Genomic DNA, 57,671 nt, shown 5'->3' on the forward strand with positions numbered 1-57,671 from the left:
TATGTGGAAAAACTGCTGGACAATGAAACCTTCCTGAACAAAGGGGAAGTGTGGCAGGCCAAAATCAATAATAACCTCGTAGGCAGCTGGTACCATTTGCCTGCAAATGTGCGAGATCGGTACAATGCGATGCTGACCCAGGCTCCAGATGCCTACATTGCAGCAATGCCGTTGCCCAAAGCCGAAGGATTTGAAGCTTTTGTCACCCAGAAGAGCATGGGTGAACCGGAATGGATGATCCCAGCCACCAAACAGGATAATGCGCCAAATGCGCTGAAACTGCTGGACTTCTTCTATAATCCTGAAAATGATGAGTTTGGTCGCTTTGGTCTTGAAGGTGAGCAGCATGAAGTCAAGGATGGACGCAAAGTCATTCTTCCACCTGCTGACAACAAACCGCTTGCCTTGGGTATGAAGAATCTCACTACAGCAGAAGACATGAATAAACGAATTGAAGAGACATATCCGGAAGATCAGCAGCAAATGGTCAAAGACATGTTCGAAGTCAGCACTGCTGATGCGCGGCAAATTGCCGGTGACGGTCTGCCAGCCTCTGTGTATGAAGGTTTTCCTGATATCCAGTCTCACAAGTTGTTTCAAGAGGTATTGACCAAGATTGTCATCGGCGAGCTGCCGATCGAGGCTTATGATGAATATGTGAAGAAATGGAATGCTTCCGGGGGCGAAGTGGTCACCCAGCGTGTACAGGAATGGTATGAGAAGGTGAGAAAATGAAAAAGAGATATGCCCTATGCGGGGTCAGCGGCAGAGCATTGGGACAATTTGCAAAACCAATTCATGAGCTGTTCTCTCATAATTCAGAGGTTGTCGCCCTGCTGGATAGCGATCCTGCACGGTTTGAAGTCTATCGCGCCCGTTTTCCTGAGCACACAGAAGTAGCGGTATATGGCACTTCGGATTTTGGGGTCATGGTCAATGAGACTCGGCCTGACTGCATCATCGTGGCTGGCAGGGACGATACTCATGCCCACTATATTGTTGCCGCGTTAGAGCGGGATCTCGATGTTATCACCGAAAAGCCAATGACGACTACTGGCGCTGATGCCAGACGCATTCTTGAAGCGGAAGCAAGGAGTAAGGGCAACGTCATCGTAACGTTCAATTATCGGTATATGCCGATCCACATGCGCATCAAGGAATTGATTCAGGAGGGGAAACTCGGTCGCGTCACTTCTATCGATCTTAACTGGTATATCGATACCCATCACGGCTCCAGTTATTTTAAACGGTGGAACCGTGAACGGGCATTCTCGGGCGGTCTGTCGGTTCATAAAAGCACTCACCACTTTGATCTGGTCCAGTGGTGGATCAATCAAAAGCCAGTTGAAGTTTTTGCCTATGGAGCACTGAACTATTACGGGGCTGAAGGCGAATGGAATCCGGCACAGGAGGACGGAAGACATTGCCGTACATGCCATGTCTCAGAAGATTGCGCCTATTATTCCCGCTGGACGTCCCGCAGTCGTCAGATTCGGGTACCGGATGATCATCTGAACCAGCTCGGTACAGCAAGCCTGCAGGAGTTTCCGTACACTTCATACCGTCCCGACCAGTGTATCTTCGATTCCAGCATTGAGATTGAAGACACGTATGCCGCAACCGTGAAATATAGCGGCGGCGCGCTGATGAGTTATTCAGTTAATTTCTCCCTTCCATACGAAGGGTACCGGTTGGCCGTGAATGGCACGAAGGGCAGGCTAGAAACATTGGAGTATCACATGCCGGCCCGGACGCCTTTTCCCACACCCGTCCAGACGATCGATTACTTTCCGCTCTTTGGTTCAAAAGAAACGATCCATGTTGTTCATCGTGAAGGTGGACATGGAGGAGGAGATCCACTGCTGCTGGAGGATATTTTCCTCGGCGAAGATAAGAGACGCCCTTACCGAATTCTGTCTGGCGCTGAAGACGGCGCTTATTCCGTTGCGGCTGGAGAAGCAGTGTGGCGATCTGTAGAAGAGCATCGGCCTATTTCCATAGACGAAGTGCTGGGGGGTTGGAACAGCAGAGTGCCCACGCACAAAGGGAGGGAGAAGTGACATGAGCAGACCTGTGTATTTTGAACCGGAGGAGAGCATGGCTTATCACAGTGGTGAAGACGTTATGCACGCCCTGATGAGCATTGCGGGAAGGTATATTGGAGCCAATCCTCCGCATCCCCCGGTCTACAGAGTGAGTAGGCCAGGACTTGTGCGCAAGTCGGATGATCACCGCTATGACTTTCCATTGGAGGATCTATTCCCCGACATGCAGAGAGGACAACAGGTCTATGCATGGGCCAAACTGTGGAGTGACAGTGATCAGGAATTTATTTTTCATATCACCTGCTTCGGGCCGCTGAGAGTATACCATAATGGGATGGTAGTCTATGGTTCTGCACCTGAAGAGGAATATCCAGCTATACCTGTTCTGAAACTAAAATGTGGGCTGGTCAGAGGCTGGAATCATTTCGTTCTTGAATTCAAATCAGGCGAAAATGGGATAGGTGGGCAGTTCGGCACTGGCTCCCGGAAGAACAAACCCCTTCACTTCATTGTGCCGTCGCTCGAACGAGATGGGGAAGAAGGCTGGCTCTACAGTGAGCCGTTGGATTTTCCGTTGTCGGAAATTCCTTCTGGCCCCATGCGAGAGAAGGCTACTGGCGTTAACTGGTTGCCTCGGGAGGAAGACCCCGAGAAGGCATCGCCTTATGGACAGTTGGCACGGATGTATGGACTGACCAGCGGCATGTCTGCATATGCATGGACGAAGATAAGTGGTACGAAATGTGGCAAGGAGATTGTGCTAATCTCTGGTGAGGCTTACAGCCCGATTGAATTCTCGGTGGAGGGTACGGTGGTATTCCATCAAGAGCAGGCCGGACGCTTTCGCTTCGAACTGCCATTGTCTGCTGTCGTGCAAGATCTGACAGCGAACTGTGTATGTGGAGACCGGGATTGGGGATTCCGTATGGATGCAACTACAGATGAGATGTTGACGCCCGCACTGGATGTGAAAGGGCACAAAGGCAAGTGGCTGTTCCTGGGTCCTTTTCAAGTGGAACAGGAGATTGATCTGGCTTCCTGCCAGAAGATGAAGCGGACTGCTCGTAGCGGAACAGGTGAAGACGTATACTGGCGAACAGAGTTGCCAGACGGAGAGGTACGTCCATTTCTGGAAAATGAATGGTTCGGCCGATGGAACTACCCCCTGGGCGTCACATTATACGGATTGCTTCAGCTCGGCAAAGCAGGTCAACGATCGGATATTCGAGATTACGTGCTGAATCACATTGAATTTGCCTCTGCACGTTTCAGCTACTCCTTATGGGACAGAGAGCGTTATGGTGCAGCTGGGCTGAATAATCAGCTCTCCCATATCGACAGCCTGGACGACTGTGGATCTTTCGGCGCCACCATGCTGCTTGCTGATCAGGAGCGCAAGTTGGACGGCGTTTCAGAGACGGCAGCTCATATCGCTGACTATATTTTGCATCAACAGTCCCGTCTGGAAGATGGCACTTTATACCGCAAGATTGGTGTCTCCAGATCAATGGATAACACGATGTGGTGTGATGATCTGTATATGAGCATCCCGTTCCTGTGTAGATACGCCGAATGGTCGGGTGACGATAAGCTGCTGTATGAAGCGGCAAGACAGGTTCTTTTGTATAAAAAGTATCTGTATATTCCAGAGCGTCAAATCATGTCCCATGTATTCGATGTGGAGCGAGGTGAGCCAACACGAACCCCGTGGGGCCGAGGCAACGGCTGGGTGCTGTTCTCCATATCGGAGCTGCTGACGGCCCTTCCTCAAGAGCATCCATCCTATACAGTTCTCATTCAGTTCTACAGGGAATTGTGTGAAGGGTACTTGGCATTGCAGGGCAGAAACGGACTGTGGCATCAGGTATTAACGGACCCGGAATCGTATGAGGAAACATCCTGTACCTCCATGTTCATCTATGCGTATGCCAGGGGGGTGCGAATGGGCTGGCTTTTAGATCCGAAACCCTATGCACAAGCGGCGTATCAAGGGTGGAAGGGGCTTTCGGAGCGCACAATTGATAAAAGAGGCAATGTATACGGTGTATGTCGTGGCTCCAGCTACTCCTTCACGAATCATTATTACAAGCATGAACTGGGTTGGAATCTGAATGATACCCATGGGATCGGCATTGTACTTCTTGCTGGGCTTGAAACTATTGCCATGCAAGAATGGCAGACAAACACGCCGGTTTTCGCTGCGGAAAGGGTCGGAACACCGGAAAAATTGGAGAAATCATCTTTTTAGAGGGAGAAAATAGGCTGTTGGACCGGGTCGTATTGGGCATATGGGAACGGTATAATATCGGTATATTGCATATGAGGTGGGATAATTGTGACCCTTTCCTTCTTAAAGTGGCTAAAATTCAATGTCACCAATACCCAGACCCGGCTGCTGCTGATTCTGACTGTTGTTGTCTTCATGATTATTATTGCGGTGGGGATGACGACATATTATTCTTCCAAATCGGTGTTACAGCAGGAATTAAGTGAGCCGCAACACCAGATGCTGCGAATCAGCATGAATGATATTGATGAAGTGATCCGGGAAAGTGATCAGATTGCGGTGAAAATTGCACTGAACAGTAATGTATACCGTTTTCTCACCAATGAAGTACAGGGATCATACCGCAATATTACGGAACTGGTACAATTTTTGGAAACCTTAATCAGTAGTACGTCCTTTATTAAGAGCGCTTACATCCTTGATATGAATCGGGAGAGCATTGTTGCCTTCCCACAAGGCTACAGCTCCAGCAAGGTTAATTTCCCGGATTCGGATTGGGTTAGCATTGCCGATGAACTTGAAGAGCGTCCCATGCTGGTCAAACAACGTGAGATTTCCACATCTTCTGGTGCGTCCATGCCGCAAATTACACTTTACCGAAAAATAATGATCGCTGGCGAGTTGAAAGGGATTATCGCAGTTAATTTCAAGACAGAGAAGATGTTCGAGCACATGCTGCTCTCATCCGTCTCCGACCTTGACAGCCATCGGTTCATCCTCGACACCAACAACCAGCCTTTATATGATCTCGGCAATTATGCCGTCGGAGAGGAAGCGGTCAGTCATGTACTCACTCAATTGGATGGTGAAAAGCTTGGTGAGTTTAAACATGAAGGTAAGCTTTTACTGGCTTCACAGACCATTTCACCGTACACCGGATGGCGTTATCTGTCCGTGATATCACAAGACAGTCTCCTGGCTAATGCACAGAAGATCCGCAATATTGTTTTTATCGTATCTTTGTTGGCTCTTGTAGCAGGAGCGGTTACGATCACAGTTTACAATGCAGCTGCTTTTAGACCGGTAAGACGCATGAGACAACTGCTCAGCGGTTACGACCAGGAGAGAATCCATCCGGAGCAGATTGATCTGGAGAAAATAACGGGGCAATTGCTAACGGATCATGCTCAGCAGGCCATCAATCTCAGGCAGACCCTTCCGGAAGCTTCATCCAAATTTCTGACGGATATTTATAACGGACATATGACAGGAAGTCGGGAAATTAGCGAGAAATGGTGCCGTTATTTCAAGGATTGGAGCGATGAGCCACTCTCTATTGCCATGTTGTCGATTGATAATTATAAGGCCTGGTGTGAGCGCTTTACGAAGTCAGATCACTCCCTGCTGAAATTTGCCATTGGTAATATCATAGCTGAACTGTTGTCTGGACAATGGCGGGTGTTATCAGCCGATCTGGGCAGAGACCGGATGCTCGTGATGCTGCAACCGATTCATTCTGGCGGTAGCAAGAGCGTAGCGACAGCAATACGAGAGACGATTGGCATGATTCCTCGCTTGCTCAAGTTTCAGGTGTCGAGCGGCGTAAGCGGGGGGCACGACGGATTCATGCGACTTCAGCGAGCCATGCATGAGGCGGAAAGTGCGCTGGATTACAGATTCTACCTGGGATATGAAAGAGTTATTTCGTTTGAAGAGATCTCGGGTCTGCAACCGACCGAGAACACACTGGAAGAACTTGAATTCATGACTCAACTGACGGAGACCGTCGAAGCAGGCAGGGGTGAAGAAGCCCTGAGGACTTTTGACAAGATAGTTGGTCAATTGATCCACGAGCAATGGAATCCTTCATCAGCGCTGGCCTTTCTTGAAGCTGTTGCAGCTACACTTGAACGTATTCGCCTGAAGCGCGAGACAGAAGGCTGTGGATTCGAAATGGTGGATATGCGGACCATGCATCTGGATGCTGTCTGTGAAGTGCTGCGAAGCCAGATCGAAGGTTTGGCTGATTGGTTCGGTAGTCTTATGCTCAGCAAGGATTTCATACTGTGTCAACAGATGATTGCATTTATGAACAACCACCTGGAAGACCCGGTAAGCATTCAGGAGATTGCCGAGCATGCCGGGATCGGAAGCAGTTTGGCAAGCCAGTTGTTCAAGCAGGAAATGGGCGATACCATCCACGGATATTTCACTAAGCTTCGGATGGAACGTGCCTGTGAACTATTGCTGGATACGGATTACAGAATTTCCGAGATCGCAACGATGGTGGGTTATCAGCATGAGAACAGCTTTATTCGTGTGTATCGAAAATACAAGGACATTACACCGGGCAAGTACAGGGAGATAATGCGAAGCCGCAGGGGTGTACTACGGGAATCTTGACCCATACTTGAACCCATAGAATGACAAGGAGGCAGAGCCATTGATGGATCGACAATCGGTCGTCACCAGGAATCATCCGGTATTAACGCAGATTGAGCCGAGATCGCCTTTATCTGTAGGTAATGGAGAATTTGCATTCAGTGCTGATTTTACGGGACTTCAGACGTATCCAGATCTGTATGAAATACCTCTTGGTACACAATCCAACTGGGGTTGGCATTATACGGGCGGTCATCATGTATTCGGAGATGAGGATATTGTCTATCAGGCATTTGAGACATATGGCCGCAAAGTGCCATACCCTATGAAGCCCGAAGACAAGGAAGAAGCTTATCACTGGCTTAGGCAGAACCCGCATCGACTTCAGCTTGGACGCATTTCATTTCGTTTGCTAGGAGAAGATGGTCAGGAGACGGACGTCACCCATGTCGTCCCGGTACGTCAGGAATTGAATCTATGGACCGGAATTCTGCACAGTGAATTTACCGTGCAGGGGGAAGAAGTGCGTGTAGAGACAGCCTGTGACCCACGGCTCGATTGTATCGCCATTCGTGTTCAATCTGAATTAATCCGTGAGCAGCGTCTGCAACTGTTTGTTGTATTTCCATCGCCCGATATGACACACCGGAGCTGGTCAAAATCAGTCTTCCCCGACTGGAAGCAACATGACAGACATAGTACTGTGCTGACATCGGTCAATTCGACTTCCGCATCATTGAAACGTGTGCTGGATGAGGATGAGTATGCATTGGAATGGATCTGGGATGCAGGGCAACTTGAACAGACGGGAACTCACGAATTCACACTATCTCCCAAGGCCGTACCAGACTTGGACATCTGGTCGTGCAGTGTATCTTTTGCTGCACATAAGCCGGAAACCTTGCCAGCAGATACAGTGTTGCGATCAAGCTCGGTCCACTGGAAGCAGTTCTGGAATGATGGCGGAGTGATTGATTTTGAAGGCAGTTCGGATCCGCGTGCCGCTGAACTGGAGCGCAGAGTGGTCCTATCCCAGTTCCTGAGTGCGGTGCACAGTGGTGGGTCCATGCCACCACAAGAGACCGGATATATGTATAACAGCTGGTTCGGCAAAATGCATCTGGAGATGCATTGGTGGCATGCGGCGCATTTTCCACTCTGGAATCGGACCGATCTGTTGTGCAAGAGTATGGACTGGTATCTGACCATCCTGCCAGAAGCACGCGAACTGGCACGCTCTCAAGGTTATGTCGGCGCGCGATGGCCCAAAATGGTGGGTTATAACGGGCATCAGACTCCGTCGCCGGTAGCTCCGGGATTGATCTGGCAGCAACCACATCCCATGGCACTAGCTGAGATGTGTTATCTGTCCCGGCCTGACCCTGCTATGTTAACAAGGTATAAGGATATCGTATTTGAAGCGGCTGAATTTATGGTGTCCTATGCCCATTGGGATGGGAAAAGGCAAGCATATGTGCTAGGTCCGCCGCTTATCCCTGCGCAGGAGAATCACGCGATGAGCGATAGTTTGAATCCGCCCTATGAACTGGAGTACTGGAAATTCGGTTTGGAGATAGCCATCCTGTGGGCAGAGCGTTTGAATCATCCAGCCAATCCAGACTGGCGAAGAGTGGCTTCGCACATGGCTAAACCTCGATATGAGAACGGAGTTTATCTCGCACACGAGAATTGTCCGGACACTTACAACGTTAAAAACCATGATCATCCCTCGATGGTTGGAGCACTTGGACTATTGCCAGGTTCATTAATCGATCCGGAGATCATGAGAAATACGTTGCTCAAGGTCAAAGAATACTGGGACTGGGAATCCGCCTGGGGTTGGGATTTTCCGATGTGCGCGATGACCGCAGCCAGATTGAATGAACCAGAGCTTGCAGTGGATTTCCTGATGATGGATGCCACGAAGAACACGTATTTGCCTAATGGACACAACTATCAGAGAGCAGGGTTGTGGGCATATCTTCCCGGGAACGGTGGTCTCCTAACCGCTGTCGCCATGATGGCCGCGGGCTGGACAGGGGCAGGAGAACAAGCGAATCCGGGATTTCCACGGGATGGGAGCTGGACTGTGAAGTGGGAAGGTCTTCATCCATTGATGTAATCATCAGAACGTTAAACCTCGATTGAACGATACAGATGGCATAGTCATCAGAAGGAGGATTTCGATATGGTTGGAACTTCGACAAAGGCAGTGACACAGGAACGCAGAATGTCTGTCAAAATAGCAGATACCTTGCTTTCCGAATGCCAGAATGGCAATCATCCCAAGATTGCAGGCAAATGGGGCTACGTTGGCGGGATGACGCTGATGGCACTGGAACGCGCCGCCGAATGGAATCAAGAATCTCGCTATGCGGAACTTGTCCAGCGTCACATGGATGACCTCATCGAGAATGACGGTACCATTCGGACCTATCGGTTGAATGATTACAACCTGGACATGATCAATGAAGGCAAAAATCTGTTCAGCCAGTGGAAGAGCTCAGACAATGACAAATATGCTAAGGCAATTCAGCACCTGGTTGACCAGCTTAAAGGACAGCCACGGACAAGTGAAGGTGGATTCTGGCATAAGAAAATATATCCGTTTCAGATGTGGTTGGATGGTATTTATATGTCTTCACCCTTTTTGGCGGAATATGCGAGCACCTTCGATCATCCCGAGAGCTTCGATGAAGTGGCACGACAGATTTTGTTGATCGAGCGAAAGACCCGTAATCCGCGTAATGGCCTACTCCACCATGCCTGGGATGAGAGCAGGGAACAACGCTGGTGCGCTCAAGATACTGGTCGATCGGTTCATGTTTGGGGCCGGGCCATGGGATGGTATGCAATGGCCGTTGTAGATGCACTGGAGCACTTTCCCGTGGATCACCCACAGCGCGGACAGATTATGGGCATATTTGAACGAATGGCATACGCGATTGCTCATGTTCAGGATCATGATAGTGGACTCTGGTACCAAGTGATGGATCAGAACGGAAGAGCGGGCAATTATCTGGAAGCCTCTGCTTCCTGTATGCTGACCTATGCACTCGCAAAAGGCCTGCGGTTACATTATCTGGCTGAACTGGACCGTGAAGTCGTTGATCAGGCCTATGCAGGAATATTGAAGCGGTTAGTCACTGAAGATGAAAAAGGGGTGCACTTGCACCACATCTGTCATGGTGCCGGACTCGGTGGGAAGAAGTATCGGGACGGTTCTTATGAATATTACATCAGTGAACAGGTCGTTAGCGATGTGCAGATGGGCGTAGCCCCGTTCTTGCTAGCCAGTATTGAGATGGAGAGACTTGGGGCGGAAGAAGCGTGAACCAACACAAGGACCAGACAGACACTACAGGTATACGGCCGGACAGGAACAAGTTGTTGATGAAATATCCCTCTTCTTGGTGGCAAGGGATGTGGCGAGAAGCGCTACCTTCCGGAAATGGAAAACTTGGTGCTTCAGTGCAAGGCGGAATTCAGGCGGAAACTGTGCTCTTGCAGCACAGTGAATTATGGCATTGGGGGCGCAAAGATGAACTGCCCGATGTCAGTCATACCTTATCAGAAACCCGTAAGTTAATGGATGAGGAACGATATTTGGAGGCAAGCTGGCATCTGACCCGTACACTGCAAGCAGAAGGTTACGCGTCCAGGCTTTCCTCCCGATATCCACTGGCTACCATGACGGTGGGCATGACGTGTAATAACGCTTTTCGCAAATATCGGCGGGAACTGGATATGGACACAGGGGAAGTTCAGGTGCGCTGGCAGGACGGAAGTCACAACTATACAAGAAGTCTTTTCGTCTCGCGTGCAGACGATTGTATTGTCTATGAGATCGAGACTCATAGAGTGAAAGATGGAGCAAGTGCGCAGGGAACAGGTGCGGCTGAACATTCATTGCTGTCGGGGACGATAGGCCTGCAATTCCCGCAGGGCGACCGGGTGAGAGAAGACGATGAGTTCAACGTACTAAAGTCGTCCATAACGATAAGAATCGATCGGGATCATAGTGGAGACTACCTGTGCTATGGCGGACAAAATGACGATGGACAGGACTACGGAGCGGTGCTGAGACTGATCCAATTGAACGAAATACCTGGTGCGAGTCATGATCAACAAAAGGAGAGCGAAACTAACGAAGACATGCTTAGTAGGAAACTTCATTTCCATACCTCTGGAAAAGTGCTTGTGCTTGTTAAAATGTTTGCTACGGGCAGACTAGCGCAGGAATGGACACGGTTGAAGCAGGAACTTGCATCGCTTGAGAGCGACTACAATACGTTGCTGGATCGGCATATCTCACTGCATCAACCGTTGTTTCGGTCCGCTGATCTTGATCTGGATGATGAAACGGATGACGGGCGCTATAATGAAGACTTGCTTCTGGAAGCCTATGAAGGTGAAGCACCTACAGGGTTCGTGCGCAAAATGTGGGCCTATGGTCGATATCTATTTATCAGTGGAACCTCTGAACATTGCGGATTGCCATTTGGATTATACGGCTTGTGGGGTGGAGATTATCGCTTGATCTGGGGCCACAATATGGCGAATGAGAATGTGCAAATGATGTATTGGCACACTGACGTAGGCGGTTTATCCAATCTGAATCGTTCGTTGTTCCGCTATTACAACGGATTAATGAATGACTTTCGGGACAATGCCCACAAGTTATATGGCTGCCGAGGGATTTACATTCCCGCTGGAACAACACCGGGTATTGGCGTGCCTAACCAGATTGTTCCGGTAATCATGAATTGGACGGGAGCAGCAGGATGGATCGCCAGACATTATTATGCACATTATCAGTTCACTGGGGATAAGCAGTTTCTGCTGGAGGAAGCCTTGCCCTTCATGAAGGAGGCCCTTCAGTTCTATGAAGATTTTCTGGTGCTGGGTGAAGACGGCAAATATAAGATATACCCTTCTGTTTCGCCAGAGAATACACCTAAGAATTTTATGCCTAAGCATGGACAGCCACTGGCCCACCCTATGCCTACAGCCATTAACGCCACCATGGACATTGCTATTATTAAAGAACTGTTACAGCATGTCATTGCAGCCAGTCGACTAACTGGAGTGCATACGACTAAGATTCCGTGCTGGGAAGCCATGCTGGAGCATATGCCAGATTATCTAATTAATATGGAGGGAGCTGTGAAAGAATGGCTGCATCCTGCGTTTGAAGATCGACGTGATCATCGTCATCTTTCACACCTGTATCCTGTATTTCCAGGACAGGAGGTCACCCATGAGGAACAACCAGAACTGTTTCAGGCGTTCGAGACAGCAGTTGATCAGCGAAGGCTTGGTGCTCAGAGTGGCTGGTCTCTTGCACATATGTCGTCCATATATGCTCGACTTGGCAATGGTGAGCGGGCGCTGGAAAGTCTCGATATTCTTGCGCGCTCCTGTGTACTGAGTAATGGGTATACCTTGCATAACGACTGGCGCAATATGGGAATATGTATGTCCATGCCCGCAGCTCCGATTCAGCTGGATGCCAATATGGGCTGGGTTAATGCAGTACAGGAAATGCTGCTCTATGTGTCAGAACAATGGATCAAGCTGCTGCCGGCTTTGCCAGAACGCTGGGTACGAGGTTCCATACACGGCTGGCGTATTCATGGAGGTAGTCTGTCCTGTACATGGAATCGGAGCACGGGCTTCTTCCGGGCAGAACTTGTCGCGGACCGGCGGATCAATACGAAGCTTCATATTCCTGAATGGGTGAAAGGATGCGAGATGCTCAGCAGAACTGCCTGCCTATGTGAACTGGATGAGAATGGCATCTATGAGCTTGAAATAGAAGCTGGAGGGGAACTAGTGTTGGAGCAGACAGCAGTATTTGATGCATAAGACGTATACAGAATTACCATTTAGGTGAGAAATGCATTAACACAGCAAAAAAACAGCGGCATTCGAAGACTTTAGGTACGAGTCTAAGATTGCTGCTGTTTTACGGTTAGAGAATGAATAATTAACTGGACTTTGAATCACCTGCGTTTCGATTGGCCTTCACATATTTAAGCTGCGCAACGATGATGACACTGATGATGACGAGCAGGAACCACGAACTAATTTTGCTAAAGCTAACCAGTTGCCAGGCATCATGCTGATCAGGATATTTCCAGGCATTGAAGAATGTAGCGATGTTCTCTGCAGTCCAAATGAAGAAACCAACAATGATAAAAGCAAGCGATAAGGGCATTCGATAGGTCGTTGCTCGTACCCGGTAAATAATCCAGGTTTTCCAGAAGACAATGAATACAAGCGCCGTCAGCCACCAGCGAAAATCGGGCATAAAATGATGAGTGAAAAAGTTAATATAGATGGCTGCTCCCAGCAACATGGAAGGTGCAAAACCAGGCCATCCGGTCATGTCCATTCGAAGTCTTCGCCACACCTGACACATAAAACTGGCTACACTTGCATACATGAATCCACTATAAAGAGGGACACCCAGGATTTTGGTGTAAGCTGGCTCAGGGTAAGACCAAGATCCCATCCATACTTTATAAATTTCCAGCACCAGTCCAATAATGTGAAATACACAGATGACCTTGATTTCATCCCGGGTTTCCAAGCCGCTTCGATACATCAGGTACTGCACAGCAAGTAATACGAGCAGAATGGCATCATATCGATGAAGGAAAGGAATCGGAATTACGCTTGAGAGAGCCAATGTTCCAAAGATCGCTACAGGAAATATGCAGCTCATCGCCTGATGATAGCCGAAATGAAGTAGCTGTATTAGAGATTTCAAGTCGAGTTAAACTCCTTTCCAAACATGTTGGAGCAAGATTCATTTACAATTCAAGGTTCTTCATCACGGTCGTTTTTGCCTACACTTCATAATATAGATATGATCCATGAATAAAAAGAGAAAAAAACGCGCAAATCTGTTCTTGTTATTAAACTTGAATCATCATGAGAACGCTCTATGAGAGGCGACAGGGTCACTCCATGTATATTCTCTTCTGGTTATGTTAAAATGAAATTCGTACAATTACATTAGACAAGGAGGCCGCTATGCAACCGATTAAACCTCAAGATATTCAGCTCCGGATCAATAATCTTGCTGATCAGGACTTATACGTACATCTAGAACTCACGTCAGGTGCTTACGCACAACACATGGACAGTACAAAACATCCAGCATCGGCATTCATTACCAATGCGGCCATACGATATACGCAGGGTTCTATTTCAGGTACAGGCCCATACCGTGTTGGTCTGAAAACAACGCAGGGATGGCTTTACGCCGAAGGACTTACACATATTGATGAGCAGGAACAAGAAAGACTGATTCTCGCCGGTCACGACAGCCAAGGTAAACTAGTTGTGGCGTTACAATTAAGCCGAGAGATGTTCTGATGAAAGCGGAGGATTGAATAACCATGAATACTACACACAACGAGCATGAGCGCATCTTGGTGGTATATCCACATCCAGATGATGAAGCTTTCTCTGTATCGGGAACGTTAGCCAAATACATAGATGCCGGTGCCCATGTAACCTATGCTTGTCTAACACTTGGCGAGATGGGGCGCAATATGGGGATTCCTCCATTTGCCAACCGAGTGACGTTGCCTGCCATCCGTAAAAAGGAACTCATCGAAGCTTCTGAAGCGATTGGTATTCAGGACCTGAGAATGCTGGGTTTCCACGATAAAATGCTGGAGTTCGAAGACCCAAAGTTATTGGAAGATACCATTATGTCGCTACTTAATGAGTTGAACCCCACGCTGGTCATTACGTTCTATCCAGGGTACAGTGTTCATCCCGATCATGATGCAACGGGAGCCGCTGTTATACGTACAATCGCTAAACTTCCTGTGGATGAACGTCCGATGGTTCACTGCGTTGCGTTCGCTAATAATCAGGAACAGTACATTGGCAAACCGGATGTATTCGTTGACGTATCCGAATTTTTGGATCGGAAAATGGCGTCGATTCGTGCCCACCGTTCACAATTCCAAGCAGCAGAGCTTGTAGGAAATCGTGAGCTGAATAATGAAGAAATCAAGAAACGTTTTGGCAGAGAAACATTTTGGACCTATCCATTTGAATAAATGATTCACCGGAAGTCGCACACGTTCAAACGGGACGAAGCAGAGGTTTATCCTGCTTCGTCCCGTTTACGTTAATCCATCATTGCGGCCCTTTGCGGGAGTAGATCAAACTATATCCGGATTAAATAGGCAAATCTTTTCTATCAAAAATAATAATTCCTGCAGCATACAGAAGTGCTGCAAGTCCTGCGAACACAGCCATTCCCACATACGTGTAGCTGTCACCTGCGAACAATCGCACTGGATCGAACAAGGAATATAATGACATATTGCTAATCCAGCTCAATGTTTCTCCTGAATCGCCCAGCATTTGCAGTAGTACAAACGCTACAGGAACACCGGCCCCGAATCCAAGGCTATACTTGCTTTCATTTGCCAAACAAGATGCAAAAAAACAGATGCCATTAATGGCGTAATACATCAGAAGGGCGTAAAGATTAAGCCAAATGAAATTGTTAATATCCATAAGCCCCGGAAACATGATAGATGATACAACAAGAGTTAGTACCGTAATCCAGCAAAAGATCGCTGTTATTGAAACCAGACTGTAAACCGCTTGGGTAACAGCAATGCGTTTTCTTGAGTTGGACGTTGAAAGCAGATAGGACATACTTCCTTTATCAACATGAGCGGCCATTATTCGGTGGTTCGTAATGATGGAAACAATCATGGGGAACAAATAGAGAAGAAGACTGTAAAGTGTTCCGGAAAGAAAGGTGAGCAAAGTGGTTCCAACGTTCATTCCCATAGCATTGATGAGCTCTGGAGGAAGCATGTTCAACATTTCTTTTAGTGCATCGACGCTATCCGGATCGAACATACCTATCAGCATAATGGAGTAAAAAGAATAAATGGTTACAATAAGAAACCAAATGAACCGATTGGCCCGCATGTTTGCTTTAAATAATGCCCAAGACATATTAAATTTGCTCCTTCCCATAAAAGTCCATGAAAATTTGCTCAAGCGTTTGGGGAGGGCACTCCATATCAATAACCTTACATTGGGAGAGTACCCTGAGCACTTGGTCATATCCATCCGTAATCTTAATCTCCACACGTAAGGGACCCAATTCAGTATAAAGGAGGGCGTTATTTTGAAGGACCTTCATATCCTCCGCATGCGCCAGAGCGACTACAACGCTCTTCGGCAGTGTCGTTTTTAGCGAGTTTATGTTCTCCACGGTTACGATTGACCCTTCTCGTATGATGCCCACACGTTCACAAGTGTGATCGACTTCATCAAAGAGATGGGAAGACATGAGTATCGTTTTGCCCCGGTTTTTTTCCTCAATAATCAATTCGACAAATCTTCTCTGCATCAGCGGATCCAACCCGCTTGTAGGTTCATCAAGGATAAGTACCGCAGGGTCGTGCATAAAAGCGGCGATCAACCCTACTTTTTGTTTCATCCCCTTGGACATTTTGCGGATCTTCTGACCCGAATCCAACTCGAATCGGTTGATTAATTGATCGCGGAGCGATTTGTCCTTACGTCCTCTTAAATCATCAATAAATTCCAGAAAATGCATGCCTGTCATGTTATCGTAAAATGCGATCTCACCAGGCACATAACCCAAATTCTTCTGTATTTGTGCTGCTTCCTTTCTGCAGTCTAAGCCGTTGATACTAGACATCCCGCTGGAGGGATTCACAAATCCCATCAGATGACGTAGAGTAGTTGTTTTTCCGGCTCCATTGGGCCCAAGAAACCCAAAGACCTCTCCTTCTTCAACGTCAAAACTCACATCCCTAATTCCCTTACCGTTTGAATAGATCTTGGTTAAAGAGTGGACCTTGATCATTGACCTCAACCTCCACGGATAATTATGTAACAATACTCTTTCCAGTTACATAATATTACTAGCTTGAATAGATGTCAATAAGAATATAACATAGAGATATCTTGTTACATAATTCGCGGAGGATAGGACGGTAGATTCCATGAATGGCTTCGAAAAACGCAGAGAACAGAAAAAAAAACAAATCCTGCAATCACTAATCGATATGATCATGACTCGAAATTTTAAAGAAATCGGTGTAAGGGAGATCGCGCAACATGCTGGTGTTTCTCCTGCATCCATATATAACTTTTTTGGAAGCAAAGAAGAATTGGCCAAGGAGATTTTTTACCATCAAATTGAGGAATCGGGAAAGGAATTCAGTCTTGTAATGAACTCCGATATTCCTTTTGAAGATAAGATGAGTAAAATGTATGAGGTATCCGTAAACAATCAAGAGACGTTGAATAGTGAGGGCATTAAGAATTTTATGTTCGAAGATCCAGCATTCAAAGAGCATATTGAGGATTATGCCAGAAACGTTGTCATCCCTGAGCTTATGAAGCTGATCGAACAAGGCAAAGCCGAGGGGAAAATAAAAGGAGGCGTATCGGCAGAAGCCATCATGATTTTTATGAATGGGATCATGACCATGTTGAGCGAACCATCTTTTGCAGAAAAACTTAATGTAAATGTGCGAAAAGACTTGGGCAAGCTGTTTCTTTACGGAATTCTGGGTAAGAGGGAAGAAGGAAATTAATGATTAAAATACACTCTCAATCAGGAAGTCGCCAATATGGCGGCTTTTTTGATTTACATCACAATATCGACACAAAAATGTAGCGTCTATAGCCTAATTGAGCTATATGGAATAAATATCATTTTAAGTACACTGTGATCAGGATTGTGATAACGCTCCATTTATTACGTTGCTTCAATGGATGAGGAACATGGAGAGTTGATTTTAAGTGGAATGGAGGGATGGTGTGTACAACCAACGTATACATGGGATTAACGCAAGACTCGTTGAATGTATTGCCACAGCAATAAGCAACTGTAACAAGAAGCCAGAATTGTGCGTGAAGATTCATGGGTAATCCTTGGACAGAACTAGATGAGTTCGACATTTGCAACAAAAGAAGGGTTACGGGTGTAATTTTTCTAATCGGAATGATGATGCTCCTACTATCTCTTCCGCACGGTGCAATCATGGCCTCCTCCGGACATCGTGAGCTCATTCCCCTTCAGCCTATGATTGACCGTTCTACACCTGGAGAAGTCATTAAACTTGCATCAGGTCGTTATTCTGGACCCGTGACGATTGACAAAAACATCACCATTCAGGGTGATCCTACGGTCATAGTTGTTAATGCGGAAGCCACCTCTACGATAATGATTCGCTCGGATGGGGTGAAACTGAGCGGTTTTACAATTGAACATGATACGAATGAACAGACTGCAGCGATTCAGGTTGAAGGGGAAAACAATGAAATCACAGATCTGCATATTCAGACCCAGGGGTATGGGATGATCATCCGGAATTCGAGTCAGGCAACGATTCAGCGGAACAACATTACGTGGGCCGGGTCTGATTCTGCTTCCAGTGGCCAGAAGGGCAATGGCATTGATCTGTACAACTCCCATGATAGCTACATTGAAGCCAATGAGATTACCGGCATGAGGGATGGAATCTATCTGGAGAACAGTCGCAAGTCTACTGTGCAAAATAACAGGCTGTTACATACAAGGTACGGCATCCACTGTATGTACATTGACGGCTCTTCTGTCATGGACAATACCGGAGAGGAGAACATGACAGGTGCCATGATTATGGGCGTCAAGAATACGGTCATATCGGGCAATTCTTTTCGCAAACAGAGTACCAATGTTCACTCCCAAGGGATTCTATTGTATGACGTACATCAATCCTCTGTTCACAACAATGTTGTGGAGGGTAATCGTGTTGGCATGAATATTGCAGAATCCTCAGGCAATGAGATACATGACAATGCGGTGCTTAGGAATTTTGTTGGCATACAACTTGTTCTGGCAGAAACTAATGAGTTTACACGTAACCAATTGGTGTCTAATGTCATTGAAGCTTCGGCGCTGGATAGCTCGAATAATGTTCTGATGGAGAACTACTGGGACTCCTTTCAGGGGCTCGATCTAAATCGGGATGGGATCAGTGAAATATCCTATGCCATCAATCCTTTTTATGAGCAACTGGTCAGTCGAAATTCAGCGTATCAGCTCTTTTTCCAATCACCGGGTATGGTCTTTCTGAGTGAGTTGTTTACAGAAGGCAGAGAACAATGGACTACCGACAAATCGCCACGAATGAGCATGGATACGGAATCTGATCTGCACATGTCAGTAGAAAGTGCTACAGATTCCAATGTGGTGTGGTTGTTCGGGTTAATTCTGTTGGGTATGGCAACTTTTCTAATCATCTATATGGGGGTATTACGAAAATGAACAAAAGTTTGAACAGAAGATGGTCCATGGTTATGGTACTTATGTTTGGCATGGTGCTGTTAAGCGCTTGCGGAACAAAATACGCGGCATTGCCGATCAATGAAGACGTGGATATCTGTGCGATCTGTAAAATGCAGGTGAAGGACGATGCATATGCAACACAGCTCACTACGAAAGACGGCCAAAATTACAAGTTCGATGATATCGGCTGCATGAACCAGTGGAAAACAGAAAATGGCACAGATAACATCGGCATGGACTATGTACGTGATTATAATGACAAGGAATGGATTGAATACAGCAAAGCCACGTATGTATACGACGCTTCATTACGCACGCCTATGGCCTATGGCATTCTTAACTTTAAGGACAAGCCCTCGGCTGAAGCTTTCATTGCAGAGCAAGGTGTGGGAACCATTATGACCGCTGAGGATCTTGCTTCTCATGACTGGAAGCAGAACACAGAGAGTATGGACATGATGGGTGAACATGGGCATGGTGAGCACGGACATGATGATGAAGGAGACAGTAATGAGATGCACCAGGAAGGTGAGAAGAAAGAAGAGTCAGGCCACTAAGTATGACAATAGAAAATGGTGATCAATGATGTCAGATATGATACAGATTGCAAGACGAGAAGTGAAAATGGGATTTCGCAATCCTTGGGCGTATTCGTTTCTGATCCTTTTTTGTACCTTTAGCTTAAGCTTGTTACTTCTGAATTCGCAGAATCTGGTTGAAGGATATTCAGGCACCACAGGTTCCATGTTGAATCTCATTCTCTACCTTTTGCCATTAATGACGCTATTCCTCGGTTCCTTCTCATTAACATCCGAAAAAGAAGATGGTAGCTGGCAGCTGCTGTCCACGTATCCCATCGGCACGATGTCTTTTATTGTGGGCAAGTATCTCGGGCTCTCGATTGTTTTAATCACCATTGTTGCGTTTGGATACGGCCTGATGGGGGTCATTAGCGGAGTGATTGGGAATCCACTGGATGTCATGACATATCTTCTCTTTCTGGCATTTTCCTGTGGACTGGTGTTGTTATTCCTGACACTGGCTCTCTTTATCGGTTCGTTGTCGCGTAATCGGTGGCAGGCGTTGACGATCTCCGTGACCGTATGGTTTTTCGCAGTCATTGGGTGGCCGACCTTATTGCTCTCTGTGCTGGGACTGATGCCTTATCTGTGGGTGAAACCGCTGCTGGTTATGTTCACGCTCATCAATCCGGCCGAGCTGGTGCGCTTGTATGTCGTGATCAAACTGGGGGGCGGCTCCATTTTGGGACCAGAATATTATCGATGGGTGGAGTGGGTGCAGCAACCCAGTGGCAGTTGGATTTTCATCGGGATATGCTTGTTCTGGATTGCCTTCTCTGTCGTAGTGGTATATGCAATCTGGGAGAGGGGGCGTTCTCATGGATAAAGTGGGACTCGAAGTGATGGAATTGTGCAAATCCATTAAAAAGCAACCCATTGTTCAGGATATCTCCTTTCGCATAACTTCAGGCCAAGTGCTTGCCCTCTGTGGAGGGAATGGCGCAGGGAAGAGCACGGTGCTGCGTATGATCGCGGGAATTCTCCGGCCTACCTCCGGTGAGGCTGTGGTGAACAATGTGCGATGGTTAAAGGAGCGCAAGCGTTATTCGCAGCAGATTGGATATATGCCGGACGATTATCAATTTAATCAGGGACTGACCGCAGAGGAAGTACTTCTGTTCTGGGCTTCTCTAAGGAAAGTTCCCAAGGAGAGAGTACAGGAAGTACTGACCATGGTAGGGTTGGAGGATCAAAAGAACAAACGGGTTACGACCTTCTCCAAAGGCATGCGCCAACGTGTGTTATTTGCCCAAGCTGTACTGTCCAAACCTCCACTGCTCATCATGGATGAGCCAACAAATGGATTGGACCCATTTTGGATGCAGGAATTAACTCAGCTGCTCAAGGGCATCAAACAGGATGGTCACATGGTCGTGTTCTCGACCCATCAGTTGGAGATTGCAGACGACATTGCGGATCAGGTGATATTCATGAACCATGGACGTAATGTTGGAGAGGGCTCGACTCACGACTTTTGTGATCAATTCGGTTCGCTCCATGCAGCATTTCATCAAAGTCTTGGTTTAAAGTGAAGGTGAGTTTATTGCAGAAAAAGAGTTTTAAAAGCAGACGTACACTTACAATTTTGATTGGTGTAGTTGCATTGCTCGCAGGTACATGGGCCATTTTCGAAAATGTATCGACACCCGAATCTCAGCGAGGCAACGCTATTGAAGCAGGTGCAAAAGCCCCTGAGTTCACAGCGGTTAATTCAGCAGGGGAACAAGTCAGCCTGTCCGATTATCAGGGCAAAGCCGTCATGATTAACTTTTGGGCTTCATGGTGCACACCTTGTGTAAGGGAGATGCCGCTCGTTCACCAGATTGCTCAGGACTATCAGAACGATGTGGAAACCCTGTTTGTTAACGTGGGGGAATCGAAGGGCACGATCCGTGAGTTTATGGATAAACAGGCGTTTGATTTTCCAGTGATTATTGATGTGACGGGCAACATATCAGGCATGTATCGTATTACAGGTTTACCGGCAACGATGGTTATTGATAAGGATGGAGAGTTCCGTCATATACTGCTCGGCGAACTGACCGAAGATACACCATTGCAGCAATGGCTGGAAGAGAGTATCTAGTCGTAAGCGTTGGATGGTGGTGAGAAAAGGGGCAGGAACGCCAGAGATCGCCATGTTACAAGTGAAATGAATGTACGTTAAAAGTAACCACAACAATAAAAGCATAAAAAGCCGGACACCCATTTAAAGAAGGGGTGTCCGGCTTTACTTTTGAAGTTATGCTGCTTTGCAGCCGATTACAATACAGCAGCTGAAGCGTGATTGGTACGAGCGATTCTGGTTGCGTCAACCATGTTACGCAGGGAAGCTACCGTTTCTTCCTGTCCACGGGTTTTTAATCCGCAGTCCGGGTTAATCCAGAACAACTTCGGATCAAGAACACGCAGAGCGCGTTCAATCATGCTGCTCATTTCATCCACACTTGGAACACGTGGACTATGAATATCATATACGCCAAGACCGATACCAAGCTCATACGTATTTTCTTCAAAACTATGAATCAGTTCACCGTGACTACGGGATGTCTCAATGGAGATAACATCTGCATCCATAGCTTCAATGGAATCAATCATGTCATGGAATTCGCAATAACACATATGCGTATGGATTTGCGTCGTTTCATGCACCGTGCACGTGGAGATACGGAACGCTTTGACTGCCCAAGCCAGGTAATCCGCTTGTTCATTTTCTTTCAGTGGAAGCCCTTCACGAACAGCCGGCTCGTCAACCTGGATCATACCAATGCCTGCCTGTTCAAGTGCTTCGACTTCCTGTCTCAACGCATACGCTAATTGATAGGCAATCTGCTCACGAGCAATGTCTTCGCGTACGAATGACCAGTTCATGATGGTAATCGGGCCAGTCAGCATGCCTTTGACAGGACGCTCAGTCTGCGATTGGGCATATTTCGTTTCTTCCACCGTCATTTCACCCGTAAACGCAACATCGCCGAAGATAATAGGTGGCTTCACGCAACGTGAACCATATGATTGTACCCAGCCAAACTGTGTAAAGGCAAAACCGGCCAGTTTCTCGCCAAAGAATTCAACCATGTCGGTACGCTCAAACTCACCATGCACCAGTACGTCAATTCCGATCTCTTCCTGAATCTTAATCCAGATATCAATCTGCTCCCGGATGAAGGCAGCATACTGTTCGTTGTTCAACTCACCTTTGCGCCACAACTGACGTGCTTTTCTGACTTCAGCAGATTGCGGGAAACTACCAATCGTTGTTGTCGGGAAGAGTGGCAATTGCCATTTGGCCTGTTGGGCTTCATGACGTTCTGCAAAAGGACGGGAGCGCTCTGGCTGTTGAACACTGATGGAAGCAACGGCTTTCTGTACAGCGGTACGGTTCCGATCTTCGGATTGCTGAAGCGCTTGAAGAGGGAGCTCTGCTTCTTCTATTTTAGCGGTAATCTCTGCACTTGGTGAAGATAAGGCTGTAGTCAAAAGAACAATCTCATCCAGCTTTTCATCTGCAAATGCAAGAGCATTTTTCAGTTCAGATGTAAGTTTTGCCTCACGGTCTGTCGTAACTGGCACATGCAGCAGGCTGCAAGATGATTGCACGATGATACGTTCAGGCGTCACGAACTCAGTTAATTCATTCAGCAAATTCAGTTTTGTTTGAAGGGAAGCTTTCCAGATCCCACGTCCATCAATAATACCTGCTCCGAGCACTTTGTCTGCCGGGAAACCGGATGTCCGAATAGATTGTGTGTTACCAGAGAGTCCGTGTACAAAATCAAGTCCTACACCTTGAACTGGCAGTGCAACAATATCGTTGTAGTTTTCGACAGATTCAAAGTACGTTTGCAGCATGATATTCAGGCCTGGAACGGCTGTGGCAAATGTTTTATATATTTTATTCAGACGCTGTACGTCTTCATCGCTTAATTTGGTTACCAGGATAGGTTCGTCTACCTGCACCCACTGAACGCCTTCGCTTGCAAGTTCTTGAAGCAATTGAGTGTAAAGTGGCAGCAAGCGATCCAGCCAAGCGTCTGTCTCGGATTTATCATAACCTTTGGAGAGCTTCAGGAAGGTTAACGGTCCAACAATAACCGGTTTGCCTTCAATGCCGAGTTTTTCTTTTGCTTCACGATAAGCGAGAAGCGGTTTGTTTTCCGTCAGAGTTGGGGAAGCCCCGTCCAGTTCAGGTACTATGTAGTGATAGTTGGTGTTAAACCATTTTGTCATTTCACTTGCTGCGGCATCTTTTGTTCCCCGAGCGATGCCATAATATACGGACAACGGAACAGAGCCACCATCATAAGCAAAACGTTTAGGAATAATGCCAAACATCACGGCCGTATCCAGGATATGATCATAATAGCTAAAGTCATTAACCGGAATGATGTCGATGCCTTTCGCTTGTTGCTTGCGCAAATGATCTATACGGATCTCCTGCAAACGTGCGTGGAATTCATTTTCCTCCAGCTTGCCTGCCCAGAACGCTTCCAACGCTTTCTTCCATTCCCGATCAGCACCAATACGCGGATATCCCAATACACTACTTTTTGTCATTGTTTAAAACCCCTCTGCTTTTATGTTACACAAAATTTATCACAGATTCGGAGTTATAATGTAATTCCATTAAATTATACCTAGTTATAGCCTAGGGCTATATCAAAAAGAATGTTTGGTATGAAGTATAGAACTTGAAGAGATCATTACGTTTGAAATAGACCCCACTAATGTTACAATGGTTAACTATGTTCATACGAATGATTAAAAGAAAGGAAGGCGGTACGCATGAATCTGTATCACATCCAGTCCACCGTGCACGGAGTCAACAGAGTAGCATCATTTCTGGAAGACAATTATATTGGTATTGCTTGGTCCGGTACAGGGGATCTGGAGCAAACGCCCCCGGAGCTATGGAAGGAACAGTTGGTTCAACACTATAGCTTGGATGAACCAGAATTGGCGAGCACACTCGCAACACTACATATGTTTGCTAACCTCATGCAGGATGGAGATTATGTAATAATTAGCGATGATGAATGGACGTATGTTGGGGATATCGGGGATTATTATTACGACGATTCCATTGGCACAGAAAACGACTTGATCTGTCACCGTCGGGGAGTTACATGGTTGGGTCGTATTCCTCTTGCTGAGCTGAATGACAAAGTGCAGGCACTGCAAATTGATTCAGCCATCCTTGCGAAGTTTGAGTATCCCATATCACAAGCACAGCTGGATCGAGGTCTTGCAGTCAGTGTAACAGCCGAAGCAACCAACTCTCTCTCAACAGGGGTAGATGAAGCCACGATTCAAACAGCTCTCCAGGTGCTGAGAGAAGCGTTACACAGTGAAGAAGAAGAGCTGCGAATTCGTGCGGCTACAGCCATTTTGCAATATGCCAAGCAATAGGAAGACTATGCTAAGACTAAGAATGGTTATTGGGTTTAGACGGTAACCAATCGCGGATCAGCAATTTTAATATTTATAATCCTTGAGTAAGTTCTGAAATCTGTTCATTTACATTCCCATGACTTCGTCCACCGTGATAACAAATCACAGATGTAATGTCGAGTTCGATATACTTTTTCAAAGAGTATCGAGCTGTCTCTGTATCCAGCGTAGTTGGTTCATGAATGCCTCCAAGCCTGCCGTCTACACTGTACATTGAATCACCGGCGATGAGCGTCTTGCTTTGCTTCAAATATAGACTGATATGACCTGGTGTATGACCAGGTGTATGAATAACGCGAATCCCATCGCAAAACGGCAGTTCCTGACCATCAGTCACCGTTTCATCTACTTTGCCCATTGGAGAATGCTCAAGGTAACCATCTTTGAGAAGAGGGAGCTGTCCCTCAATATATGGCTTATCCAACTTATGTGCATATATCTTGACTTGTGAGCCACACTCTTTCAAAATCTCGGGAAGACACCCGATATGGTCCACATCCTGATGTGTCAAAATCACTGCTTTAAGTTGGCTGATCGGCACACCTACCTTTTCGAGTTCGATACATAAATCGTCATATTGTCCAGGGAAACCGGTATCTATTAACACAGCCATTTCTTCATCCCATATCAGAACAGGATGAATTATATTCCCCTCAAAATCAAGCTGAAGCATTGCTATTCCCTTTGAAATTTCCATAATACCAGACCTCCGAGAATTGAAATTCATATACATCGTTGCTCGTTATATTTCTTATGTAAACGAATAAAGACGGCAATAAGATACGTTCGGGTACTTATAGAAATATTCAATGAATGAGGGAATTGACGCTTGCTGTTGGGAATGATAATTTAGATATATCATTTAAACCAATAAGTCCAATAAGATAAAGGGGGTATGTGGGATGACACATATCGTGCATGCAGCAGCTGAAGATATCCGAAGCGAAGATTCGCTGTTACTGATCAAGGAACTGAGCGAAGAACTCGGGTTGTTATATGGCGGTGATGGAACTGCGGGATTTCAACTGTCAGACGTTGAGGTGCCACGTGCGGCTTTTATCGTTGCCAGGATCGACGGGTATCCGGTTGGTTGCGGAGCACTTAGACCCCTTGATGAAACATCTGTAGAAGTTAAACGCATGTATACACGCAGTGGTTACCGCCGTAAGGGGATTGCCCAAGCTATATTGGCCGAGGCAGAGCGTCTTGCGAACGAACTTGGTTATACCAATCTGAAACTGCAAACAGGTCCCTTGCAACCAGAAGCTGCAGCGCTGTATGAGCGTGTAGGGTATTATCGAATTCCTGTTTTTAGTGGAAATTGGGACAGAGTGTTGGCCTACCAGAAAGATCTGGTACACGAAAAAGTATAATTCTACGGATCACAGCTTTTATTATGCTGAACCGACAGAGGAACACAAGATAAAAGTAAAAAAGTCGCCGATTGGCGACTTTTTGCATTTTAACATACTTCATTTACTTCAATTATTTCAATTGAAAATATAGCCAAAAGCGTTCAATCCGTTGCGCTATTATTGATCGAAGGGACTTGATGTTGGACACCCCATTCACATAGGCCTTCCAAAATGGGCAATAACGTTTCAGCTTTCGCTGTCAGACGGTACTCGACCTTAGGAGGGACTTGGGGATATTCTTTCCGCTCCACCATACCATCTGCTTCCAATTCTTTGAGCTGTGAACTCAGCGTTTTATACGTAATCGCACCAATCTGTCTTTTCAGTTCATTAAAGCGGACGGGCTGGTTTTCTGCCAGGAGATACATAATCACCATTTTCCATTTGCCACCAATGACAGACAACGTATATCCAAAAGGGGTATCTTGAATGTTTTTAACTTTACCGTGGTACTCAGCCATACTCATCATTTACACTATCCTTTCGGGTAGTACCTATCATAAAAGACCGTACTATTTATTTGTTTGGGCTCAGTTTATACTAACCTTACCTTGATGTAAAGGAGATATACGATGACTCAAAAAACAATACGTCTGCTTATGCCACAATGGCAAGGTGGAGATAATCCGAACTACTCTTTTGGAGCGGAACTGCTTGCTTGGCTCGCACCTGACAATAATCAACCTCTCATTCATGTTCCTGTTGAGGCTTATGATGGAACACCTCTGGTAAGCGAGAACGGGATAAAAGGCAGAACACAGCTACTTCAGCAATTGCTGGCTGCCCAGCATATTATTCAAGCTCACCAGCCTGATCGCATTGTCATGTTTGGTGGTGACTGTTTGGTTGAACAAGCCCCGTTTGCTTATTTAAATGAACGATATGGCGGAGAACTTGGTTTGATATGGATTGATGCTCACGGTGATTTGGTTAGATACGAAGGTTATGACAACGGTCATACTTTACCGCTCGGGAACCTTCTTGGGGAAGGAGATCCGGAGTTTGCCAAACATGTGAGTGTCCCTTTGAAGCCTGAACATGTCTTCATGGCCGGGTTGACAACCCTCACGGAACAGGAAACCGAAGTGATTCAAAGATTGGGTATCCGAACGGCTGGAACTGAAGAATTAACCCATGACATGGATTCGATTAAGAAGTGGATTAAAGTGACTGGTATCAAACATCTGGCAATTCACCTTGATCTGGATGTGCTTGATCCCAACATGTTCCGTTCACTGTTATTCGCCAAACCAGGGGAACCTTATGTGTTTTCACCAGCGGGAACCATGCAAATACCTCACTTGCTACATCTGATCAAAGAACTGTCTGAAGAAACAGATGTAGTTGGATTAGGAATAACTGAGCATATGCCGTGGGATGCCATTAAATTGAAGCATTTGCTTGGAGAAATTCCTATTTTGAACCAGTGATATAGGTTATAAGTCGCCAGAATATATCAGGATCCTGATATATTAAGTCAATATTGAGGAAGATCATCAATAGAAATATCAATATTATTATATGGGTGGTTCAATGCAAATCAGAATTCAAACAAACTGAGGAGAGTACACCCAGATGGTCACGTTATTGTTAATCATTATTTATCTCGCATTTATAGGGCTGGGATTACCTGATGCTTTACTTGGCAGTGCCTGGTCCGTTATGAAACACGATATACATGCGACAACAGAAATGGCTGGTTATATATCTCTAATCATTTCATTTAGTACGGTAGTGTCAAGTCTGTCTGCCAGCCGATTGTTACACCGGTTCGGAACGGGTAAAGTCACATTGTTCAGTATCCTCTCAACAACGATCGCGCTATTGGGATTCTCATTCTCTGAGAATTTTGTGTTTTTACTGATTCTGGCGATCCCTCTCGGTCTCGGTGCAGGTTCGGTGGATGCGGCACTAAGTAATTATGTAGCATTGCATTTCAAAGCCAAGCATATGAACTGGTTGCATTGTTTCTGGGGAATTGGCGCAGTGACAGGCCCACTCGTTATGGCATATTGGCTGAATCAAGCAAACAACTGGCGTGCAGGATACGTTACTGTGGGGTTGATTTTGCTTGGGATCGTGGTGGTCTTATTATCAACTTTGTCTCTATGGAGGACTTTTGAGAAGGGAAGAGTAGAGGGTTCAGGTGATGAGAAGAAACGCGTAAGCAACCGTGAGGCCATACGTATCCCCGGCGTGAAAATGTCGATGCTTGCGATGCTCTGTTACAATGGTTCCGAAACTGCTGCCGGTCTGTGGATGGCTTCTTTCTTCATTGTTAGCAAAGGAGTTTCTCCAGGTACTGCCGCAGCACTATCCTCCCTATTTTTCATTGGCATTATCTTGGGACGCGTAATCTCAGGTTTTCTTTCGACTCATGTATCCAGTAAAAATCTCATCAGGTATGGTGGAATCGTTGGATGCGTCGGACTGGTTATCCTGGTTATGCCGATTCCTTATTGGATTGCCGCAGGGGCTTTATTTATCGTGGGATTGGGCGGAGCACCGATCTATCCGAGCATTGTTCATGCGACACCGGAACGCTTCGGTGAGAAGGCATCTCCAAGTGTAATTGGACTTGAAATGGCCAGTGCCTATACAGGTTCAACACTCATCCCGTTGGGTATGGGGCTTATAGCCAGCCAATGGGGAATGTCAATGATACCCCTAATCCTGCTGATTCTGTTCAGTGTCATGTTCGTGGCTACAGAGCTGGTTAACAGAAACAACAAGGCTACGCGCCTGACCGTTTAGCTCTTGCTATAGGTCATTATGGCTCTGCCACTATACAACAAAGGAACAACCATCGCTGGTTGTTCCTTTTGGTGTGTGGACTTTTTTTATAAGAAAATCAGCAACAAAGTACCTGCGGCAAAACAGTAATACGAAAAGTATTTCAGGTTGCCTTTGGCCATAATGCCCATAAACCATCTCATGGAGAAATACGTGACGAAGAGCGTCGTGATGAATGCGATCAGATAAGGGATAGCCAGTTGTGACCGATTCGGATCATTGGCGATGTCGGATACCCCCATAATGAGTCCACCAATACTTATGGGAATGTACAACATGAAGGAGAACTTCAAAGCTGTTTCCTGTTTCATGCCGACAGCGATGGACGCAATTACAGTTGCACCTGAGCGGCTAATGCCCGGAATAAGAGCGACTGCCTGAGCCAGACCTACCAACAATGCATCTTTCGTAGACAGATCACCGTCTTGCTTGCGACCACGGAGATTACGAATCAGCCATAAGGCAACCCCGGTGATCAATAGCGCGATGGAAACGGTATATACGGACGAGAAAATTTCTTCAATCCGGTCCTTGAACAGGACTGCAACGACAGCAGCAGGGATCGTACCAATAATTATGTATAAGCAAAACATGAAGTCTGCTCGATATTCTTCTTTACGAGTACGTAGGTAACCTAGTGCACCAATGATCAACTTTTTGATATCTTCCCGGTATATAAAAATAATAGCGATGAGTGATGCCGTGTTCGTTAAAATCTCAAATGACAATCCATTCTGCTTGATGCCCATGAGTTTCTGAGCGATGATCAGATGACCGCTTGAGGAGACGGGGATTGGCTCCGTCGCACCCTGGACAATACCTAAAAACAAATACTTTATCCACAATATAATCTCTTCCATGTTTTCCTCCTTGAATACGTTTCATTGGCTTTCCAATGTGTTCCTTTATTTGTATTATTATTTACTCTATTGATGATAGCTGTTTAACGTGGTGACTTGCAAGTTAGAATTCATAGAGTGAGTGAAATAAACTTGTCTTGTAAAAACATTCAGAGCATGTTATCGTTGATAACGATTATCAATATCAATGAAGAGGTGGGTTTATTTTGCTGAAACAGAGAACACCAATATGGTTCATGATGGCACTCATCTTGCTACTAGTACTGAGTGCATGTGGACAGTCTGCCAAGACCAATAGTACAACCGCGGACAGCACCAATGCAGCTGCAGATACAGAAACCAAGACGGACTCGAATGCAGCGTCTTCCGCTGAAACCAGTGCCACTACTGAAGAAGAGCTCGTTACATATCAATCGGATGCAGGCGAAGTACAGGTACCGAAGAATCCTAAGCGCATTATTGATTTGACCTCATTTTCGACAGGCTACTTTGTAGCCCTGGATGCACCGGTAGTCGGCGCTTTATCAGGAGCGATGAACAACAAATATATCAAGGATCAACTTGCAGCAGCGGGTACCAGTGATCTGGGTGAAGAGCCTACACCAGAAAAACTAATCAGTTTAAAACCCGACTTATTTATTGTGTACACTGGAACAGAAGGCATCGACAAGCTGGAGCAGATTGCACCTGTCGTACAGATTACATTTGGAAAGCGTGATTTCAAGGATCTAATGCTTGAAATGGGTAAGCTCACCAATAGAGAAGACGCAGCTAAAGCTTGGAATGCTAACTGGGAAGCGAAGATCAACGAACTGAAGCCCAAGGTTCAGGAAGCTGTAGGCGATCGCACCGTTTCCATACTGAATCCGTACGCCAAAGGATTATTTGTATTTGGTCATAACTATGGTCGAGGCGGTGAAATTATTTACGGGGAGTTTGGTCTCAAGGCACCAGCCAAGGCCCAAGCTGAAGCGATTGACAGTGGGACTGGATGGGCTTCAATCTCCATGGAACTATTACCGGAGTATGCAGGTGATATCATCTTTACCAGCCCGTGGTCGGGAGATACAACTGATCCCAAGATCGTATATGACAATACATTGTGGAAGAACTTGCCTGCGGTGAAGGCAAATCATGTGTTCCAGCTTGACCCAACTTCAGACTCGTACAACGATCCGTTAACGTTGGAAGGTCAGCTGCAATTTATTTCCGATAGCCTGCTTACCGCGAAGTAAGATTAGACTGCATAAATGGTATTACTGGAGCATTTCCAAACGTCGTTACAAGACGGGGAAATGCTCTTCTTATGAGCTTAGAATGTATATACGTTGATCCTGGATGGATTTTGACCAATGTAATTAAGCTTGATACAATAGGATAACAGCTGGTGGACATTAAATATCAAGTGGGGTGATCTAGATTGCAGCAAAAGAGTGAACGTTTGGATGTTTGGTTGGCTTTCTCTAACATTCATACCCATCTGAACGAGAAGCTGGAACAAGCTCTGCTTCAACAATATGACTTATCCTTGAAGGAATTTTATGTGTTAAATTTCATATATAATGCGGAGGGTAAGGAATTACGCCTACAACAACTTCAAGAACTGGTGGGGTTGAGCCAAAGTGCTACTTCTAGGCTCGTCGTTAGGATGGAAGCCAAAGACTGTGGGGCGCTGGAAAGACATGCATGTGAAGATGACCGGCGTGGCATTTACACTCGTATTACGGAGCTTGGAGAGAATAAATACAAGAAAGCACTTCAAACGTTTAATCAGGTCTTGCAAACTGAATTGGAACAGGATGGATTTGAGACTCGATTAGAGAACCTCACTAAAGAATTGTTCTAAGGCCAGGGTGAATATAGGGTAATGTAGTCATTTACCCTATAAGAAGACTTGACACTCCTTAATATATCCTTTAAATTAAATGCATGCGCATGAATTCAATATAGATGCGGTGAATCATGTATAAAGGAGGCACTGAGTAGACTTTGATCCGAAACAAAATTTTCGACGATATCAGATGAGTTAAGAGAGGGCTATACAATGATTATGTTGATGCTTTTGACCTTCATTTTAGGTATCTTCATTGTTGTACGTCAATTTTGGCCACTGCGCAATCTTGAATATATAGATTATCAAGTATTTCTCAGACAAGAGCGTGATTTTCGGCAATATAAAGTGATCGATATTCGAGATGCGACGGATTATATGGCTAATCCTACTCCGGATACGATTAATATCTCATTGGGGCGCCTTGCTTTCACATGGGAAAAATACCTTCTTCGAGAAGATAACGTAATTATAATGTCACCTGGTATGCTTAAATCCAAAAAGGCTGTTCGTATTTTGCGAAAGCATGGGTTTGAATGTCTTTATGTGATGAAGTAAATGAACTAAAAGATAAATGCGTGTTCTTAATCATACGGAATTATTAAGCGAAGGCACTTTTTTGATGCTTGCGCATGCATTTTTATTTCATGAAAAGGGGAGTTTTATTTTGATGACAGATTTGTTTAGTCCATATTCTTTTAAAAGCCTGGAGCTTAAAAACCGTGTCGTAATGGCACCAATGTGCCAATATTCAGTTGAGCAAAAAGATGGTATTGCAACAGATTGGCATTATATGCACTACGTTAGTCGTGCCGTGGGAGGCACAGGTCTCATTATCATTGAAATGACAGATGTGGAGCCGGATGGCCGGATCTCAGATTATGATCTTGGGTTATGGTCAGATGAACAGATCCCGGCTTTGAAACGAATCGTAGATGCATGTCACAGTTATGGTGCCAAGGTCGCTATCCAAATCGCTCATGCGGGCCGCAAAGCAGAAGATGCCGAGGTTCCAGTAGCTCCATCGGCGATCGCCTTTGATGAGAATTCCAAGCAACCTCGAGCGCTTACAACGGACGAAGTAAAAGGAATGGTTGAAAAATTCCGGAGTGCAGTAGCGCGTGCTGTGAAAGCTGGTTTTGATGCGATTGAGCTTCATGGCGCACATGGATATCTGATTCATCAGTTCCATTCTTCACAAACAAACAAGCGAGAAGACGAATATGGTCAAGATTTAACGTTATTCGGACGGGAGATCATTCAGGCTGCAAAGGCAGAGATGCCAAAAGCCATGCCCCTGATGATGCGTATTTCAGCTAAGGAATACGTCGAGGGTGGCTATGGCATTAACGAAAGTTCCGAGTTTGCCAAAGCTTATAAAGAGGCAGGCGTTGACGTATTTGATATCTCATCTGGTGGCGAGGGACCTATTGGTGCATCGGGCAGACCAGGAACTCACGCAGCTTATCAAGTACCTCTCGCTAAAGCAATCAAAGAAGCTCTTGAAGTGCCCGTGATTGCTGTTGGAAGACTGGACGATCCGAAATTGGCGAATGCAGTTATCGGAAATGAAGAAGCCGATCTCGTTGCAGTCGGAAGAGGGCTGTTAAGAAATCCTTACTGGGCTTTGGAAGCTGCGTCTGCTTTGCGCAAGACAACGGACGTTCCAAAACAATATACGACTGGTTTTTAATGTATTAAAGACTTCACGTTAACGATTTAATGATCTTCATTAATCCTTGCATAGGGAAGGACTCCGACTGACAAAACAGAAGGAGTCCTTTTTGGGATTAAACTAGACAAGGTAAAGGAACGATATTAGCCAGTAACCAGTCAAGAGATGGTAGTCGTTTCATCGGCTCTGCCTCTCAAGCGTTTAATATCTTCTCTGGGCGGAAAACCGAACATGCGGGAATATTCACGACTGAATTGGGAAGGGCTCTCATAACCTACCTGAAATGCTACATCTGCTGCATCGGTGGACTTGGATAATAACAAGCGGCGAGCTTCTTGCAGCCTAAGTTGTTTTTGAAACTGAATCGGGCTCATGGCAGTCACTTCTTTAAAATGTCTGTGCAGTGAGGCAGTACTCATATTTGCCAAATCCGCCAATTCCTCAACCCGAAAATTCTGATCAGAATGTTTCATAATATATTCAATAACGTCTCTGATGCGATAGGTATGGCTGCCCTCCATGGCAGCTTGTTCCAGAGCAATCCCATGTGGACCTTTCAGAACTTTATAGAGAATTTCCTTTTTGAACAAAGGAGCGAGTAGTGGGATATCTTCCGAATGATTCTCCAACAAACGGGCTAACCTGACAACCGCATCCAGCAGAGACGGCTCAGCTTGGCTGACAAACATCGCACGTCTCGTTGTTTTCCGCGGTCTTGCTGGGAAATCGGAATGGTTCAATACCTCCAGAATCTCACTGGATGTGAATTCAAGTTTCAGGGCCAGATAGGGGGCCTCAGACGAGGCTTGAATCACTTGTCCACTAACCGGCAAGTCAACGGTTGCCACGATATAACTTCCTGGACCATACCGGAAACGATCCTGTCCCAGCAGTACCTCCTTCTCACCCTGCAAGATAATGCAGAAGGATGGTTCATTCACTCTAAATATAGGTTCAGTAACGACCGATTCACGGATTAGAAATAATGAAGGGATCGCCGTCAGGTGCACCCCATCCTTGTCAGAATAACGGTCAATGAATGTGGTTAATTCGTTCTGTTGTTCGTGTATTTGATCAGACATGCAAAGTTCTCCTTTTTCCCTCACAACATAATAATCACATTCTATCGTATATTGACCGAAGGCGGTAGAAAACGGATAGGAATAGGCAAACATTTGATGTGAATGGATAAGACATTCTGATTGCTGGTTGCATATTCACAATTACACAGGTCATGATATACAACAAGTACAGAAGATATACACTTACGGTTCAGCTAATACATGATCAGATGAGAATGAAAAGAGGCATTTGCATCTTTTATTTACTGATCGTTCCCGATGTGTTAGATTGATTTTGGGAGGGAAGTCGAATGGCTAGAAGTAAAGAGTTTGAAGTGAACGAAGTATTGGATAAAGCAATGAAGATCTTCTGGGAACAAGGTTACGAGAAGACGTCGATGAGTGACCTGGTTGAGCATATGGGAATTCATCGCAGAAGTATATATGATACATTTGATGACAAACATTCGCTGTTTTTGCAGGCAATGGATCGTTACAGAGGTAAGGTCAGCACCACATTACTTGCAGAAATCAAGGCATCCAAGACGGCAGTGGAAGCACTGGATAAAATTTTCGATGTTATGATCAGTGAAGCAGAGGAGACACCATCGGGTTGTTTGATCGTGAACTCGGCCGTGGAGCTAGGCGCACGTGATCAGGAAGTGGACAACCGATCTCTTGAATCGTTTAACGAAGCTGAGCGAATGTTCGAGCAAATTATTCAATGGGGGCAGCGGGAGGGAGAATTCTCTTCTGATCATGATGCGAAGGAAATGGCAGAGTACCTGCACAATATTTCTGTCGGCATCAGAGCCATGGCAAGAACCTCGATGGATAAAGAAAAATTAAATCGTATTATCCATGTATCGATGAAACTTTTGAAGAAAAGATGAGTAGAGACATATCACAAAAAGTAGCTTGAAATCCGTTAGAGGACTTCAAGCTACTTTTTTGTGCGCTATCTTAGAAAATAAAGCATGAACCATCAATTGGTGATGGCATTTTCCATCGGTTTAATTTTGTGAATCTCTTCGGTCCCTGCTTCCAAGGCAGTTTCATAATATGAGCATTTGTGCTCAATAACTTCCATGGTTCTTCTTAGTTCCTCCATTTGTGCTTCCACAATAGCTTTTCGCTCTGTAAACATGTCATATCTTTGCTTCAGCGTGGAGTCCCCTTCAGAGCACCATTCAATAAAGTCTTTAATGTCTTTAATAGGCATGCCGGTCAGCTTCAGACATTGGATGATCTTTAGAAAGTCAATGTCGGAGTCTTTGAACAAACGTGTTCCGCTCGTGGTACGTTCCACAAAAGGCATGAGTCCTTCTTTGTCGTAGTAACGCAATGTATATACCGTAAGGTCTAATTTTCTGGCAACTTCACCGATTGAATAGGTCATATAGAATGAATTCCTTTCTACTTGGGGTAGACTTCGAGTTAACTCTAGGATTGATCCGAGTGAATTTTAACATGTTGGATTACTGGATGTCAAAGTACGTTGGAGATAAAAAAATAAGATAAACATTTGACCTAGAGTTAACTAGAGGGGGTAAGATTATTTTGAACTTTAAATTACGAGGAGGTTATCCCATTGATTATAGCTAAAGCCAGAGCCGTTGACGGACCAGACCAACAATTCAGAAGTGCTGAAATTAAACGACGTGATCTGGATACCAATGATGTATTAATCGAGATTAAATATGCAGGTATCTGCCATTCTGACATCCATACTGCCCACGGTGAATGGGGCCCTGTGAATTATCCACTCGTTCCTGGACACGAAATTGCCGGAATTGTGACCGATGTAGGAACCGGAGTTTCCAAATACAAGGTCGGTGACCGAGTAGGGGTCGGATGTATGGTTGACTCTTGTGGTGAATGTGATAACTGCCGCAAAGGTGAAGAGCAATACTGTCTCAAAGGAAATATCCCCACTTATGCTGGGGTAGACAAATACGGTGAGCCTACGCAAGGCGGATATTCAACTCACATTGTTGTTGTAGAGGATTTCATTGTTCGCATCCCTGATAACATTGGACTTGATGCTGCTGCACCTTTGCTCTGTGCCGGTATTACGACATATTCACCACTGCATCACTGGGGAGCTGGCCCAGGTAAGAAGGTTGCCGTTGTAGGTATGGGTGGCCTAGGTCATATGGCTGTTAAAATTGCACATGCGATGGGTGCCGAAGTAACGGTTCTCTCCCAGTCCTTGAGTAAAAAAGAAGATGGACTGCAATTTGGTGCAGATCACTACTACGCAACAAGCGAACCGGAAACGTTCGAAAAACTTGCAGGGACTTTTGATCTGATGATTAACACAGTAAGTGCGAATATTGATATTAACGCTTATTTCTCACTGCTCACGCTGGATGGTACTCTCGTGAACGTGGGTGCTCCTGCAGAGCCATTAGCTGTTAATGTATTCTCTCTCATTGGTCATCGCCGTTCATTCGCAGGTTCCATGATTGGTGGCATTCGTGAGACGCAGGAAATGCTCGATTTCTGTGCAGAACATGATATTGCGCCTAATATTGAGGTCATCTCCGCAGACCAGATTGACGAAGCTTACAAACGTGTATTAGCTTCCGACGTGAAATATCGATTTGTTATTGATATCAGCACCATGTAAGTGTGAACTGTGTAATATTGATAGTTTAAAGATAGAAGAAAGCAGCTGGCCGCCAAGGTCAGCTGCTTTTCTGTTTTGTTAATTGAAGGTTTGAACGTGCATTCTATGCGGATCAGTTGCGTTCTTGGATAAAGGAAAACATCTAAAGTCTTTGCGGGTAAGGACTACTCTATGATCATAGATATCGGCCTATTAAAGAGAATTTTGTTGTTACAGATTCTTTTTGCATTGAAACAACAGATAAGGGGTATTGAATTTGATATTCATGATAGAATAAGATGAATTGGACAATATAAGTAGTAGATTTCTTGTTATAGGGGGAAACTAATGGAGACCTTTGCAGAATTTATAGCACGCATCGATAACCCGGAACACCAGGCACGAACAGAAGAAGTTTTGAACTGGGTCACTGAAAAATTCCCGAATTTAAAACAAAAAATAGCCTGGAACCAACCGATGTTTACCGACCATGAGACCTTCATCATTGGCTTTAGTGTATCCAAGCAACATTTGGCTGTTGCTCCCGAGAAGGCAGGAATTAATCGTTTTTCGGAAGAGATCACTCAGGCGGGGTATGATCACACCAAAGAGTTGGTGCGAATGAAGTGGAAACAGGAGATAGATTTTTCGTTACTTGAAAGAATGATTGAGTTCAATATAAAGGACAAGGCAGAATGTTCAACATTCTGGCGCAAATAAATCGCGATATAAAAAGAAGACCCCCAACTTTCGGATACGGAAAGAGGAGGTCTTCTATAGTTTAAGCAAAAACGATTATTGAGCACCTACAACAGGGTGAGGTACATAGGGCTCTTCAAGGAATGAGACGTCTTCTGAGGTCAACTTAACAGAAAGAGCATCTACCGCATCTTCCAGATGCGATATTTTGGTGGCACCGATAATTGGTGCCGCTACAGTATCTTTTTGTAGCAACCACGCAAGTGCAATGTGTGTACGAGGGACACCGTATTTTTCTGCAATGGATGCAACTCGTTTAACAACAAGCCGATCCGCATCACTTGTCGCATTGTACTTGGATTTCTGAATTTTGTCTGTCTCGGATCGAAGTGTTGATACGGACCAGTCACGGGTTAACCTGCCTGAAGCAAGAGGACTGTAGGGAGTCACACCAATCTTCTCTTCCTTGCATAAAGGCAACATTTCTCGTTCCTCTTCACGATAGATGAGGTTCAAGTGGTTCTGCATGGAGACAAACTTGGTCCAACCATGTTTCTCTGCTACATGTAATGCTTTTTGGAACTGCCAAGCGAACATGGCTGAAGCCCCAATATATCTCACTTTACCGGACTTCACCACATCATGTAAGGCTTCCATGGTTTCTTCAATAGGCGTATTGTAGTCCCAACGATGGATGATATACAGATCTACATAATCCGTTTCCAATCGTTTCAGGCTTTTATCAATCTCACTCAGGATGGCTTTTCTGGAAAGGCCAGAACCGTTGGGCCCTTGATGCATTTGTCCGTGTACTTTGGTAGCAATGACAACTTCATCCCGATTTGCGTAATCTTTTAACGCCCGACCAAGATATTCCTCACTTGTACCCAAAGAGTATATATTCGCTGTATCGAAGAAATTAATGCCTAGATCCAACGCTTTTTTGATCACCGGGCGAGAATTTTCTTCATTCAGTACCCATTCATGAACCCATTTACTGGCGTCCCCAAATCCCATACAACCTAGGCAAAAGCGAGATACGTCCAAGCCTGTGTTACCAAGTTTCGTATATTCCATATCATGTTCAAATCCTTTCTAATGTTTATTATTTCCACCTGTACGGTGATCTATATACACATTATTATGTCATATCGAATGAACCAACCTGTACCACATTTCTATCAAAGTTTTGCCTATTCCTATCACAATCTCTGAATCTGAATCAGTCGAGTCCATTAAAGTTCTCATATAAAAAGAACAAGCCATTTGTTTCTCTGGTTGGAGATTCAAATGGCTTGTTCATAAAATATTATTTAATCATTGTTTGATGAATCCAATCGCTTATTTGGGTTAATTTAAGATTGGCTTTGATGTTATCATCCAACTCTTGATACCGTGGAAGAAGATCTGTATGCCCATCAATCCATTGGTACAATCCTTTCAGACCTGCTGCTGTCTCACTTCCCAACAAAGGCTGAATCGCTGCTTCAAAATGATCAAAAGGTAGAGACATGAAGCTGATCTTTTCACCTAATACAGCACTGAATTGTTCCGCTAATTGTGCACCTGTCAGGGCTTCTAATCCGGGTGCTGGGATAATGCTTCCTGCCAATTCCGAATGAGTCAAGGCATAATAGTGGAATTGAGCTGCATCGTTTAAGCTAATCCAGGAGATCGGCTTGTCTGCTGGTACCGGGTAGGCCAAAACGCCATTGTTCAGTATTCCGGGAATCAGGAAGTTTTCCAAGTATACAATGGGTTCCACAATGATATATGGAAGACCACTTTGCTGCAATTCATGGATAACTTCACGTTTCAATTCAATTCCTTTGGAATGGGTGATAGGGTCAGGAACATAGGTACCCGTGTTAACTACAATCAATTTAACGTTTGCCTGTATAGCAGCATCAATTGCATTTTTGGTATATTGTCTGATCTTATCGGAATTGAACTCCACCGGCAGGTTCAGGAATACTTTACTTACACCTTCATGCGCCGTATGGAGCTGTTCTACATCTGATAGATCCCCGATGAAAGCTTCAATGTTTTGTTCCTTTAGTGTTTTGGCTGTTGCCTCATTTCGAGTAATCGTGCGAACCTCACAACCGTGTTGAACGAGTAATTGAGCGACAGCGCCGCCTTGGGAGCCCGATGCTCCATATACTAAAAATCGATCATTCTGTGTCATAGTGGTCAATAACTTCCTTTCAATATGTCATTGGAATGGATGAGTTAACACTCAGCATTGACCTCAGCATAACGGATTTAGAATAGGAGCGTAAGTACGCACATTAATGATATAAAGTATCCCTTGAGATACTATGGGAAGGCGTTTTACATATGTTTCGATCCCCAATCACCTAGCTGAAACAAGATCGAAGTCAGGCTTTGTCCTTTTTCTGTAAGGGAATATTCGACTTTAGGCGGAACTACAGGGTGGGTAACACGGTTTATCAAACCAGCTTCTTCAAGTTCTCGTAATTGCCTGGTTAACGTGCGATGCGTAATGGGGTCAAGCATTTTCTGCAATTCATTGAATCGAATTGTTGAATGGCGGATGAGCCGATTTATAATTAATAGCTTCCATTTCCCACCAATCATATTGACTGCAAACTCAACAGGACAACGGTCCTCCAGAGGTTCTATATTCATGTTTATGTATCCTCCCAAAAGCATCAACTTATGCTTCATGTTTCGTTCATTTTATCGAATTTATAAAGGGGTGTATAGCTTACTGCATTCAGGGGATGAACTATGCCAAGGACACAAAAAAAGATGCCCCCAGTGTAGCTCAAGAGACATCTAGTTAATATGAATTATTTTTCAATTCAGACAGAACAGAAAAAAGCATTGAACGTTAAAAAAAGCCATGATATAATCTATAGCGCAATTGACATTTATATTGAATGTAAAGGGTGAATCATTATTTCTCCTAATTTAATTTTACATCCGACATTCCGATTTGTCAATGCTCTTTTTTTGGTCCTAATAAATGGAAAAGGGAGTGGACTCATTCATGGATAAAACAGTGGAATGGAAGTTGGAAGAGGAAAGACTAGTGCAGGTGAGGAACAAGCTTCAGGCACGACTCGACGAGTTAGAACCGAAGGTTGCCGGTCTGCATGAACAGGCTGCCGAAATTCGTAAACGGTTCTGGGAAGAAGTGACGATTAATACGGGGTCGTACACGGATTTTGAAGATGCATTCTATACCATTAATCAGCAGTCCAGGGTGTTGGCCGAGAGGGAGCGCGGGCACAAGCTGTTAACACAACAATGGAAAAATACAAAGAGACTGCTTCCAACGCCGTATTTTGGCCGTTTCGACTATAAGGAAAAAGGCATGACATTGACTGAACAGATCTACATCGGCGTATCATCCTTCATGGATGAAGATGGATTGAATTTTCTAATCTATGACTGGCGTACGCCAATTGCGAGTCTGTACTATGATCACTCTCCCGGGCCAGCAAGTTATGACACACCTTCAGGACGAATCGAGGGCAAGATGGAGCTCAAACGACAATTCCAGATCCAACATGGGCAGCTTCATAGCATGTTTGATTCAACTGAGACGATTGGTGACGAATTGTTGCAGCAAGTGCTCGCCAAGGGTGCAGACTCACAAATGAAGAGCATTGTAGCAACAATCCAGAAGGAACAAAATGCCATTATCCGTGATGACCGAAGCCGAATGCTTATCGTTCAAGGGGCAGCGGGCAGTGGCAAGACGTCCGCTGCGTTACAGCGAGTGGCCTACTTACTGTATAAACACCGCCAGACCGTTAAAGCAGATCAAATTGTACTTTTCTCGCCGAATCCGATGTTTACCAGTTATATTTCCACCGTGCTTCCGGAACTTGGCGAAGAGAACATGCAGCAGACAACTTTCCAGGAATATCTGAATTATTGGCTGGATTCCTCCATACGACCAGAGGATGCCTTTGATCAAATTGAATATGTGCTGATAGCTCAGAATGATCCGGGATATGAAGCTCGTCTGGAGGCGATCAAGTACAAAGCTTCCGAGACATTCCTGCAAGTGCTCCAAAACTACGGTAAGTGGTTAGGAAGAGAGGGGATGCGGTTTAACGGGATTCAATTTCGGGGACGTGAATTCATCACTGCGGACCGAATTAAGACTCAATTTTACAGTTTGGATCAAAATCTTACCTTGTCCAACCGTATTCTTCTTTTGCAGGAATGGTTGCTGAGAGAACTTGTTTCGCTGGAACGTCTGGAACGGGAAGCAGACTGGGTTCAGGAGGAATTGAATTATCTGGACACGGATGAGTATGTGGAAGTTTTCCGCATGCTGCACAAAGAAAAGCCTGTGTTCGATGTGGCGGAAAAATACGCAGCACGAGATAACGGTAATAACAGCGCAGAGCAAGATGAGGGTGCCTTTAACTTTGGAGTGCGGGAAGAGGAGTTGCTTCGTCAGAAACTGGTGAAAGACATGTTTAAACCGTTAAGAAAGGGCGTGCGGAAATTCCAGTTCGTGGATGTGAAAGGGATATACGAACAACTATTTGTAGATGAAGCCGCTTATCGGGAACAAACGAATGGGGCAATCCCCCCACAGCACTGGCCTGAGATTTGTAAACAGACCAAGGCCATGATCCTTCAGAACAAGCTGTTTCATGAGGATGCTACTCCATATTTATATGTAAAAGAGATGATCGAAGGCGTACGGACGAACACAGAGATTCGTTATGTCTTTGTCGATGAAGGTCAGGATTATTCGGCGTTTCAATACGAATATCTGAAGAAACTGTTTCCTCGTGCCCGCATGACGGTGCTGGGGGATTTCGGGCAAGCGATCTTTATGCAGGCTACGGATTTGGCAGCATCCAACTCGCCGCTGGTTCACCTTTACGGAGCAGGCGAAACTACATTGATCCGGCTGGTACGCAGTTATCGTTCAACCAGAGAGATTGTTGAATTCACGAAATGCATGCTACCAGGGGGAGAAGAGATCAGACCCTTTGAAAGGGGAGATCAGAAGCCTCTTTTAACAAGATTGGAGGATGATAAGCTGCGTGGTGCGCAGATTCTCGCAGACATCGCCGTGCTTAAGGCGGAGGGGTTTGATTCCATCGCTGTGATTACAAAGACTGCGGCTGAAAGCCGTGACGCCTATGAAAGGTTACGAAGTCAAGGCGGCGAAGGGTTACAGCTCATAACAAAGGACACACAGATTTTCGAAAAAGGAATCATGGTTATTCCTGTGTACCTCGCCAAAGGCGTTGAGTTCGATGCTGTCCTGGTCTATGATGCTTCACCCGTTGCTTACAGCCAGGAATATGATCGCAAGCTTCTGTATACGGCATGCACACGAGCCATGCACCGACTTCATCTATACACAACGAGTGAGTGGTCACCGTTTGTGCAGGCGTTACCTGCGAATCTATATGACATAAAATCATAATCCATATGTAAATCCATTTTAAATGAAGGACAAAGAAAATGCGCGGAGCCTTTTTTCAAAGGTTATCGGGCATCTTCTTTTTTATAAAGAAATGAATCATAAAAGTTATTCTTTACTGATCGTTCCTGATGTGATAGATTGTTATTGGGAGTTATGAGAATGATCATTCTCATAACAGCTCAAAAATGAATATATTCTCAATGAGAGGGAGTAATAATAAATGAATATTTCCAAGCAAGTAGCTATTATAAGTGGGGCTAATCGAGGGTTGGGCAAGGAACTTGCTCTTGAATTGCTGGCGAGGGGAACCAAAGTGTATGCTGGCGCCCGAAACCCTGAATCCATTGATCTGCCGGGGGCTATTCCACTGCAACTCGATATTACGGATCCACAATCTGTCATGGCTGCAGCTGAGGTAGCTAGTGATGTAACCCTTCTAATCAATAATGCTGGTTCCGCTACGGGTGCTTCTCTGCTCACAGGTGAGCTGAACGATATTCACTTGGAGTTCAATACACATGTATTCGGTACGCTTTCAATGATTCGTGCGTTTGCACCGGTGATCGAGAGGAATGGGGGCGGTTCGATACTGAATATCCTGTCTGTTCTATCTTGGCTCAGCCTTGGTAACTCAGGTGCATATTCAGCTGCAAAATCCGCTCAGTGGGGAATTACGAATGCATTACGTCTGGAATTAGCCCCTAAGAACGTTAGCGTTGCCGGATTGCACGTGGCGTTCATGGATACGGATATGACGGCAGGTATCGACGCACCAAAAACAAGCCCAACGGATATTGCCAAAATTGCAATAGATTCCATCGAAGCGGATCTCTACGAGATTATTGCTGATGATACTAGTCGGAATGTACAACAGGGTCTTGCTGGTGGTGTTGCTGCCCTTTACCCGCAATTGTTTCAAAAATAGAGAGGAGTAGATACATTTTCTCGCTATAAATAAAGCAACCCCCACCAGATATGGTGGGGGTTAAGTCTGTCATGAATTCTCCAATTCCATTCCTTCAAGAACGGTGAGAATATGAGTTTTAACCTTTAACTGCACCGGCAGTAAGGCCGCTGACAATATATTTTTGCCCGAATAGATACAGGATGAATACAGGCAGGGAAGTAAGCACGAGATTGGCGAAGATCAGGTTCCAGTCCCGGCTATATTTGCCGTAGAAATTGTAGATTGATAGTGGCATCGTCCAGGTGGAGCTGTCTGTCAGGAAGTACACCGGAATTGTGATGTCATTCCAGACGGACATAAACACCATGATGGCTACCGTTGCGTTAACGGGCAGGATGAGCGGTGTGACGATGCGGAAGAACACGCCGAACACACTTGCCCCTTCCAGAAATGCCACTTCGTCCAGTGCTCGTGGAATGGTTTTAATGAATCCACTATACAAGAATACACTGAAGGCTGTATTTAACGCGGCATAGATCAGGATGACACTAGTGATGCTACCGTAGAATCCCAATCCCTGTACAACCCGTATGGTTGTAATAATCGACATTGGCGCAATCAATCCCATGAAGAAATACATGTAGATCGTGCCGGATAGTTTGGTTTCCCGACGTGCCAGAATGAATGCCGCTGCCGAAGAAGCGACGATATTAATGATGGAAGATACGCCAGTAATCAAAATGCTGTTGAAGAACGCTCGCGACAGTCCGCCTTCCTGGAAGACACGAACATAGTTCGAGAACTGCCATGTTTCCGGAAAACTCAGGGAGAAGCTAAGCACCTCGGCGCTGGTTTTGAATGATCCAAAGATCAGAATGACAAGTGGCAACAGAACGATAAGAGAGGCCAGAATCAGGAAACCTTCCACGATATAGTTGCGGATGGCGAGTTTGCGTGTATAGCCCATGTTATTCCGTAACCTCCTTACGCCGCATGAAGATCAATAGCGGTATAGCGATAATGGTAACGACCACGAAGAGAAGGGTGTTGACCGCCGTACCAAGTCCCCAGTTGCCTTCGCCGAAAGATCGCAGAATGATCGTACCTACGACCTGGGAAGCGTTACCAGGGCCACCACCGGTCATGACATATACTTCGGAGAATACTTTGAGTCCACCGATCAAGGTCAACATCAAGTTAATGTTAATCGCGGGCAGCAAGAGTGGTAGTGTGATTTTGAAAAAACTTCTCCACGAACTTGCGCCATCAATCTTGGCCGCTTCATAATACTCTTGAGAAATGGACTGCAGGCCCGCCAGATAGATGGCCATCTGGAACCCGGCACTCTGCCAGATCGAGACGATGGCAATCGTCCAGATCACAATCGATGGGTTGGTCAGCCAAGCTTGGCTTAACGAATGTAATCCTACAGATTCCAACAAATTGTTGATTGTACCTTCGGTACGCAACATCGGAGTGAACAAAATACTGATCACTAGGATGCTGAGAATGGAAGGGGAGTAAAAGATCGCACGCAGCAGGTTCTTTGTTCTTAATCGCATGTTAAGTCCTACGGCCAGCAATAGGCCGATGACATTTTTGCCAACGACGGTGACGATTGCAAATATCGCCGTGTTTTTCAGCGCCAGAATTAGTGTTTTATCTGAGAAAATTTTCTTGAAATTATCCCACCCGATGAACTTCAGCTCCAGCCGATCCAACCGCCAATCCGTGAATGAATAATAGAAAGCGGCGAGAGCAGGAACAACAAAAAAGATGGAGTAGATAATCAGTGCGGGAAATATCATGTAATACGAGTACAGATTTTTAGTCCTTTTCATGTCTCACACTCCGTTATAGCCAGGCAGCATAACGGTCGATCCTGTTATGCTGCCTTATATTTCATTCTTTAGAAACCTTCTACACCTTTATCCTGCATCAACTGACTGAACTTCTCATCCCAGGATTTCAGTACTTCTTCCGGTGACAATCCGCCTGCGAATTGATCCTGCAACAATCGGTACAGTTCGCTGCGATCAACCAGCATGTATGCATCCGTTGTCAGCACAGTTTTCTTCGGCGTAATATAATTGTCTACAATATCCTGTTTGTAGGCTGGCAGTTCCGGTGTAGTCACGTCACTGAAATTGGATACGTATCCTTTGGAATCCACGATCTGTTGTGCGACATCCTTGGAAGCGATATAGTCCAGGAACTGTTTGGCTTCTTCCAGATGTTTGGATTTCTTCGGAATGAACAGTTGTCCGCCCAGTGGACTTGCACCTAGACTGGCATGATCCGACGATGGAATCGGGAATACGCCCAGTTCCATATTTGGATCTTGCTCGGCCACGCCTTCAATTAACCAATCGCCCATAAACATCATGGCAACTTCCTTGTTCAGGAATTTACCTACGGCCATGTCATAGCTGTCGCTAAGCACATCGGTGTTGGTGTAACCTTTGGTGTAAATTTCATATTGTTGTTCCAGGAATGTTTTGAATTCCGGGATATCAGACCATTTTTTCTTATTGCTGTTCAGCTCATCAAAAAAAGTCGGTTCATTTTTGGCTACAAAATCGGCAAAAGCTGCAGCAGGCCAGATGTTGGCAGCCCAGGCATCTTTGTAAGGCATGAATACGGGAGTAATGCCACTTGCTTTGATTTTTTCACAGAGCACCAGAAATTCTTCGTAGTTGGTTGGGATCGACAACCCGAGTTCTTCAAAGATTTGTTTGTTATACACGACCCCTTGCATCCCCGTATCTTGGCTAACATGGAAGCTGTAGAGGTGACCACCAGAAGAGAGGACGTCTTTGTTCACGATTCTGCTCGCCCAAGGTTCGTTATCCAGAATCTCGAAGTTACGTTCAAGGTTCAGGTCCGTGACTGCGCTCGCCAGATTATATTGAATAATGTCAGGTGTTTCATCTACAGCCAGTTTGGTTTGCAATACCGTCGTTGTTTGTTCCGCTGGAATCAGCTGCAAATTCACGCGAATATTCGTTTGTTTTTCGAATGAATCAAGAATGTCCTGCTGGATGAAAGCAGAGTCCTGAGAACTTTTAGAGATGGCCAGCTCCAATGTGACTTTGCCACTCTTGCTGTCCCCACCAGCAGCTGTGCCGGAATCCGTATCTCCTGATCCACAAGCCGTTAACGAAACCGATAATAAACTGGCCAGAATAATAGAAAGCGCTTTTTTTCTTTTTATTGTTTTCAATGCAAATCCCCCTCTAAAACGTTTGATGAATCCGTTCACAAATTTGATTATAGATTCTTTTATCGCCTCGGTACATGTCTGTGCTTGAACGTTGATGTGTAAAATCCTGAACTTGAAATCGCTATCATTTCATGGAGTACCGTGATACAGTAGGACATAAATCTAAGGGATTTCACATCATGTCAGAACAGGAGGGTAACTCTGAGAATGGCAAAGCTCATACATAAGGCAACTCAATTCAGTTTGCAGACAAAGGTGTTTTTGACATTTCTGGCTCTACTTTTGTTCGTGCTGGGCTGTTTTATCGTGTATGTCAATGTGATCGTTGTCCGCCCGCTCAAACTGAAAACAGAGCAGGATACGCTCGTTACAGCTACGAAGGTAAGAGAGCAAGTTGATCTCTACGTAGAACAACAGAACCAGATGTCACAGCGAATATTATCCAGCAAAAATATATTTGCAGCCATGGACAAGAGCTCCTCAGCGCATAGTAATTATGAAAGGCTGAAACAGATTCGGATCATCAAAGATATCATGTTTCAGGCCATCGGGCCGAGTATGAATATCAAGGACATGTCCATCTATGACAATCACGGGGTTCTCCTGACATCATATCTGGGTTCGGGCAATCCTCCCGCAATCCTGAACACCATGATGGAGAGTAGTCAGATCGGACGAGATTGGACGGAAAGTGGTTTTGTTCTGCTGCGTCAAGATGATACGATCTCCTTTGTGCGCACGATCAATGATCAGAACGGCAAGGTGTACGGTTACCTTAGCATCCAGATGGAACAGGCCTATATACAGAACCTAACGGAGGGCATTACCGCTGGTGATGTCTATATTCTGAATACACAAGGGGAGCAGATGACGGGCTCGGAAGCAGGTGTGACATTTGCCAATTGGACAAAGCCTGCATCAGACGAGGGACTGGATGTGGACAAAAATGACAATTATATCACGCACTCCACTTCACCCAGTACAGGTTGGATCACGTATATCATAACGCCCAAAAAATCTGTTCTTGGCTCGATCCATTCGGTTCAGACGATGTCCATACTGCTGATTACGGCACTGATGCTGGTTTCATTTGTGTATATCTTCCTGTCGACACGTAACCTGCTGCTGCCTATCCGCAAGCTGCGCGGTCAGATCTGGCGCATGAACTACAGCAATATGAATCTGAAAGTGGATGAAACGCCGAAAAATAACGATCTCTTATTGTTGAATGAAGCCTTTCAGGATCTGATGGAGAGACTGCAGCAGTCAATTGACCGAGAAAAATCAGCGCTTCATGAAGAAGTAAAGGCGCGTAATTCGGCGCTGCAAGCCCAGATTGCACCTCATTTTATTCATAATGTTCTATACCTGATCAGTATTGCCGCCCAAGAGGGGAAGACCAAAGTTGTATCGGATATGTGCAAACATCTTTCGGACAGTCTGCGTTATATTGTCTCTTCACCCTACGCGCATGTGACTTTGGCTGAGGAGCTTCAACATACGAGACATTATCTGTCCCTTGTACAACAAAAGTACGAAGAGGATCTGGAGTGGGACATCCGTGCAGACGAGCTGGCGAACGAAATCCGGTTGCCTCGCTTGGTCATTCAGCCATTTGTGGAAAACTGCATTGAACATGCCTTTGCCAACACCGCGCCGCCTTGGCGTATCCAGATTACCGTGAAGCAATATAACGGATTATGGGCTTTGGAGATCAAAGATAACGGTGAGGGCTTTCCACCGGATAAGATCCAGGAGATTTTAGCCAATATTCAGGCATCGGGTTCCGGTATGAACCAGACTGCCAATCGTGGAACAGCCCTTGGTAACATGGGGATTATCAATAGTGTCAATCGACTCAAACTAATGTATAACAACCGGCTCTTTATTAATATATTTAACAATCATGCGGAAGAGCAACATGGAGCAACGATTCAAATCATCGGCTCACTGACAAAGGATTTTTACTAGCGAGGAGAGACAGACGATGTATAACGTTATGATCGTTGAGGATAGCAAACCGATATTACGTAATATTAAAATGCTCTTGGAGACGCTGAGCTTCCCGATTCGTGTAACAGCTACGGCAACCAATGGAGAGGAAGCCTTGGCAGCGATCAAGCAGTCACCGATTGATCTGCTGTTGACAGATATACGAATGCCGAAAATGGATGGGCTGTCCCTGATTGAGCAAGCCAAAATTGCCAACCCAGATCTGAAGGTCATCTTGATTAGCGGTTACAGCGATTTTGAATACACAAGAAAAGCATTGAACCTGCAAGTGTTTGACTATTTGTTAAAACCTGTCGAGCGAGAGGCGCTTGAAGAAGTCATGGGTCGGGTAATTGACCAACTTGATCAAAAGATGTCCAAGGAACTGCTGGATTTGCAGGAAATCATTCATCCCCAATGTGAGACTACGCCGAAACAAAGGGAGGCGTTTCCGCCTTTATTCAGCCAGATGATGATCATTATGAGCAAACAGCCTTTTAGCGCAGGGAATGAACGATGGGTGCAGGTGGAACTTGAGGGTATAGTGCAGAATTTTTTTGCATTCCATCCTTGTCGTGTTTACACTAGTCAAACCCCATATCAATTTGTCGCTTTTGTTAACAAGAGTGCAGTTGAGGTGTATTCTTCTGTACATGAATGTCTTGAATCGTTGCGACGGCATTTGCTTGCGCATGACATCGATGCGATCATTGGAGGACAACTTCTATTCGCTGAGTCTGGTAATCTGCCGGAGCTCTATCACCGCATGTCGTCCATTTTGTCTGAGCAGCAGCGGTTGAAACAAGGAATAGTGTTGGATACCGGGAATCCGGTGTCGATGGCCAGATCCGAGACAGGCTGTCTGGATCCGGTGCAGGAATCTGCTTTTGTACAGATGATACAGGCTCGGCAGAAAGAACGGTTTGCTCTTAAGTTATCCGAATTGCTGAATCGATGGGCAGAGGAAAATGTACATACGACCGAGGTGGAGCGGTTTATCGGATTGATCGTAGACACGTTTGCTCATCTGTACGAGCAACAGGGGTCGGGCATGAGATTGGGTCTGGAGCTTCGGTCAAGACAGTTTGCCCAAGCACAGTCTTATGCCGATTTTTGCCGAGAACTGACGGAATGGACGGAACAGTGCTTCGATATGCTGCAATCCCACGTTCGAAAAAGCAAGGCGATCCTGTTCGAACAGATCGACGATTACGTAAAACTAAATAAATACTCTCAATTATCTATCAACGATATTGCCTTGAAGTTTCACGTTAGCCCGTCGTATGTCAGCAGAGTGATCAAAAATGCAACGCAAATTACGTTTGTTCAGTATTACACCCGGCTTCGCATTGAGGAGGCAGTCAGACTGATGGAAAGTCAACCCGACATGAAGTTTAAGGAAGTATCCGATTTGTTGTCATTTAGCGACCAGCACTATTTCTCGAAGGTGTTCAAAGAGTATACGGGGCTAAGTCCTACGGATTATAAACAACAGATGTCTGGTATAAAGACCCAATCATAGCTATCCAAAACAGCTGAGAATATGCAAGAACTGGTTCGTCGGTTTAAACTCTAGAGTAGATGTATGTAAGTGTATAAGAAAACGTAAATAGCCAAGGCGCTCCCCAAATTGGAGCGCCTTTTTGGGTTTAGAGAGATTGGTGAAATTAGTAAGAATGTGACACCTCATCCCCGAACATATCCTTTTGATTCTTTTTCCGGAAACTTCGAGGTGATTCACCAACCGTTTTGGTAAATAAAATCGTAAAATAATTGGGGTTATCGTACCCGACCAGTTTGGCAATTTCCCATATTTTTTTGTTGGTTGAGACTAATAATCGGGTGGCTTCACCCATTCTTCGTTGGATCAGGTAATGATAAGGAGAAGTACCATAGTGATTTTTGTACATATGAATTAAGTAATAAAAATCGATATGAAATTGATCTGCCAATTCTTTGAGTTTAATATTTTGCCGATAGTTGGTATCCAAATAGTCTTTAATGCTCTCAGCAAGGGTATTACTCCCAACGATCTCCCCACTAGGAAGCTGTTGACGGGACTGCCGATCGATGATCAGAAGTATTGCTTTCAGGACATGCCCAGAGATCAACTCGTATCCAGGTTCCCGGATTGAAAATTCATTGAAGAGAGTCTGCATTAACGAATGGAGCTCATCGGAATATCGGTTTGCTCGAATGATCGGATTGTTAGAGGGAGGAATGACCCAATCCTCAAGGGTCTGGGTGCCTTCTGTAAAACGAAAGCCGCAATAAAAGGTGGATAACGGGAATTCAGGATTGGACTTCTCCTCGTGAAGAGTACCTTTGTTATAAATGAGCATGTCCCCTTTTTGAGCCCAATGTTTGGTGCCGTCAATGGTGAACAATCCTTTGCCTTCAGTTACGTAGATAATCTCATGCAGATCGTCATGTTTATGCGTCGGAAAGCTCCAATGCGGATTGTCGGCCAGTTTTCCTACATAAATAATGGTGCAATCTCGATTTGGATGCAGTTGGCCGAATTCATGGTGTGTATTCATCTATGTCTTCCCTTCAGAATTAGTAATGAAAGTCTGTGTTGAAATGACAACATATATAATGTTTTGCAATAAAACCACAACAACCTTGATTGTCGCCATGGCGTATCTGACAGTACAATTTCACTATCCAAAATGTAACTATATATCGAAAGTGAAGGGATGGGAAAGCAGAAAATACATGATTACGGATCGTCAAAAGAATTGAAGCGCTTGCAACAATAGAAAGGATTAGTGAGTATTGATTTATGACTAGAAATAGAGAGAACCTACTTATTTTAACGCTTACGCTCGTTAGTTTTGTACTGGGAACAACCGAGTATGTCATCGTGGGTGTGTTGAAGGAAATTGAAAGTTACATGAAAGTATCTCTTGCTGCAGCGGGGATGCTTGTCTCCGGTTTTGCGATTGCATACGCAGTCGGTACACCATTTGCCGTAGCCTTCTTGGCCAAAATATCCAGAAGAAGTTCCATATTGATTGGATTTGCAATCGTGTTAGCATTAAATTTATTGACCGTGTTCTCAACAACGTTCTCTTCGTTGATGGCCATTCGTATTGTTTCGGCTGTTGCTTGTGGACTTACGATATCGCTTTCGATCTCGATCGTAAGCGACGCAGTGAACCGGGAGCGAAGAGGAGAAGCTATCGCCTGGATTTTGGGCGGGTTTTCAATCGCAAATGTGCTAGGTGTTCCGCTCGGTACATTTATCGGACAACATCTGAGCTGGTCCATGACGTTTGTTGTTACAGCATGCATAGGTGTTGTGCCGCTGGTGTTTATGTTCCGTATTCTGCCACGCCAAACAACAACGATTGCAGGTTCATTCAGTGATCAGATGTCTCTCTTTGTGAAACCACGGATATTGCTGGCCTGTCTGATCCCTGTATTGGGAAACAGCTGTATTTTCGTCGTTTTTACGTACATTACGCCACTCCTCAGTGAGACGATGGGTGTGCCAGTGAAATGGATTAGTGCCGTACTCCTGATCTATGGGGCCTGCAGCATCCTGAGTAACTGGATTGGTGCCAAAATAGCCAAGGGTGACTTCCTGCCCAAGCTCAAGCGGCTTTTCGTAATCCAGGCGATCCTCTTCCTGGGCATGAGTTTTGCCGTATCCAATCTGTGGATCGGCTTGGTATTCCTGTTCCTGATTGGATGTCTGTCATCCTCTATGAGTGCGGCTTCCCAGTTATATTTGTTTGATGTGTCAGGATCGATCTCGCCAGGGTCCAAAGCATTTGCATCTACACTCCTGCCTGTGGCGGCCAATGTGGGTATAGCGTTAGGCTCCGGCGTTGGAGGAATTGCTGTTAATATGGGTGGTGTCCAGTGGGCTCCTCCAGTTGCTGTGATGCTTGCCTTGCTGGCTTATGTCATTACCCTGATATGCCAGCGTTCCATCCAAGTGAATTCAGACGAAGTAACCACTGTAAAAGCAGCTTAGATGAGATGCTGTTTAAACTAAACGAATGAATGAATATATATATATGGGATTGGAACTACAAACAAAGTCGCTGTTATGCGGCTTTGTTTGTTTTTTTAGTTTTCCAGCATTCCGGATGTAACGGGCGCAGATTGTAAAGGTAGGAAAATGCAATAATTCAGTGAATTTATATATGAAGAGATCTGATAAAATGAATGAAAAGCTGGGAGGTAAAGCCATGAAAAAGCCTATGATCGGTGTACTGCCTTTGTATGATACGGACAAAAAAAGTTACTGGATGCTTCCTGAATATATGAACGCCATAGAAGGAGCAGGTGGGATTCCAATTATGCTGCCTTTGACAACAGATACCGAGATCATAGCAACGCTGGCTAATCAGTTCGATGGGTTCCTGTTCACCGGGGGACATGATCTCAATCCTGAGCTGTATCATGAGCATGCAGAGGTTACCTGTGGAGAGTTATGTATTGAACGCGATATGATGGAGTCGATATTATTACAAGAGGTAATTGAGCTTGATAAGCCCGTCTTTGGCATATGCCGTGGACTGCAGCTATTTAACGTTATGTTGGGTGGAACGTTATATCAAGACATTCCAACTAGCCTTCAACTTCATGGGAACAAGATCGTTAATCACAAGCAAAGTCCGCCGTATACGAATCTTGTACATGATGTACATATTGAGAAAAATAATATCCTTTACGATATTTTGCAAACCGATACGATAAAAGTGAACAGCTACCACCATCAGGGAATCAAAATGTTATCGGATAAGCTAACTGCCGTGGCAGTGGCTGAAGATGGACTCGTCGAATCTGTGGTCATGCCAAACCGTTCATTTGTTTTGGCTGTACAGTGGCATCCAGAGTACAGCTATAAAGTAGATGACTACAGTCAGAAGTTATTTGCAGCGTTTGTTAATGCTGCTAAATCCCCACGATATACTATCCATATTGAAGACATCACCGCATAAAATGTGAAAAAGAAAAAAGACCTCCTGTTTATAAAAACAGAGGAGATCTTTGTATTGGTGAATATAGTCGTAATAGTAATCATGGTATTACCATTCGTTTGGCAGGATTATTTTGATCCAGACTTCGTGTTGGCATGCTCTTCAGCATTCAGGGAAGCAATCAGCTTCTCGCCTTCAACATCCAGGTTTGGCAGAATGCGATCCAGCCATTTTGGAAGTGCCCAAGCTTTGTCTCCGAAAATAGCCATGATGGCAGGGACCAAGCCCATGCGGATGATAAAAGCATCAATCAGAATGCCTACCGCCAAAGTGAAACCAATCTGCTTGATCATGACATCATCGGTGAAGATAAAGCCTGCAAATACAGAGACCATAATCACTGCTGCCGCAACAACCACGCGACTAACCTGATTGTACCCATGAACGACGGATTCAGTTCCGCGATGACCATGAACATAGGATTCACGCATGGAGCTAACAAGGAAGACTTGATAGTCCATCGCGAGGCCGTACAGGATACCTGTCACGATGATTGGCATAAAGCTCAGCAACGGGCCGCCCGTATCAAAACCAAAGAGCGAATGCAGCCAGCCCCATTGGAATACAGCAGTCGTGATCCCGAATGTAGCCAAGATACTAAGCAGGAAGCCAATTGTTGCTTTGATGGGAACGATGATTGAACGGAATACAAGTAACAGGATGATCAGCGAGAGCAGGATGATAATGCCTACATAAATAGGGAACACCTGCGCCAGTTTGGCGGACATATCGATGTTAACCGCTGTAAGTCCAGTAACCCCAAGCTTCACATCATAGGTCTGTGCGATGCCGGAATCAGCCGAGCGCAGATCAGTGACCAGTGTTTTAGTGAGCGCATCGTTAGGACCCGTTTTTGGAATGAGACTAAAGATGGCCAAATCTTCTGTCATCCCAAGCGGTGTGACTTGTGCAACGTTATTCTGACCTTGGAGTTCCATCACCAGACCGCCCAAGAGTTCCGGTGTAACTTTTGCGGAAGACTGATTAGGCTCTGCGACCAGAATAAGTGGTCCGTTGAATCCTTCTCCGAAGCCTTCTGAGATGGCATCATAACTTTGTCTTGCAGTTGTATCCAGATTCGCTGAGGAAGCTCCGGGGATACCCATTTCCATTTTGGTGATCGGCGTCGCGGCAAAACCAAGAATGACGATGATGGCGATAATGGAAGCCCAACGATTCTTGATAACGAATTTCACCCATCTGTCCGCGACTCCGTGGTTAGTGACTTTAGAATGTTTCGTGCTTTTCTCACGAGCTTTGGCGGAACAGATGCGTTCTCCTACCAATCCGAGTAAAGCTGGCAACAGGGTTAAAGCAACGAATACGTTGATAAGTACGGTGGCAGCTGCGACCAAAGCCATCGTAGACAAGAATGTGAGACCAATGACAAGCATACCGCACAGTGCAATAATGACGGTTAATCCGGCAAAAAATACTGCGCTGCCCGATGTACCAATGGCTCTGGCCGTTGCTTCTTTTGCGCTCAAGCCTTGATCAATGATCATTCGACGTTGGCGATTGACAATGAAGAGAGCGTAATCGATTCCAACAGCCAATCCAACCATAAGAGCCAGAACGGAAGTGACACTAGGCATTTCAATGAATTTGGAGATCGAGAACGCACCACCAACTCCAATAGCAACTCCGAGGAGTGCGGTGATCAGAGGCAGACCTGCTGCAACAACGGAGCCAAGGGTGATCAGCAATACAATGACAGCAATCACCAATCCAACAATCTCAGCCGAGCCGACCCCAATCGATACCGTTTTGAGCGTTTCCCCTGGCAAGACCGTAATGTTGGTTCCTTGCTCTACCGTCATAACAGATTGAATAACGGAATCAAATACATCCTGTGTTATGGCAGACTGCTCAATTGTAAATTGGAACTGGAACAGTGCAATGCTGCCGTCCGAAGAGATCAGCATACCAGGTACAGGAACACCATCCACCATCAAAGGTCCATAGGGAGGAGGCGTGGTTGTTGCGGATTGTGCCGTATCGGTAGCCTGAGCATTCTGAGCCATCTCAGCGGAAGCACCTGAGTTGCTCGCTTCAGCTGCATAGTCTGCAGGGTTAATGACTTTGTCTAGTCCGTAAACTTCATTAACACCTTTCATCATGGCAGCCATATTTTCAGGCGTATCCAAACGCTCGTTGTCAGGTGCCTTGAACACAACACTTCCTTGACCGCCGGAGGCGGCTGGCAGTTCTTTTGCCAATTGATCCAGAACCTTCTGTGACTCTGTGCCTTCAATCTTCATTTCAGAACTGATGTGAATACCATTGATGCTGATCATGGAGATGACAATTCCCAGAATTAAAACCCAGCCAATGATGAAGGTTGCAGGTTTGCTAAAAGCGGTTTTCCCCACTCTGTATAATAATGTAGACATTTCTCTATTTTACACTCCTCTATGATGAATGTGGATGGTTGGCATGTTCGAATCCTGCCCGCAAATGATTAAACGTAATTTCCAAAAATTGATCGAAGGTTAAAGCACCGGGATTGGTATCTTCAGTAATGACTTGTCCGGGCAGTAACACATTGAGTCTTCCATCAATTAATGGCAGTATCGATCCATATAGTGCGTTAATCAGAAGATAAGTATAGATCTCGTCATATTTCCCGTTAGATAAGTCTAATAAGGTATCTTGTGCCTGCGTCTGCATCCGGTGCATGGCTCCGAGATAATGTGGTTCTAACACGGGATAGGTCTGAGATAGTGATACTAGTTGATGAAGCCTTCCTAAGAGTTCTGTTGTAAGCTGCATCTTGATCAGGTTATACAGTACGTCAAGCAAAGAGGCATTGTCGGGCAATTCGGTAAGTAACTCTTCGAGTTCGGTTGTATTCTGAACGGATATGGCGCCTCTTGCTACGGCTTCTTCTTTACATGTGAAATAGTTTGCAAATGTTCTACGCGAACAACCCACTTGATGCACGATATCTTCGACCGTAAAACCATCGAGTCCGTGTTCAAGAGTCAGTTCAAATGCAGTGCCAGCAAGTGCTTTTTCAGTCGCTTCTTTTTTCAAATGTCGCAAGTTTCGTTTAATCATTATTCTCCGCTTATGCGTTCACCTCCAACACCAATGACTATGGTTTAATTCTTTTAAGAAGAGCACACT

50 protein-coding genes (1 of these 50 cut by a window edge) are annotated in these 57,671 nt (G+C 45.3%); 32 read left to right on the forward strand and 18 right to left on the reverse strand.

Annotated elements, in window-relative coordinates; translation table 11 throughout:
* The 7 genes from MKY92_RS14185 to MKY92_RS14215 form a co-directional block, all read left to right on the forward strand.
* Nucleotides 1-735, forward strand: the 3' end of a protein-coding gene (locus MKY92_RS14185) for an extracellular solute-binding protein (RefSeq protein WP_339301364.1). Its footprint begins 804 nt before the window's first position; 735 of the gene's 1,539 nt are visible here — the last part of the coding sequence; its start codon lies beyond the left edge, outside the window; the stop codon is at nucleotides 733-735.
* Nucleotides 732-2,060, forward strand: a complete 1,329-nt coding sequence (locus MKY92_RS14190) for a Gfo/Idh/MocA family oxidoreductase (protein ID WP_339301366.1) — start codon at nucleotides 732-734, stop codon at nucleotides 2,058-2,060. Before MKY92_RS14185 ends, MKY92_RS14190 begins: the two co-directional genes overlap by 4 nt.
* A gap of 1 nt (nucleotide 2,061) precedes the next feature.
* Entirely contained in the window at nucleotides 2,062-4,293 is a 2,232-nt protein-coding gene (locus tag MKY92_RS14195) for a glycoside hydrolase family 88 protein (RefSeq protein WP_339301367.1), read from the forward strand.
* An 87-nt stretch (nucleotides 4,294-4,380) separates the two neighbouring features.
* The gene (locus tag MKY92_RS14200; RefSeq protein WP_339301368.1) at nucleotides 4,381-6,675 is read left to right on the forward strand and encodes an AraC family transcriptional regulator; all 2,295 of its coding nucleotides are present in this window, start codon (nucleotides 4,381-4,383) and stop codon (nucleotides 6,673-6,675) included.
* A gap of 43 nt (nucleotides 6,676-6,718) precedes the next feature.
* Nucleotides 6,719-8,776, forward strand: a complete 2,058-nt coding sequence (locus MKY92_RS14205; protein ID WP_339301789.1) for a glycoside hydrolase family 65 — start codon at nucleotides 6,719-6,721, stop codon at nucleotides 8,774-8,776.
* A gap of 66 nt (nucleotides 8,777-8,842) precedes the next feature.
* Nucleotides 8,843-9,988 carry a glycoside hydrolase family 88 protein gene (locus tag MKY92_RS14210; protein ID WP_339301370.1) on the forward strand — a complete coding sequence of 382 codons (1,146 nt, stop codon included), beginning with the start codon at nucleotides 8,843-8,845 and terminating at the stop codon, nucleotides 9,986-9,988.
* Nucleotides 9,985-12,522, forward strand: a complete 2,538-nt coding sequence (locus MKY92_RS14215) for a glycoside hydrolase N-terminal domain-containing protein (RefSeq protein ID WP_339301372.1) — start codon at nucleotides 9,985-9,987, stop codon at nucleotides 12,520-12,522. Before MKY92_RS14210 ends, MKY92_RS14215 begins: the two co-directional genes overlap by 4 nt.
* A 121-nt stretch (nucleotides 12,523-12,643) precedes the next feature.
* Here the strand turns inward: MKY92_RS14215 and MKY92_RS14220 are convergent, their stop codons facing one another.
* Nucleotides 12,644-13,429, reverse strand: a complete 786-nt coding sequence (locus MKY92_RS14220; RefSeq protein WP_339301374.1) for a DUF817 domain-containing protein — start codon at nucleotides 13,427-13,429, stop codon at nucleotides 12,644-12,646.
* A 266-nt stretch (nucleotides 13,430-13,695) separates the two neighbouring features.
* Between MKY92_RS14220 and MKY92_RS14225 the strand changes: the two genes are divergently transcribed.
* Together MKY92_RS14225 and bshB2 are read left to right on the forward strand one after the other, a co-directional pair.
* Nucleotides 13,696-14,040 carry a YojF family protein gene (locus MKY92_RS14225; RefSeq protein ID WP_017688572.1) on the forward strand — a complete coding sequence of 115 codons (345 nt, stop codon included), beginning with the start codon at nucleotides 13,696-13,698 and terminating at the stop codon, nucleotides 14,038-14,040.
* 23 nt (nucleotides 14,041-14,063) lie between these two features.
* Nucleotides 14,064-14,738: a bacillithiol biosynthesis deacetylase BshB2 gene (bshB2, locus tag MKY92_RS14230; RefSeq protein WP_339301377.1), complete on the forward strand. Its 675-nt coding sequence runs from the start codon at nucleotides 14,064-14,066 to the stop codon at nucleotides 14,736-14,738.
* A gap of 121 nt (nucleotides 14,739-14,859) precedes the next feature.
* Here bshB2 and MKY92_RS14235 read toward each other — a convergent pair whose 3' ends face one another.
* Entirely contained in the window at nucleotides 14,860-15,657 is a 798-nt protein-coding gene (locus MKY92_RS14235; protein ID WP_339301378.1) for a hypothetical protein, read from the reverse strand.
* A gap of 1 nt (nucleotide 15,658) precedes the next feature.
* Nucleotides 15,659-16,540: an ABC transporter ATP-binding protein gene (locus MKY92_RS14240; RefSeq protein ID WP_339301381.1), complete on the reverse strand. Its 882-nt coding sequence runs from the start codon at nucleotides 16,538-16,540 to the stop codon at nucleotides 15,659-15,661.
* A 139-nt stretch (nucleotides 16,541-16,679) separates the two neighbouring features.
* Between MKY92_RS14240 and MKY92_RS14245 the strand changes: the two genes are divergently transcribed.
* The 6 genes from MKY92_RS14245 to MKY92_RS14270 all read left to right on the forward strand — a co-directional run bounded on the left by MKY92_RS14245 (nucleotide 16,680) and on the right by MKY92_RS14270 (nucleotide 21,682).
* The gene (locus MKY92_RS14245; protein WP_339301382.1) at nucleotides 16,680-17,276 is read left to right on the forward strand and encodes a TetR/AcrR family transcriptional regulator; all 597 of its coding nucleotides are present in this window, start codon (nucleotides 16,680-16,682) and stop codon (nucleotides 17,274-17,276) included.
* A 410-nt stretch (nucleotides 17,277-17,686) separates the two neighbouring features.
* On the forward strand, nucleotides 17,687-18,994 hold the full coding sequence (locus MKY92_RS14250) for a NosD domain-containing protein (RefSeq protein ID WP_339301383.1): 1,308 nt from the start codon (nucleotides 17,687-17,689) through the stop codon (nucleotides 18,992-18,994).
* A complete protein-coding gene (locus MKY92_RS14255; protein WP_339301385.1) occupies nucleotides 18,991-19,572 on the forward strand; it encodes a nitrous oxide reductase accessory protein NosL in 582 nt (193 codons plus the stop codon). Before MKY92_RS14250 ends, MKY92_RS14255 begins: the two co-directional genes overlap by 4 nt.
* Nucleotides 19,573-19,600: 28 nt before the next feature.
* The gene (locus tag MKY92_RS14260; protein WP_339301791.1) at nucleotides 19,601-20,422 is read left to right on the forward strand and encodes an ABC transporter permease; all 822 of its coding nucleotides are present in this window, start codon (nucleotides 19,601-19,603) and stop codon (nucleotides 20,420-20,422) included.
* Nucleotides 20,415-21,128 carry an ABC transporter ATP-binding protein gene (locus MKY92_RS14265; RefSeq protein WP_339301387.1) on the forward strand — a complete coding sequence of 238 codons (714 nt, stop codon included), beginning with the start codon at nucleotides 20,415-20,417 and terminating at the stop codon, nucleotides 21,126-21,128. Before MKY92_RS14260 ends, MKY92_RS14265 begins: the two co-directional genes overlap by 8 nt.
* 2 nt (nucleotides 21,129-21,130) lie before the next feature.
* Nucleotides 21,131-21,682, forward strand: coding sequence for a redoxin domain-containing protein (locus tag MKY92_RS14270; protein ID WP_339301388.1), 552 nt, complete (start codon nucleotides 21,131-21,133; stop codon nucleotides 21,680-21,682).
* A gap of 176 nt (nucleotides 21,683-21,858) precedes the next feature.
* Here MKY92_RS14270 and metE read toward each other — a convergent pair whose 3' ends face one another.
* Nucleotides 21,859-24,153, reverse strand: a complete 2,295-nt coding sequence (gene metE, locus MKY92_RS14275; RefSeq protein ID WP_339301390.1) for a 5-methyltetrahydropteroyltriglutamate--homocysteine S-methyltransferase — start codon at nucleotides 24,151-24,153, stop codon at nucleotides 21,859-21,861.
* A 228-nt stretch (nucleotides 24,154-24,381) separates the two neighbouring features.
* Between metE and MKY92_RS14280 the strand changes: the two genes are divergently transcribed.
* The gene (locus MKY92_RS14280; protein WP_339301391.1) at nucleotides 24,382-25,005 is read left to right on the forward strand and encodes a hypothetical protein; all 624 of its coding nucleotides are present in this window, start codon (nucleotides 24,382-24,384) and stop codon (nucleotides 25,003-25,005) included.
* Nucleotides 25,006-25,078: 73 nt separating this feature from the next.
* On the opposite strand, the gene MKY92_RS14285 is transcribed toward MKY92_RS14280, so the two are convergent.
* A complete protein-coding gene (locus MKY92_RS14285; RefSeq protein WP_339301392.1) occupies nucleotides 25,079-25,744 on the reverse strand; it encodes an MBL fold metallo-hydrolase in 666 nt (221 codons plus the stop codon).
* A 205-nt stretch (nucleotides 25,745-25,949) separates the two neighbouring features.
* Between MKY92_RS14285 and MKY92_RS14290 the strand changes: the two genes are divergently transcribed.
* Entirely contained in the window at nucleotides 25,950-26,420 is a 471-nt protein-coding gene (locus MKY92_RS14290; protein WP_091016394.1) for a GNAT family N-acetyltransferase, read from the forward strand.
* A 143-nt stretch (nucleotides 26,421-26,563) separates the two neighbouring features.
* Here MKY92_RS14290 and MKY92_RS14295 read toward each other — a convergent pair whose 3' ends face one another.
* A complete protein-coding gene (locus MKY92_RS14295) occupies nucleotides 26,564-26,929 on the reverse strand; it encodes a helix-turn-helix domain-containing protein (RefSeq protein WP_339301792.1) in 366 nt (121 codons plus the stop codon).
* 105 nt (nucleotides 26,930-27,034) lie between these two features.
* Between MKY92_RS14295 and MKY92_RS14300 the strand changes: the two genes are divergently transcribed.
* The gene (locus tag MKY92_RS14300; RefSeq protein WP_339301394.1) at nucleotides 27,035-27,892 is read left to right on the forward strand and encodes an arginase family protein; all 858 of its coding nucleotides are present in this window, start codon (nucleotides 27,035-27,037) and stop codon (nucleotides 27,890-27,892) included.
* Between the two features lie 145 nt (nucleotides 27,893-28,037).
* Nucleotides 28,038-29,216, forward strand: a complete 1,179-nt coding sequence (locus MKY92_RS14305; protein WP_339301395.1) for an MFS transporter — start codon at nucleotides 28,038-28,040, stop codon at nucleotides 29,214-29,216.
* 86 nt (nucleotides 29,217-29,302) lie between these two features.
* Here the strand turns inward: MKY92_RS14305 and MKY92_RS14310 are convergent, their stop codons facing one another.
* Complete coding sequence (locus tag MKY92_RS14310) at nucleotides 29,303-30,115, reverse strand: undecaprenyl-diphosphate phosphatase (protein ID WP_339301396.1); 813 nt, start codon at nucleotides 30,113-30,115, stop codon at nucleotides 29,303-29,305.
* 206 nt (nucleotides 30,116-30,321) lie between these two features.
* On the opposite strand from MKY92_RS14310, the gene MKY92_RS14315 reads away from it, so the two are divergent.
* From MKY92_RS14315 to MKY92_RS14330, 4 genes are all read left to right on the forward strand, one after another.
* The gene (locus MKY92_RS14315; protein WP_339301397.1) at nucleotides 30,322-31,350 is read left to right on the forward strand and encodes an ABC transporter substrate-binding protein; all 1,029 of its coding nucleotides are present in this window, start codon (nucleotides 30,322-30,324) and stop codon (nucleotides 31,348-31,350) included.
* Between the two features lie 185 nt (nucleotides 31,351-31,535).
* Nucleotides 31,536-31,961: a MarR family transcriptional regulator gene (locus MKY92_RS14320; RefSeq protein ID WP_237175444.1), complete on the forward strand. Its 426-nt coding sequence runs from the start codon at nucleotides 31,536-31,538 to the stop codon at nucleotides 31,959-31,961.
* A 198-nt stretch (nucleotides 31,962-32,159) separates the two neighbouring features.
* Nucleotides 32,160-32,504, forward strand: coding sequence for a hypothetical protein (locus MKY92_RS14325; protein WP_339301398.1), 345 nt, complete (start codon nucleotides 32,160-32,162; stop codon nucleotides 32,502-32,504).
* A 112-nt stretch (nucleotides 32,505-32,616) separates the two neighbouring features.
* Nucleotides 32,617-33,639, forward strand: coding sequence for an NADH:flavin oxidoreductase/NADH oxidase (locus MKY92_RS14330; RefSeq protein ID WP_339301399.1), 1,023 nt, complete (start codon nucleotides 32,617-32,619; stop codon nucleotides 33,637-33,639).
* Between the two features lie 140 nt (nucleotides 33,640-33,779).
* Here the strand turns inward: MKY92_RS14330 and MKY92_RS14335 are convergent, their stop codons facing one another.
* Entirely contained in the window at nucleotides 33,780-34,703 is a 924-nt protein-coding gene (locus MKY92_RS14335) for an AraC family transcriptional regulator (protein WP_339301401.1), read from the reverse strand.
* Nucleotides 34,704-34,993: 290 nt separating this feature from the next.
* Here MKY92_RS14335 and MKY92_RS14340 point away from each other — a divergent pair, with 290 nt between their 5' ends.
* Nucleotides 34,994-35,575 (forward strand): TetR/AcrR family transcriptional regulator, encoded by a 582-nt coding sequence (locus MKY92_RS14340; protein ID WP_339301403.1) that lies wholly within the window; start codon nucleotides 34,994-34,996, stop codon nucleotides 35,573-35,575.
* Nucleotides 35,576-35,667: 92 nt separating this feature from the next.
* On the opposite strand, the gene MKY92_RS14345 is transcribed toward MKY92_RS14340, so the two are convergent.
* Complete coding sequence (locus tag MKY92_RS14345) at nucleotides 35,668-36,081, reverse strand: MerR family transcriptional regulator (RefSeq protein WP_339301404.1); 414 nt, start codon at nucleotides 36,079-36,081, stop codon at nucleotides 35,668-35,670.
* A gap of 192 nt (nucleotides 36,082-36,273) precedes the next feature.
* Between MKY92_RS14345 and MKY92_RS14350 the strand changes: the two genes are divergently transcribed.
* Both MKY92_RS14350 and MKY92_RS14355 read left to right on the forward strand, forming a co-directional pair.
* Nucleotides 36,274-37,314, forward strand: coding sequence for an NAD(P)-dependent alcohol dehydrogenase (locus MKY92_RS14350; protein WP_339301405.1), 1,041 nt, complete (start codon nucleotides 36,274-36,276; stop codon nucleotides 37,312-37,314).
* Nucleotides 37,315-37,641: 327 nt separating this feature from the next.
* On the forward strand, nucleotides 37,642-38,013 hold the full coding sequence (locus MKY92_RS14355) for an iron chaperone (RefSeq protein WP_017688547.1): 372 nt from the start codon (nucleotides 37,642-37,644) through the stop codon (nucleotides 38,011-38,013).
* Nucleotides 38,014-38,088: 75 nt separating this feature from the next.
* Here the strand turns inward: MKY92_RS14355 and MKY92_RS14360 are convergent, their stop codons facing one another.
* From MKY92_RS14360 to MKY92_RS14370, 3 genes are all read right to left on the reverse strand, one after another.
* Nucleotides 38,089-39,069 (reverse strand): aldo/keto reductase, encoded by a 981-nt coding sequence (locus tag MKY92_RS14360; RefSeq protein WP_339301407.1) that lies wholly within the window; start codon nucleotides 39,067-39,069, stop codon nucleotides 38,089-38,091.
* A gap of 232 nt (nucleotides 39,070-39,301) precedes the next feature.
* Nucleotides 39,302-40,180 carry an NmrA family NAD(P)-binding protein gene (locus MKY92_RS14365; protein ID WP_339301408.1) on the reverse strand — a complete coding sequence of 293 codons (879 nt, stop codon included), beginning with the start codon at nucleotides 40,178-40,180 and terminating at the stop codon, nucleotides 39,302-39,304.
* A gap of 146 nt (nucleotides 40,181-40,326) precedes the next feature.
* Nucleotides 40,327-40,644 carry a helix-turn-helix domain-containing protein gene (locus MKY92_RS14370; protein ID WP_339301409.1) on the reverse strand — a complete coding sequence of 106 codons (318 nt, stop codon included), beginning with the start codon at nucleotides 40,642-40,644 and terminating at the stop codon, nucleotides 40,327-40,329.
* A gap of 364 nt (nucleotides 40,645-41,008) precedes the next feature.
* Between MKY92_RS14370 and helD the strand changes: the two genes are divergently transcribed.
* Both helD and MKY92_RS14380 read left to right on the forward strand, forming a co-directional pair.
* Entirely contained in the window at nucleotides 41,009-43,423 is a 2,415-nt protein-coding gene (helD, locus tag MKY92_RS14375; protein WP_339301410.1) for an RNA polymerase recycling motor HelD, read from the forward strand.
* Nucleotides 43,424-43,643: 220 nt separating this feature from the next.
* The gene (locus MKY92_RS14380; RefSeq protein ID WP_339301412.1) at nucleotides 43,644-44,348 is read left to right on the forward strand and encodes an SDR family oxidoreductase; all 705 of its coding nucleotides are present in this window, start codon (nucleotides 43,644-43,646) and stop codon (nucleotides 44,346-44,348) included.
* Nucleotides 44,349-44,466: 118 nt separating this feature from the next.
* Here the strand turns inward: MKY92_RS14380 and MKY92_RS14385 are convergent, their stop codons facing one another.
* The 3 genes from MKY92_RS14385 to MKY92_RS14395 all read right to left on the reverse strand — a co-directional run bounded on the left by MKY92_RS14385 (nucleotide 44,467) and on the right by MKY92_RS14395 (nucleotide 47,553).
* Nucleotides 44,467-45,297 (reverse strand): carbohydrate ABC transporter permease, encoded by an 831-nt coding sequence (locus MKY92_RS14385; RefSeq protein ID WP_017688542.1) that lies wholly within the window; start codon nucleotides 45,295-45,297, stop codon nucleotides 44,467-44,469.
* Between the two features lies 1 nt (nucleotide 45,298).
* A complete protein-coding gene (locus MKY92_RS14390; RefSeq protein ID WP_036616033.1) occupies nucleotides 45,299-46,171 on the reverse strand; it encodes a sugar ABC transporter permease in 873 nt (290 codons plus the stop codon).
* Between the two features lie 68 nt (nucleotides 46,172-46,239).
* On the reverse strand, nucleotides 46,240-47,553 hold the full coding sequence (locus MKY92_RS14395; RefSeq protein WP_339301413.1) for an ABC transporter substrate-binding protein: 1,314 nt from the start codon (nucleotides 47,551-47,553) through the stop codon (nucleotides 46,240-46,242).
* A gap of 207 nt (nucleotides 47,554-47,760) precedes the next feature.
* Here MKY92_RS14395 and MKY92_RS14400 point away from each other — a divergent pair, with 207 nt between their 5' ends.
* Nucleotides 47,761-49,524 (forward strand): histidine kinase, encoded by a 1,764-nt coding sequence (locus MKY92_RS14400; protein WP_339301414.1) that lies wholly within the window; start codon nucleotides 47,761-47,763, stop codon nucleotides 49,522-49,524.
* A 16-nt stretch (nucleotides 49,525-49,540) separates the two neighbouring features.
* The gene (locus MKY92_RS14405) at nucleotides 49,541-51,067 is read left to right on the forward strand and encodes a response regulator (RefSeq protein WP_339301415.1); all 1,527 of its coding nucleotides are present in this window, start codon (nucleotides 49,541-49,543) and stop codon (nucleotides 51,065-51,067) included.
* A gap of 145 nt (nucleotides 51,068-51,212) precedes the next feature.
* On the opposite strand, the gene MKY92_RS14410 is transcribed toward MKY92_RS14405, so the two are convergent.
* Nucleotides 51,213-52,085, reverse strand: coding sequence for an AraC family transcriptional regulator (locus MKY92_RS14410; protein WP_221819371.1), 873 nt, complete (start codon nucleotides 52,083-52,085; stop codon nucleotides 51,213-51,215).
* 245 nt (nucleotides 52,086-52,330) lie between these two features.
* Between MKY92_RS14410 and MKY92_RS14415 the strand changes: the two genes are divergently transcribed.
* A complete protein-coding gene (locus MKY92_RS14415) occupies nucleotides 52,331-53,530 on the forward strand; it encodes an MFS transporter (protein ID WP_339301416.1) in 1,200 nt (399 codons plus the stop codon).
* A gap of 217 nt (nucleotides 53,531-53,747) precedes the next feature.
* The gene (locus tag MKY92_RS14420) at nucleotides 53,748-54,503 is read left to right on the forward strand and encodes a gamma-glutamyl-gamma-aminobutyrate hydrolase family protein (protein WP_339301418.1); all 756 of its coding nucleotides are present in this window, start codon (nucleotides 53,748-53,750) and stop codon (nucleotides 54,501-54,503) included.
* A 107-nt stretch (nucleotides 54,504-54,610) separates the two neighbouring features.
* Here the strand turns inward: MKY92_RS14420 and MKY92_RS14425 are convergent, their stop codons facing one another.
* Both MKY92_RS14425 and MKY92_RS14430 read right to left on the reverse strand, forming a co-directional pair.
* Nucleotides 54,611-56,935, reverse strand: coding sequence for an MMPL family transporter (locus tag MKY92_RS14425; RefSeq protein WP_339301419.1), 2,325 nt, complete (start codon nucleotides 56,933-56,935; stop codon nucleotides 54,611-54,613).
* A 19-nt stretch (nucleotides 56,936-56,954) separates the two neighbouring features.
* On the reverse strand, nucleotides 56,955-57,602 hold the full coding sequence (locus tag MKY92_RS14430; RefSeq protein WP_339301421.1) for a TetR/AcrR family transcriptional regulator: 648 nt from the start codon (nucleotides 57,600-57,602) through the stop codon (nucleotides 56,955-56,957).
* Nucleotides 57,603-57,671 lie beyond the last annotated feature (69 nt).

This window comes from Paenibacillus sp. FSL R5-0623, from assembly GCF_037974265.1.
Lineage (GTDB): Bacteria > Bacillota > Bacilli > Paenibacillales > Paenibacillaceae > Paenibacillus.

Excerpts from the sequence above, each read along its gene's own strand:
- MKY92_RS14190 (WP_339301366.1), top strand. The coding sequence starts at position 732 with ATGAAAAAGAGATATGCCCTATGCGGGGTCAGCGGCAGAGCATTGGGA.
- MKY92_RS14195 (WP_339301367.1), top strand. The coding sequence starts at position 2,062 with ATGAGCAGACCTGTGTATTTTGAACCGGAGGAGAGCATGGCTTATCAC.
- MKY92_RS14205 (WP_339301789.1), top strand. The coding sequence starts at position 6,719 with ATGGATCGACAATCGGTCGTCACCAGGAATCATCCGGTATTAACGCAG.
- MKY92_RS14210 (WP_339301370.1), top strand. The coding sequence starts at position 8,843 with ATGGTTGGAACTTCGACAAAGGCAGTGACACAGGAACGCAGAATGTCT.
- MKY92_RS14225 (WP_017688572.1), top strand. The coding sequence starts at position 13,696 with ATGCAACCGATTAAACCTCAAGATATTCAGCTCCGGATCAATAATCTT.
- bshB2 (WP_339301377.1), top strand. The coding sequence starts at position 14,064 with ATGAATACTACACACAACGAGCATGAGCGCATCTTGGTGGTATATCCA.
- MKY92_RS14235 (WP_339301378.1), bottom strand. The coding sequence starts at position 15,657 with ATGTCTTGGGCATTATTTAAAGCAAACATGCGGGCCAATCGGTTCATT.
- MKY92_RS14240 (WP_339301381.1), bottom strand. The coding sequence starts at position 16,540 with ATGATCAAGGTCCACTCTTTAACCAAGATCTATTCAAACGGTAAGGGA.
- MKY92_RS14245 (WP_339301382.1), top strand. The coding sequence starts at position 16,680 with ATGAATGGCTTCGAAAAACGCAGAGAACAGAAAAAAAAACAAATCCTG.
- MKY92_RS14250 (WP_339301383.1), top strand. The coding sequence starts at position 17,687 with ATGATGATGCTCCTACTATCTCTTCCGCACGGTGCAATCATGGCCTCC.
- MKY92_RS14255 (WP_339301385.1), top strand. The coding sequence starts at position 18,991 with ATGAACAAAAGTTTGAACAGAAGATGGTCCATGGTTATGGTACTTATG.
- MKY92_RS14260 (WP_339301791.1), top strand. The coding sequence starts at position 19,601 with ATGTCAGATATGATACAGATTGCAAGACGAGAAGTGAAAATGGGATTT.
- MKY92_RS14265 (WP_339301387.1), top strand. The coding sequence starts at position 20,415 with ATGGATAAAGTGGGACTCGAAGTGATGGAATTGTGCAAATCCATTAAA.
- metE (WP_339301390.1), bottom strand. The coding sequence starts at position 24,153 with ATGACAAAAAGTAGTGTATTGGGATATCCGCGTATTGGTGCTGATCGG.
- MKY92_RS14280 (WP_339301391.1), top strand. The coding sequence starts at position 24,382 with ATGAATCTGTATCACATCCAGTCCACCGTGCACGGAGTCAACAGAGTA.
- MKY92_RS14285 (WP_339301392.1), bottom strand. The coding sequence starts at position 25,744 with ATGGAAATTTCAAAGGGAATAGCAATGCTTCAGCTTGATTTTGAGGGG.
- MKY92_RS14290 (WP_091016394.1), top strand. The coding sequence starts at position 25,950 with ATGACACATATCGTGCATGCAGCAGCTGAAGATATCCGAAGCGAAGAT.
- MKY92_RS14295 (WP_339301792.1), bottom strand. The coding sequence starts at position 26,929 with ATGAGTATGGCTGAGTACCACGGTAAAGTTAAAAACATTCAAGATACC.
- MKY92_RS14300 (WP_339301394.1), top strand. The coding sequence starts at position 27,035 with ATGACTCAAAAAACAATACGTCTGCTTATGCCACAATGGCAAGGTGGA.
- MKY92_RS14305 (WP_339301395.1), top strand. The coding sequence starts at position 28,038 with ATGGTCACGTTATTGTTAATCATTATTTATCTCGCATTTATAGGGCTG.
- MKY92_RS14310 (WP_339301396.1), bottom strand. The coding sequence starts at position 30,115 with ATGGAAGAGATTATATTGTGGATAAAGTATTTGTTTTTAGGTATTGTC.
- MKY92_RS14325 (WP_339301398.1), top strand. The coding sequence starts at position 32,160 with ATGATTATGTTGATGCTTTTGACCTTCATTTTAGGTATCTTCATTGTT.
- MKY92_RS14330 (WP_339301399.1), top strand. The coding sequence starts at position 32,617 with ATGACAGATTTGTTTAGTCCATATTCTTTTAAAAGCCTGGAGCTTAAA.
- MKY92_RS14335 (WP_339301401.1), bottom strand. The coding sequence starts at position 34,703 with ATGTCTGATCAAATACACGAACAACAGAACGAATTAACCACATTCATT.
- MKY92_RS14340 (WP_339301403.1), top strand. The coding sequence starts at position 34,994 with ATGGCTAGAAGTAAAGAGTTTGAAGTGAACGAAGTATTGGATAAAGCA.
- MKY92_RS14345 (WP_339301404.1), bottom strand. The coding sequence starts at position 36,081 with ATGACCTATTCAATCGGTGAAGTTGCCAGAAAATTAGACCTTACGGTA.
- MKY92_RS14355 (WP_017688547.1), top strand. The coding sequence starts at position 37,642 with ATGGAGACCTTTGCAGAATTTATAGCACGCATCGATAACCCGGAACAC.
- MKY92_RS14360 (WP_339301407.1), bottom strand. The coding sequence starts at position 39,069 with ATGGAATATACGAAACTTGGTAACACAGGCTTGGACGTATCTCGCTTT.
- MKY92_RS14365 (WP_339301408.1), bottom strand. The coding sequence starts at position 40,180 with ATGACACAGAATGATCGATTTTTAGTATATGGAGCATCGGGCTCCCAA.
- MKY92_RS14370 (WP_339301409.1), bottom strand. The coding sequence starts at position 40,644 with ATGAATATAGAACCTCTGGAGGACCGTTGTCCTGTTGAGTTTGCAGTC.
- helD (WP_339301410.1), top strand. The coding sequence starts at position 41,009 with ATGGATAAAACAGTGGAATGGAAGTTGGAAGAGGAAAGACTAGTGCAG.
- MKY92_RS14380 (WP_339301412.1), top strand. The coding sequence starts at position 43,644 with ATGAATATTTCCAAGCAAGTAGCTATTATAAGTGGGGCTAATCGAGGG.
- MKY92_RS14385 (WP_017688542.1), bottom strand. The coding sequence starts at position 45,297 with ATGGGCTATACACGCAAACTCGCCATCCGCAACTATATCGTGGAAGGT.
- MKY92_RS14390 (WP_036616033.1), bottom strand. The coding sequence starts at position 46,171 with ATGAAAAGGACTAAAAATCTGTACTCGTATTACATGATATTTCCCGCA.
- MKY92_RS14400 (WP_339301414.1), top strand. The coding sequence starts at position 47,761 with ATGGCAAAGCTCATACATAAGGCAACTCAATTCAGTTTGCAGACAAAG.
- MKY92_RS14405 (WP_339301415.1), top strand. The coding sequence starts at position 49,541 with ATGTATAACGTTATGATCGTTGAGGATAGCAAACCGATATTACGTAAT.
- MKY92_RS14410 (WP_221819371.1), bottom strand. The coding sequence starts at position 52,085 with ATGAATACACACCATGAATTCGGCCAACTGCATCCAAATCGAGATTGC.
- MKY92_RS14415 (WP_339301416.1), top strand. The coding sequence starts at position 52,331 with ATGACTAGAAATAGAGAGAACCTACTTATTTTAACGCTTACGCTCGTT.
- MKY92_RS14420 (WP_339301418.1), top strand. The coding sequence starts at position 53,748 with ATGAAAAAGCCTATGATCGGTGTACTGCCTTTGTATGATACGGACAAA.
- MKY92_RS14425 (WP_339301419.1), bottom strand. The coding sequence starts at position 56,935 with ATGTCTACATTATTATACAGAGTGGGGAAAACCGCTTTTAGCAAACCT.
- MKY92_RS14430 (WP_339301421.1), bottom strand. The coding sequence starts at position 57,602 with ATGATTAAACGAAACTTGCGACATTTGAAAAAAGAAGCGACTGAAAAA.